General features: G+C 36.4%; 56 protein-coding genes (1 of these 56 running past the window's edge). 32 read left to right on the forward strand and 24 right to left on the reverse strand.

All coding sequences use genetic code 11. The annotated features are described in order from the left end of the window. The first annotated feature begins 213 nt into the window (after positions 1–213). On the forward strand, positions 214–591 hold the full coding sequence (locus ACG916_RS16200) for a hypothetical protein (protein WP_336953881.1): 378 nt from the start codon (positions 214–216) through the stop codon (positions 589–591). Continuing rightward, the gene (locus ACG916_RS16205; RefSeq protein WP_336953880.1) at positions 588–779 is read left to right on the forward strand and encodes a helix-turn-helix transcriptional regulator; all 192 of its coding nucleotides are present in this window, start codon (positions 588–590) and stop codon (positions 777–779) included. The genes ACG916_RS16200 and ACG916_RS16205 overlap by 4 nt, the downstream gene beginning before the upstream one ends. 287 nt (positions 780–1,066) lie before the next feature. On the opposite strand, the gene ACG916_RS16210 is transcribed toward ACG916_RS16205, so the two are convergent. Together ACG916_RS16210 and ACG916_RS16215 are read right to left on the reverse strand one after the other, a co-directional pair. Continuing rightward, positions 1,067–2,113: a linear amide C-N hydrolase gene (locus ACG916_RS16210; RefSeq protein WP_336953879.1), complete on the reverse strand. Its 1,047-nt coding sequence runs from the start codon at positions 2,111–2,113 to the stop codon at positions 1,067–1,069. Between the two features lie 208 nt (positions 2,114–2,321). Continuing rightward, positions 2,322–2,879, reverse strand: a complete 558-nt coding sequence (locus ACG916_RS16215; protein WP_419328629.1) for a hypothetical protein — start codon at positions 2,877–2,879, stop codon at positions 2,322–2,324. 407 nt (positions 2,880–3,286) lie between these two features. On the opposite strand from ACG916_RS16215, the gene ACG916_RS16220 reads away from it, so the two are divergent. The 3 genes from ACG916_RS16220 (at position 3,287) to ACG916_RS16230 (ending at position 4,447) form a co-directional block, all read left to right on the forward strand. Next, on the forward strand, positions 3,287–3,457 hold the full coding sequence (locus ACG916_RS16220) for a hypothetical protein (protein ID WP_336953877.1): 171 nt from the start codon (positions 3,287–3,289) through the stop codon (positions 3,455–3,457). 89 nt (positions 3,458–3,546) lie between these two features. After that, positions 3,547–3,771, forward strand: a complete 225-nt coding sequence (locus tag ACG916_RS16225; protein ID WP_419328630.1) for a hypothetical protein — start codon at positions 3,547–3,549, stop codon at positions 3,769–3,771. A 415-nt stretch (positions 3,772–4,186) separates the two neighbouring features. Beyond that, positions 4,187–4,447: a DUF2164 domain-containing protein gene (locus ACG916_RS16230; protein ID WP_419330612.1), complete on the forward strand. Its 261-nt coding sequence runs from the start codon at positions 4,187–4,189 to the stop codon at positions 4,445–4,447. A 327-nt stretch (positions 4,448–4,774) separates the two neighbouring features. Here the strand turns inward: ACG916_RS16230 and ACG916_RS16235 are convergent, their stop codons facing one another. Both ACG916_RS16235 and ACG916_RS16240 read right to left on the reverse strand, forming a co-directional pair. Next, a complete protein-coding gene (locus tag ACG916_RS16235) occupies positions 4,775–5,263 on the reverse strand; it encodes a GNAT family N-acetyltransferase (protein ID WP_419328632.1) in 489 nt (162 codons plus the stop codon). A gap of 351 nt (positions 5,264–5,614) precedes the next feature. Beyond that, a complete protein-coding gene (locus ACG916_RS16240; protein ID WP_336953873.1) occupies positions 5,615–5,851 on the reverse strand; it encodes a hypothetical protein in 237 nt (78 codons plus the stop codon). A gap of 410 nt (positions 5,852–6,261) precedes the next feature. On the opposite strand from ACG916_RS16240, the gene ACG916_RS16245 reads away from it, so the two are divergent. From ACG916_RS16245 to ACG916_RS16255, 3 genes are all read left to right on the forward strand, one after another. Beyond that, positions 6,262–6,453 (forward strand): hypothetical protein, encoded by a 192-nt coding sequence (locus tag ACG916_RS16245; protein WP_336953872.1) that lies wholly within the window; start codon positions 6,262–6,264, stop codon positions 6,451–6,453. A gap of 741 nt (positions 6,454–7,194) precedes the next feature. Beyond that, on the forward strand, positions 7,195–7,551 hold the full coding sequence (locus ACG916_RS16250) for a roadblock/LC7 domain-containing protein (RefSeq protein ID WP_336953871.1): 357 nt from the start codon (positions 7,195–7,197) through the stop codon (positions 7,549–7,551). 1,217 nt (positions 7,552–8,768) lie between these two features. After that, positions 8,769–8,996, forward strand: a complete 228-nt coding sequence (locus ACG916_RS16255; RefSeq protein ID WP_336953870.1) for a hypothetical protein — start codon at positions 8,769–8,771, stop codon at positions 8,994–8,996. 85 nt (positions 8,997–9,081) lie between these two features. Here ACG916_RS16255 and ACG916_RS16260 read toward each other — a convergent pair whose 3' ends face one another. The 3 genes from ACG916_RS16260 to ACG916_RS16270 form a co-directional block, all read right to left on the reverse strand. Beyond that, positions 9,082–9,372, reverse strand: a complete 291-nt coding sequence (locus tag ACG916_RS16260; protein WP_419328634.1) for a hypothetical protein — start codon at positions 9,370–9,372, stop codon at positions 9,082–9,084. 343 nt (positions 9,373–9,715) lie between these two features. Continuing rightward, positions 9,716–10,402, reverse strand: a complete 687-nt coding sequence (locus ACG916_RS16265) for a hypothetical protein (protein WP_336953868.1) — start codon at positions 10,400–10,402, stop codon at positions 9,716–9,718. A gap of 85 nt (positions 10,403–10,487) precedes the next feature. Next, positions 10,488–11,189 carry a 3'-5' exonuclease gene (locus ACG916_RS16270; RefSeq protein ID WP_336953867.1) on the reverse strand — a complete coding sequence of 234 codons (702 nt, stop codon included), beginning with the start codon at positions 11,187–11,189 and terminating at the stop codon, positions 10,488–10,490. Positions 11,190–11,821: 632 nt separating this feature from the next. Between ACG916_RS16270 and ACG916_RS16275 the strand changes: the two genes are divergently transcribed. From ACG916_RS16275 to rnk, 3 genes are all read left to right on the forward strand, one after another. Next, positions 11,822–13,048, forward strand: a complete 1,227-nt coding sequence (locus tag ACG916_RS16275; RefSeq protein ID WP_419328635.1) for an alpha/beta hydrolase family protein — start codon at positions 11,822–11,824, stop codon at positions 13,046–13,048. Between the two features lie 160 nt (positions 13,049–13,208). Continuing rightward, positions 13,209–14,462, forward strand: a complete 1,254-nt coding sequence (glyA, locus tag ACG916_RS16280; protein WP_419328636.1) for a serine hydroxymethyltransferase — start codon at positions 13,209–13,211, stop codon at positions 14,460–14,462. Positions 14,463–14,719: 257 nt separating this feature from the next. Continuing rightward, positions 14,720–15,127, forward strand: coding sequence for a nucleoside diphosphate kinase regulator (rnk, locus tag ACG916_RS16285; RefSeq protein WP_234622805.1), 408 nt, complete (start codon positions 14,720–14,722; stop codon positions 15,125–15,127). 82 nt (positions 15,128–15,209) lie between these two features. On the opposite strand, the gene ACG916_RS16290 is transcribed toward rnk, so the two are convergent. Further along, positions 15,210–16,748 (reverse strand): DUF4139 domain-containing protein, encoded by a 1,539-nt coding sequence (locus tag ACG916_RS16290; RefSeq protein ID WP_419328638.1) that lies wholly within the window; start codon positions 16,746–16,748, stop codon positions 15,210–15,212. Positions 16,749–17,014: 266 nt separating this feature from the next. Here ACG916_RS16290 and ACG916_RS16295 point away from each other — a divergent pair, with 266 nt between their 5' ends. The 3 genes from ACG916_RS16295 (at position 17,015) to ACG916_RS16305 (ending at position 19,800) form a co-directional block, all read left to right on the forward strand. Then, positions 17,015–17,512, forward strand: a complete 498-nt coding sequence (locus tag ACG916_RS16295; protein ID WP_336953864.1) for a chorismate--pyruvate lyase family protein — start codon at positions 17,015–17,017, stop codon at positions 17,510–17,512. A 17-nt stretch (positions 17,513–17,529) separates the two neighbouring features. Further along, on the forward strand, positions 17,530–18,408 hold the full coding sequence (gene ubiA, locus ACG916_RS16300) for a 4-hydroxybenzoate octaprenyltransferase (RefSeq protein ID WP_419328639.1): 879 nt from the start codon (positions 17,530–17,532) through the stop codon (positions 18,406–18,408). Positions 18,409–18,555: 147 nt separating this feature from the next. Continuing rightward, positions 18,556–19,800, forward strand: coding sequence for an alpha/beta hydrolase family protein (locus ACG916_RS16305; protein WP_419328641.1), 1,245 nt, complete (start codon positions 18,556–18,558; stop codon positions 19,798–19,800). 102 nt (positions 19,801–19,902) lie between these two features. Here the strand turns inward: ACG916_RS16305 and ACG916_RS16310 are convergent, their stop codons facing one another. The 3 genes from ACG916_RS16310 to ACG916_RS16320 all read right to left on the reverse strand — a co-directional run bounded on the left by ACG916_RS16310 (position 19,903) and on the right by ACG916_RS16320 (position 23,855). Continuing rightward, entirely contained in the window at positions 19,903–21,261 is a 1,359-nt protein-coding gene (locus ACG916_RS16310) for a nucleobase:cation symporter-2 family protein (protein WP_336953861.1), read from the reverse strand. Between the two features lie 580 nt (positions 21,262–21,841). After that, a complete protein-coding gene (locus ACG916_RS16315; protein WP_419328643.1) occupies positions 21,842–23,023 on the reverse strand; it encodes a YbfB/YjiJ family MFS transporter in 1,182 nt (393 codons plus the stop codon). Between the two features lie 256 nt (positions 23,024–23,279). Further along, positions 23,280–23,855, reverse strand: coding sequence for a flavin reductase family protein (locus ACG916_RS16320; protein ID WP_419328645.1), 576 nt, complete (start codon positions 23,853–23,855; stop codon positions 23,280–23,282). A 196-nt stretch (positions 23,856–24,051) separates the two neighbouring features. On the opposite strand from ACG916_RS16320, the gene ACG916_RS16325 reads away from it, so the two are divergent. After that, on the forward strand, positions 24,052–25,443 hold the full coding sequence (locus ACG916_RS16325; RefSeq protein WP_419330610.1) for an L-cystine transporter: 1,392 nt from the start codon (positions 24,052–24,054) through the stop codon (positions 25,441–25,443). 203 nt (positions 25,444–25,646) lie between these two features. Here the strand turns inward: ACG916_RS16325 and ACG916_RS16330 are convergent, their stop codons facing one another. Further along, positions 25,647–25,976, reverse strand: a complete 330-nt coding sequence (locus ACG916_RS16330) for a DUF8200 family protein (protein WP_419328647.1) — start codon at positions 25,974–25,976, stop codon at positions 25,647–25,649. A 181-nt stretch (positions 25,977–26,157) separates the two neighbouring features. On the opposite strand from ACG916_RS16330, the gene ACG916_RS16335 reads away from it, so the two are divergent. After that, entirely contained in the window at positions 26,158–26,988 is an 831-nt protein-coding gene (locus tag ACG916_RS16335) for a PhzF family protein (RefSeq protein ID WP_419328649.1), read from the forward strand. 150 nt (positions 26,989–27,138) lie between these two features. Next, positions 27,139–29,913 carry a M16 family metallopeptidase gene (locus ACG916_RS16340; protein ID WP_419368199.1) on the forward strand — a complete coding sequence of 925 codons (2,775 nt, stop codon included), beginning with the start codon at positions 27,139–27,141 and terminating at the stop codon, positions 29,911–29,913. Positions 29,914–30,088: 175 nt separating this feature from the next. Here ACG916_RS16340 and ACG916_RS16345 read toward each other — a convergent pair whose 3' ends face one another. Continuing rightward, positions 30,089–30,868 (reverse strand): ferredoxin--NADP reductase, encoded by a 780-nt coding sequence (locus ACG916_RS16345; RefSeq protein WP_004721908.1) that lies wholly within the window; start codon positions 30,866–30,868, stop codon positions 30,089–30,091. 99 nt (positions 30,869–30,967) lie between these two features. Here ACG916_RS16345 and tsaA point away from each other — a divergent pair, with 99 nt between their 5' ends. Next, positions 30,968–31,696 (forward strand): tRNA (N6-threonylcarbamoyladenosine(37)-N6)-methyltransferase TrmO, encoded by a 729-nt coding sequence (gene tsaA / locus ACG916_RS16350; protein WP_419328653.1) that lies wholly within the window; start codon positions 30,968–30,970, stop codon positions 31,694–31,696. Between the two features lie 91 nt (positions 31,697–31,787). Here the strand turns inward: tsaA and ACG916_RS16355 are convergent, their stop codons facing one another. After that, complete coding sequence (locus ACG916_RS16355) at positions 31,788–33,257, reverse strand: CYTH and CHAD domain-containing protein (protein ID WP_336954491.1); 1,470 nt, start codon at positions 33,255–33,257, stop codon at positions 31,788–31,790. A 464-nt stretch (positions 33,258–33,721) separates the two neighbouring features. Further along, on the reverse strand, positions 33,722–35,182 hold the full coding sequence (locus tag ACG916_RS16360) for a CYTH domain-containing protein (protein WP_419328655.1): 1,461 nt from the start codon (positions 35,180–35,182) through the stop codon (positions 33,722–33,724). Between the two features lie 310 nt (positions 35,183–35,492). Between ACG916_RS16360 and ACG916_RS16365 the strand changes: the two genes are divergently transcribed. The 4 genes from ACG916_RS16365 (at position 35,493) to ACG916_RS16380 (ending at position 38,548) form a co-directional block, all read left to right on the forward strand. Then, positions 35,493–35,876 carry an Mpo1-like protein gene (locus ACG916_RS16365; protein WP_151957026.1) on the forward strand — a complete coding sequence of 128 codons (384 nt, stop codon included), beginning with the start codon at positions 35,493–35,495 and terminating at the stop codon, positions 35,874–35,876. 125 nt (positions 35,877–36,001) lie between these two features. Next, the gene (gene thiE, locus ACG916_RS16370; protein WP_336954493.1) at positions 36,002–36,628 is read left to right on the forward strand and encodes a thiamine phosphate synthase; all 627 of its coding nucleotides are present in this window, start codon (positions 36,002–36,004) and stop codon (positions 36,626–36,628) included. Positions 36,629–36,690: 62 nt separating this feature from the next. Further along, positions 36,691–37,986, forward strand: coding sequence for a glutamate-1-semialdehyde 2,1-aminomutase (hemL, locus tag ACG916_RS16375; protein WP_336954494.1), 1,296 nt, complete (start codon positions 36,691–36,693; stop codon positions 37,984–37,986). A gap of 145 nt (positions 37,987–38,131) precedes the next feature. Continuing rightward, a complete protein-coding gene (locus ACG916_RS16380; RefSeq protein WP_336954495.1) occupies positions 38,132–38,548 on the forward strand; it encodes a GlcG/HbpS family heme-binding protein in 417 nt (138 codons plus the stop codon). 81 nt (positions 38,549–38,629) lie between these two features. On the opposite strand, the gene ACG916_RS16385 is transcribed toward ACG916_RS16380, so the two are convergent. The 3 genes from ACG916_RS16385 to ACG916_RS16395 form a co-directional block, all read right to left on the reverse strand. After that, positions 38,630–39,694: an amidohydrolase family protein gene (locus ACG916_RS16385; protein WP_419328656.1), complete on the reverse strand. Its 1,065-nt coding sequence runs from the start codon at positions 39,692–39,694 to the stop codon at positions 38,630–38,632. Between the two features lie 216 nt (positions 39,695–39,910). Next, on the reverse strand, positions 39,911–40,315 hold the full coding sequence (locus ACG916_RS16390) for a DUF3144 domain-containing protein (protein ID WP_336954497.1): 405 nt from the start codon (positions 40,313–40,315) through the stop codon (positions 39,911–39,913). 53 nt (positions 40,316–40,368) lie between these two features. Then, on the reverse strand, positions 40,369–40,740 hold the full coding sequence (locus ACG916_RS16395; protein ID WP_336954498.1) for a DUF3144 domain-containing protein: 372 nt from the start codon (positions 40,738–40,740) through the stop codon (positions 40,369–40,371). 88 nt (positions 40,741–40,828) lie between these two features. Here ACG916_RS16395 and ACG916_RS16400 point away from each other — a divergent pair, with 88 nt between their 5' ends. Beyond that, a complete protein-coding gene (locus tag ACG916_RS16400; protein WP_419328658.1) occupies positions 40,829–41,461 on the forward strand; it encodes a hypothetical protein in 633 nt (210 codons plus the stop codon). A 149-nt stretch (positions 41,462–41,610) separates the two neighbouring features. Here the strand turns inward: ACG916_RS16400 and ACG916_RS16405 are convergent, their stop codons facing one another. Together ACG916_RS16405 and ACG916_RS16410 are read right to left on the reverse strand one after the other, a co-directional pair. Beyond that, positions 41,611–42,582, reverse strand: a complete 972-nt coding sequence (locus ACG916_RS16405; RefSeq protein WP_419328659.1) for a hypothetical protein — start codon at positions 42,580–42,582, stop codon at positions 41,611–41,613. A gap of 192 nt (positions 42,583–42,774) precedes the next feature. Next, positions 42,775–44,034, reverse strand: coding sequence for an MgtC/SapB family protein (locus ACG916_RS16410; RefSeq protein ID WP_419328661.1), 1,260 nt, complete (start codon positions 44,032–44,034; stop codon positions 42,775–42,777). Between the two features lie 174 nt (positions 44,035–44,208). Here ACG916_RS16410 and tfpB point away from each other — a divergent pair, with 174 nt between their 5' ends. The 4 genes from tfpB (at position 44,209) to ACG916_RS16430 (ending at position 48,633) form a co-directional block, all read left to right on the forward strand. After that, a complete protein-coding gene (gene tfpB, locus ACG916_RS16415) occupies positions 44,209–45,966 on the forward strand; it encodes a type IV pilus assembly ATPase TfpB (protein WP_336954502.1) in 1,758 nt (585 codons plus the stop codon). A 101-nt stretch (positions 45,967–46,067) separates the two neighbouring features. Further along, a complete protein-coding gene (locus ACG916_RS16420) occupies positions 46,068–46,427 on the forward strand; it encodes a NirD/YgiW/YdeI family stress tolerance protein (RefSeq protein WP_336954503.1) in 360 nt (119 codons plus the stop codon). A gap of 165 nt (positions 46,428–46,592) precedes the next feature. Next, positions 46,593–47,258, forward strand: coding sequence for a response regulator transcription factor (locus tag ACG916_RS16425; protein ID WP_004721888.1), 666 nt, complete (start codon positions 46,593–46,595; stop codon positions 47,256–47,258). 40 nt (positions 47,259–47,298) lie between these two features. Continuing rightward, positions 47,299–48,633, forward strand: coding sequence for a sensor histidine kinase (locus tag ACG916_RS16430; protein WP_336954504.1), 1,335 nt, complete (start codon positions 47,299–47,301; stop codon positions 48,631–48,633). A 191-nt stretch (positions 48,634–48,824) separates the two neighbouring features. Here the strand turns inward: ACG916_RS16430 and hemP are convergent, their stop codons facing one another. After that, positions 48,825–48,995, reverse strand: a complete 171-nt coding sequence (hemP, locus tag ACG916_RS16435; RefSeq protein ID WP_004721884.1) for a hemin uptake protein HemP — start codon at positions 48,993–48,995, stop codon at positions 48,825–48,827. A gap of 140 nt (positions 48,996–49,135) precedes the next feature. On the opposite strand from hemP, the gene ACG916_RS16440 reads away from it, so the two are divergent. Beyond that, a complete protein-coding gene (locus ACG916_RS16440; RefSeq protein WP_419328663.1) occupies positions 49,136–50,047 on the forward strand; it encodes an NUDIX domain-containing protein in 912 nt (303 codons plus the stop codon). 26 nt (positions 50,048–50,073) lie between these two features. Here the strand turns inward: ACG916_RS16440 and ACG916_RS16445 are convergent, their stop codons facing one another. After that, a complete protein-coding gene (locus tag ACG916_RS16445; RefSeq protein ID WP_419328664.1) occupies positions 50,074–50,658 on the reverse strand; it encodes a tetratricopeptide repeat protein in 585 nt (194 codons plus the stop codon). 46 nt (positions 50,659–50,704) lie between these two features. Continuing rightward, positions 50,705–53,098, reverse strand: coding sequence for a penicillin-binding protein 1B (mrcB, locus tag ACG916_RS16450; RefSeq protein ID WP_035371136.1), 2,394 nt, complete (start codon positions 53,096–53,098; stop codon positions 50,705–50,707). 195 nt (positions 53,099–53,293) lie between these two features. On the opposite strand from mrcB, the gene ACG916_RS16455 reads away from it, so the two are divergent. The 3 genes from ACG916_RS16455 to ACG916_RS16465 all read left to right on the forward strand — a co-directional run bounded on the left by ACG916_RS16455 (position 53,294) and on the right by ACG916_RS16465 (position 55,123). Beyond that, a complete protein-coding gene (locus ACG916_RS16455) occupies positions 53,294–54,196 on the forward strand; it encodes an NAD(+) kinase (protein ID WP_004721877.1) in 903 nt (300 codons plus the stop codon). 2 nt (positions 54,197–54,198) lie between these two features. Then, complete coding sequence (locus ACG916_RS16460; RefSeq protein WP_004721875.1) at positions 54,199–54,465, forward strand: YeaC family protein; 267 nt, start codon at positions 54,199–54,201, stop codon at positions 54,463–54,465. A gap of 196 nt (positions 54,466–54,661) precedes the next feature. Next, positions 54,662–55,123 (forward strand): hypothetical protein, encoded by a 462-nt coding sequence (locus tag ACG916_RS16465; protein ID WP_419328665.1) that lies wholly within the window; start codon positions 54,662–54,664, stop codon positions 55,121–55,123. Between the two features lie 30 nt (positions 55,124–55,153). On the opposite strand, the gene ACG916_RS16470 is transcribed toward ACG916_RS16465, so the two are convergent. Further along, a complete protein-coding gene (locus ACG916_RS16470) occupies positions 55,154–56,149 on the reverse strand; it encodes a glycosyl transferase family protein (protein ID WP_419328666.1) in 996 nt (331 codons plus the stop codon). Between the two features lie 419 nt (positions 56,150–56,568). Here ACG916_RS16470 and ACG916_RS16475 point away from each other — a divergent pair, with 419 nt between their 5' ends. Next, on the forward strand, positions 56,569–57,671 hold the 5' portion of the coding sequence (locus ACG916_RS16475; RefSeq protein ID WP_004721869.1) for a dicarboxylate/amino acid:cation symporter. Its footprint extends 259 nt past the window's final position; the window shows 1,103 of its 1,362 coding nt (coding positions 1–1,103); its start codon is at positions 56,569–56,571; its stop codon lies off the right edge, out of view.

Below are 57,671 nucleotides of genomic sequence, written 5' to 3' on the forward strand. Positions count from 1 at the left end.
GCCATAAAATACTCCATATATTGATGTTTATAACATCATTTGGGGAGCAAAATATCACTTATAAGTGTTGTTCAAATTTCCTGATCCACCTCTATTGAAGGCGCATTTCGAGGTTGCTGTATAAGTTAAAATAAAAATAATATGTAAAGCACGCTTTACATAGTGCGCTATTTGATCTAAATTTGTGTAAAGTTTACTTTACATGAGTACCGTATGAAAAAATATAGATCTCTGATTGAGTTTAGCGCATCAATACTGCTTTATATTGTTGTGCTTATCTGTACATTAAATTATTTAAAGAATGATAATATCCGTTATTCAACACAAATTTTTGTGACATTATTGCCTATAATTCCCTGTATTTTGGTGGGCTGGAGTGTGCTCAGGCAATTAGCGCGCCTAGATGAAATGCAACAACACATCCAATTACAAGCTTTTGCGCTGGCATTTGTGGGTACCGCACTCATCACATTTAGCTATGGATTTCTTGAAAATATTGGCTTTCCACATCTTTCTATGTTTTTGGTATGGCCTTTAATGGCAACGCTGTGGGGTGTTGGTATTGCAATTGGGAGTTGGCGTTATCGATGAAAAATATCTTATCTGAATTGAGAACGCAGCAAGGTTGGTCTCAGCAACAATTAGCAGAATATTTGGGAGTTTCTCGCCAGACAATTAATGCAATTGAAAAAGAGCGCTATGATCCTAGCTTACCTTTGGCCTTTAAAATATCTAAATTATTTAATTCACCCATAGACGTAATTTTTAAAGATGAATAGAATTTTATAGATGGGTTAAGCTTGGCCTGGGCAGAAATTTTTGACCACTAAAAATAGTATATTTAAAGCATTATATTCTTAGCCGTTAATAAATTTAGCTCAAGTATTCAACACTTTTCATGGAATTTGATCTGTAAAATGGGTAAACGAAGCCTGACGTGAGAGGAAACTTACAAAACTTCGTGCTAGACCGTAAATTGTTAATGAAAGCCCACATTGAGAGGGCTTTTGTTTGAAGTCTTTATGTAAATTAATACTTATAAAAGGCATTTATCTTTTGCTTAAAGTTAATTTATTCCTAAAAACTGGAATGGTTTTGAGCTTTTAAAATAAGAGTTTGATTTTCCAGAATAGGTTATTGCTTGGTCTTTACCTAAAGCCAGTTTTTTGGTTTGCCCATCTTTGAAGTTAATCTCTTTTAAGTCTACCCAAAAAATATTTGGTGATACAGCAGATTCAAAAAAGTAAAGATTTCTCTTATGGTCAGCGACAGTACGCCAACGCGTAGAAGAAATATTTGGTTCTTCTGCGGTATTTAATCCAAATGGAACAGAGACATTTCTGATCACACCAAACACACTTGCGATAGAATGTTCTGATGACGCTTTTTTAGGTATTGCATTGATATAAAATGAAGCTCTTGCAAAGCGATCTGAAGCACGATTGGTTCCGGGTAACATGATTGTTCCGCCAATTTGCTGCCAATAGCTATTGAGCGCTAATTGTTGATCAAAGGTTGGGGAATTGGTCATTACTTGATATTTACGGCTATGATGAATCACTTGTTTACCGCCAATATACTCAATAATTGCACTATCACCCGTTGCATCCGATATAGAAAGATGTAGAGTCGTTAAACGTGTATCACCTGGCACAGTATCTGTAACAACTATAAAAGGTTCCTTTTCTAAAGCATGTACTGCTTCGTCTACAGTTGCATAGTTGTCTAAGACATATTGAGCCCATAGAGAAATACTCAGAGGTGGTTTGCTATTCTTCTTAGTATCTGGATAATCAGATTCTACTAACCAAAGTAAGTTAGCCACTAAACCTTTTTCATTCATGCCATCTGTTGTGGCAACATCATAACCTGTTGCAACGACGCTACCATATTTAGCCGTCCATTGAATAGAATTCGGACCAGCTAAGCCTGTACGTTTGACATTACTTGGTAAAATCCATAAATCTGTCCCTACGTCTTGTTTCCAATCCATAGAACGTGCTGTAATCACTTCATTGTCACCTAAATATACGACACGTGTACAAGCAGTGGTAACTTCTGCTGCGACGAGAATTCCCGCGGCAAGTAATATCTTTTTCAAAGCATTATTCATCATCATTTCCTCTTAAAAAACGGTAAATTAATGTCCAAGACAGGGGCTTGTTGTCGAATATCCCAATGGAAGTTATTGCATTTATAATTTTGTTCAAAATAACTGTAGTCAGTTGTTAAATTTAGATTTCGATTCAAAAAGAGAAATTCGATATCCTGTATATACATAGGCAGAAATCGTTTTTCTCCCCTCAAGGTCATTTTTGAAGCTAAATTCCAAGGTGAATCAAAATTGTATTTAAAGCGAGAACCTCTAAAAAACCATTCCATACGCTACCTATGTCTGTAGATTGATTTAAAGTACTAACTTTTGCTTTGGGTTTGGTGCAATGCATTCCAATTTTAGGTTCTATAATCGGCTTTGGTAGATTTTTGAAGCTAAAGGCAGGTGATATGTGTGCTCGATAGTAAGTTCCAGAACTGACCTGATCTAATTGATTATTTATAGAGATCGGTAAGTATCTTGTTTGTTTTTCTTGAGACGGTTTTATAATTTGTTGGTTAGCATAAATCCCCCATTTTCCCTTAATTAGTTCGGCATGTGCCATAAATGAATGGTCTAGCTCTTTTACTATTTCTTTGAAACGTTGATCAATATTATATTTAATTTCCTCTTTTTTGATTGGCTCATCCACATCTGCGGCAAAGGTGTATAAGTTAAGATTTGACTTTTCATGACTATCAAAGGAGTCTATGAAGCTTTCAGCATAGACTATTTTATTTAAAATAATACCAAATATCATATATAAATAATTATTAAATATCATTTAATTTCAAAATTTTTATATCATAATGTTGATGAAATTATTTTATTTAAGATTTTCTACACTAATTTATTAAAAATATTAATTATTGTATTTATGTTATGGTCATCTATGCATATAATGAAATATAAATTTAGTGGCTAATACTAAAAATATTAAGTTTATCTTAGAATTCAGATTTTTAAATAAGTAATGGATTCTACATCTGTTTCTAAAGTATTTATTTTAGGGGCACATTTTTAATGGACATTGTCTAAACAATATTTATGAATTTTTATTGTAAAAATAAATATAAACCAATGATATTAATTTTTAAATATACCTTGATACATGTCGCTACTATCTATTCAGTTCATAAAGGTGCATGTTAAATGTACCATTAATATGAATGGTAAAAAAGAGATATCACTATGTCAAAATTTAACAAGCAAGTGAGTAGCAATCAGGGTAAACAACCTGATGCTAATGGTCATCAATCTCAAGCGCCACAGCAACAGTCAAATAAGGATCAGAATAAGCAACCTGACGCTAATCATGCTAATTCACTTCAACTACAGCAAAAGAAAGTTGAAGAAAGATGAGTGCAAAAAAAATAGCACTAGGTGTTTCAATGCGTGAAGAATAAATTGTAAGGATGAAACTTCTTTCAATTTATTAAGGAGTTAAAGTAATGATTAAGAAAGTAACGGTACATAAAATGTATGCAGAATTTCAACAGTTTCCAGTTATACAATATATAGGTGAATATGATGAGTCATTTAATTTAGTTAGGCTATTCAATTCTTTCAATCAGGAATTAATCAGAATATTTGGAACCTATCAGTGGATTTTAATTGGCACTGATGAGGTTTTTTTTGTAGAAGAAGATCCAGCCTTTCAACAGAGAACACTCTAATCATATTTCGTGATATATAGTGAATATAAATGTTAGACTTGCTATATTTGTTGAAGGGAAGTATTTTTTATAAAAAGAGAATTTTCAGTTTTATGTTCAATAGGCGGAGTATGATCAGCTGTTTAAAAACTAGCAATTATTAAGTTTTATGATGTCTAGCCCAATTTTATTTTGTCTAGGATCAATGAATATCTTTTCTTGTTTATTATCTAATAAGATAATTAAAAATAGGCTTACTGTGGCGTCACTTATTTAGAGTTGAGTGTATAAATTTTTTAATCTGGTTATATAGGTCTATTGAGGCTCTTTACAAATATGAAAAATCAAGATGTACGTCATTTTAAGACGCGATGATATTGAATAAAAACTGAATTAGTATTGTAATGTGTTCTCATTATTTTCAGAATCAAAGACTATGGCTAAAAAGCAAATAATTACATTTGATGATTTTACGCGTGAACAATTAATCTATTCGTTGAAAAAGTATGTATTAAAGGAACTAGACTTGGATCTAGGAAATTTTCCAGCGCAGTTTTTGTTTGATTTCATCGTAGAAGAATTTGGTCATCACTTTTACAATCAAGCACTCAATGATACCCATGAATGGTTGGCAGAAAGATTTGCTCATCTCAATGAAAACCTATTTTTATTATCTAAAGAAAAGGCAATAAAGTAAAATACGTAAGGTCTTAAAAATCATACTTTGAAAGCTTAGTGTTATAAGACAGGGTAAAGTGAGTGTTTAATGACAATTCATACTGAGAATTTTTTAGAACGCTTAAAGTAGAGAATTGCTGACCAGTGAGCATGGACTAAAACGGCCACACTTTTTAAACAAGTAAGTACGTCATTGCTTACTATTACTTTAGTTCAAGCACGCTTCATTTTTTTCAAATTGAGGAGCTATAGTTGAAACTAAGCAAGATGAGAATTTCGAATATTTATCCAGTTATTTTGCTTAACTCAGTAAGATGACCACGCAGAAGACTTTTTTGAATCATACTTACTCGACTTTTACGACAGGCATTTTATATAGACGATACCTGATAAAATGTTCATTGCTTAGGGTGACTTCACCATCCAATTTAAATCCAAGTGAGTAGATCCCTTTTAAATTTTTCCGTGTTGGCGGTAATAAAATTGTGATTGATTCAAAACCCATTTCGTTAAATGCTTTATTTATTATTTTATCAAAAATTTGTTTGCCAATTCCCCAATAATTAGGATGCAAAACTAAAGCTAAGTCAGCATCTCCATGCTCATATTGTAATCCTCCCCAACCTGCAAATTTGCCATCAACAATAAATGCCCATGGGCCATAGCCGTATTGTGTCCACTGATTTTCTTTATCATTGACCCACGCAATACATTGATCTTCATTAAAAATAGTCCCTTTGGCTAAGGGCATTTGTTTGAGGACGCGATCATTTGTGTTTAATTCAATAATCTCGGTCTTACTGACATTACTTAAATGGTCAAACTTGATCTCCACTATGATCCTCCTTAAATACCAATTGTTTGGATTCCTTCGATTGATTTTATAGTTTAATGCTAGATGGGGCGTATTTTAAATAATACAAAGCATAATGCGATTAAGGGCTAATATTTTACTGATTAAAGTCAATTTTCTAAATGATTTGTGCTATGGTTTCTCTAATTTTACTTTAATTGCATGATTGATTCGTTCAAAATTCGGCTTGGTTTTAGTCTATAAGTTCTTTAAGAAAGGTTTTAACAAAACTCCACTTAAGGCTTCACTATGAATTAACCTTGTTTGATTCGTGCTTATTTGTTGTAATCTAAATTTATGTTCTACATTAAATACTCCTTTAACGACTACATTTCAACACCAGCTGACCTCTGTGTTTTCTTGTTTTTCTAACACAATCATATTGAAAGACATTTTGTTTATTGCATTATTTTGTATGCTTAGCTTGATCTTGCCAGCTTTTTGAAACGCTCCAGACACGTTTAGGATAAATGGATTCCAATTCTTATAATCTTCAAAATTTGTAAGAGTTTTCCAAAAAATATCAATGGGTGCATGGATCAAAACTTCGGTTGTTATTTCAAATTTCATGTTAGCTTTTTCAACTGGTTTGTATTTTAATCACCCTACACTTGTTTCATCTTTTTAATATCGCTAAAATCAACGCTACTCAATTGATAGCTAAAACTAGTCAGTAAAATAATAATTATTGGAATATTTTGAGTTTTTTGTATTGGATATTTAGTTCTTTCCATTCTTTTATACTTGAAAAGTATTCACCTTAAATTATCAACTCAATATTTGAATCAAGAGAAAAAATAATTTAAACAATATCTTAGTTTAAAAAATTATAAATTTAGTTCAGTCATCTGAAGAAAATTGAACAATAAAAACTATAAAATTAATGTGATTTATGTCATGGTATTTAAATTTAATTTGAAATTTTATGCATTTTTGTATAATCTGTATCTGTGTTTTACGGCTTTATACAGGTAATTGTGATGATTTTTTATGATGGGGAGCATATTTTTCCTGAGCGTGCCAATGAATTTAAAAACTTTTTAAAAAAGTATTTGATTGAACATCAAGCTGAATATTTATTAGAACAAAAAACATTTGTATATGACAGTGATTGTGATGAGTTTTTTGAGTCAGATATTCAGGAATTTTATAAAATTTGGTTAATGGCTTAATAAAAAATGAGCTAATATTCAAGGCTTAAAAGCATTCAAAAGCCTGATAGGGTTTTGGGTAAGTAAACTCTGCTGTTCTATTGATTTTCCTTTATAGCCAAAAGCATTGTCAAAAATTAATAGTTGCTTTGACCTTAATAACTTTTTAAATAAATCAACAAGCCCTCTTGTAAATAACATCCTTTCTTGTAAATTATAAAAAACTACGGTTGATAGAAAATTGTAGAGCTTTTTGTTCTTAATTCTTTTTACAATTAAATACTGTGTATAGTCCATATTTTAAGAATTTTATTCTTAATGTTAGGATAATGCTCATCTTAAGGCATGTCTAATATATTGGTGAAAAATAATATAATAAATATATTGATAAGTGGTGTATATATGGAAATATATTGTCTATGGAACATTGATTTTTTATTTTATTTAATTTTCAAATCGTTGTATTTGAAGGGTTTTATTGTTTTTAAATTATGGTGTTTTAAATTGATCTATAAATAAGTATTTTATTTATATTTCTATTCATTGTTTTTATTGAATATAAATTCATATTAATAAATTTTTGTGTTGAGTTAAATATTTCACTTGTGAAGTAATATAGAGATAATTATTTGTTTATATTAAAAAAAGTTACAAATTATTATAATAAAATAATATTTTATTATAATTTTGTGGTATTTTTTAAACATGAGGGTGCTTTAGAAGTGGCTCATATTATCTCTTTTTAATAAAAGGCACATATAAATGGCTAAAATTGACTTAACAGCTTTAACAGAAATTGACGGATTCACAGCAGCAGCGCTTGTAGATAGTACAAGTGGTTTATCTTTAGCAGCACATGGAACAGGAATTGATTTGGAACTTGCCGCTGCTGGAAATACTGAAGTTTTAAGAGCTAAAATGAAAACAGCAGAAGCTTTAAATTTACGCGACACGATTGATGATATTTTAATTACATTAGGAAAGCAGTATCACTTATTGAGACCACTTGATAGAAACAGTAGTCTATTTTTATATTTAGTATTAGATCGCCAAAAATCTAATTTAGCTATGGCGCGACATGAACTTAGAATTTTTGAAAAAGAATTAGATTTCGCTTAAAATATAGACTTGGCTATTGCTTCAATATTGTCGTGATAGCCTTGTGACGATATTTAAATTGAAAAAATTCATAATAATTAATAATAAAAGTATTGTTTAAATATTAAAGTTTTATTAAAAAATGAAAATTAATTAGTCTCAATGTTTTTTTAAGTATTTTGATGAGTTGAGAGGCTATTTTAATTCTCAAGTTTTTATAAAATAAAAATATCATTTACAAATATAAAAAATATCTTTAACCACAAAGTTGCAGCTAGAATGAGCAGCATCATGTTCGATAAATTTTGGTCACGTATGATCAAGAACATCCTCGATTATAAGGCTTTAATCATATTTGTTATGTTTATTGCATTAGGACTTAGCATTTTAATCAGATTACTCAGAAAAGCTGAATTTCCTTTTCAAAGAATGGTCACATTGAAAGGGAAGGTTTTGGTATTCAGATAACTGAAAATTTAAAGTACACACAGTCTAGACAGTATCCCACATGTTGAAAAAGTTAATTGAATTATAGCACCAGCAGGGAAGCTTAGAAAAAGTGTGTAGATCACGTGGAGGGGGAAGTCATTGTAAAAATCCTATAGCTGTTAAGTATAAGAATCCATATACGAAATCTGCTATAAATAGATGCTTTTAATGATTTATGAGAGACAATATTATCGATAAAATATCAACAGAATAGACGATTTAGTAGGTCAAATTTATAAGACCCTTTTTAACGAAATATTGTAATTTAGATTTTTCATGTTTGAACGCGCAATAGATATAATCAATCAAACTTTCCTATTATCTACTCATAAAAAAAATATTCAATTTAATAATTGCTGTCATATCGTTCAATAATGTTGCTACATCTTGCAGATCTAAATGCATCTGACTATATTAAAATTACAGTAGGTCGCTAAGACGCTACGAAGTAGTTGGACAGATCAATGACGGCTTATTGAATTTGTGACTCCAGTTCAAATAAAAAATAAGCACTAGCTTTCCAACATAAAAAGCTCGCAGAAATGCGGGCTTTTCTTTTTGAAATGTCATGAAATAATTGAATTTGGTTGTATTTACACAAAGTATTTAAAGTAATTTATTGATTTATAGATATAAAAAACTATAATGTAGCTATTTTTTAACATTGCCATAAAATCTAACAACTTCAAAATAATTATTGCGTGATGTCATGGTATAAGAAAACAGTACATAAAAAAGAGGACACAAAAATGACTGAAATGATTACAGTAAGGGTCAAGGATCAATATAGCAATGAGCTGAATGCAATGGCTTGGTTAAACAAGCTACAAGAGCATGAAGACACAGAAAATTTATCTTTGTTCCAAAAAATTGATCACATCATTGTGGATGGTGAAAAAATACTACCCAGTATTGAATTGCTTTTTGAAAGCAAGGAAAGTGACAGCATATATCGTATTATTGAACAAGTGAGTTAATTTTGACCATGAATTAAAAAACGTGTTGGCTGGAAGCTTAACACGTTTTTATTTGTCATCGTTTTTAATAGTCGGATAAAATTAATTAAGCAGTTTTAAAATGATTAAGTACCACAGCAACAAGGTGATACAAAGCCAAACGATTTTGGTTGGCATGTTGAATTGCATTTTTTTCAATTTTTAACTTATCTTTAAGCGTCCCAAGATAATAGCTTTCGACCAATATATGTTGAAAAGAAATAGGATCATTTTTGATGCGTAGATCTTTTTGATATTTAATATTGGATACAGCCGTTAAACATTGTTCAAAAGTTGGATAAAAATTTGAAAGTTCTAAAGCTGTTTGATTTGTCGATTTTGTAAGATATTGCGTCATAATTGTCTAATTATTTTAAATAATAGGTTGGCTTTTGATTCTACAGAATGCTTGTAAAACAGACAATTTGATTTTGTAAATAGATATGAATCTTTGGAAGTTGTTTAAAATCATAACAAAAAAATTTCTAGTTGAGCTGATTAGAAATAATATCCCCATGCTTACTAAACTGAGCATACTCTTTAATTTATTAAAATTTGTCATTGTCTCTAGCTTATTTTGGGTATCATTAGCGCAATATAAAAAACCAAATACCAAACTGGATAAAAGACTTAGAATGACGCTAAAAGCACTAAATTTGTCATTCTAAGGGGTAAAATTGAAATCAATATTTATGATTGCTTTAAGATGATTGTAGGTGTTGTAAGGAATAATTGATCTGTTGCATAGTTAGGTTTAATTCATGTGGCGAAATTCGACTTTCTTGAAGCGCGGTAATCCATTGCATTTGGCAAAATTTAATATCTCGAATGGATTTGGCCTGTTGTATTTGTATTACCAACTGTTTTGTCATCAGTCCACAATGAGTTTGTAGAAGGGTAGACATTTTTTGCTTGATGTCATCAAAATTTATATAAATGAGCTCAGATGTAGATTCAACATGTGTTTCTTCTTCAGATATTACTGTGTTGGTAGCATGCGTAGTGGTATGTGAATCTGCTGATTTTGTATTTTCATTCAGATTTTGAGTGATAATACTTTTTAATTTATCAACTTCTTTTGGGAAAGGTAGGGGAGTAAGGTTAGTGCATTGATTTAAATGATGTAAGTGTTCTATCTTGAATGATTCAGGCGTTATTTTTGTCTTCATTTCAGATGAATGATCAGCATGATTCTGAAAAATTAAACCTAACTCTTCAAGTTGCTGAATAAGTTCTGGTGTTGCGAGTCTTTGTTTGAGTGGACTCTTTAAAATTTTAAAATCATCAGTGCCAATCAGAAGTAGTAACTGTCTTTGGCGAGCAGTGAGTTGAAATGAGCGGTTTTTTAATGCCTGAATTCCCAAGTCAGTTTTAAAATAGTGATCCATGAGTCAAATTATTCCCCAATAAATTGACCCTAGAATAAAGAATGAAAATTACACTAATATGACTTTCTTGTTACAAATCACAAGCTTAAAGTGTGACTATGTTTGCATTCTCTAAAGCCTTGCGTAAATATGGATCAAGCTCATCTTGACGAAGTAACCATTGTACATAGTCTTTAGGTAATTCTGAAATAGCGGTACCACGGTGCTTTCCAAAGTTAATACTACGTGGGATACGTGCATCTTCTGAAGCTTCATATAATTCTTCAATTGTTTGAATTTTCAATTGATAAATAATATGCATAAGGATGTTTGCAGTTAAAATAATATCTGCATCAGCACGATGCGCACCTTTTAACATTTCACGTGCTTTTTCGCTGCCTTTACTTATCATATAGATCAGTGCTGATATATTGTGTGCTTCAGCATCAGGCCAAACAAGACGAGCAAGCGCAAGTGTACAAATGGCTTTGATATGAGCTGTATCTACGCCACATTGTTGGATTGCGCGAATATCATAGTCAATATTGTGCCCAATGATGTAAAGGGTTTGTTGAGGAAGTTCAAAACAGGAAAAATTTGGTTGATTCGTAAGATCTGATTCTAATATATGATGAACAGCCATTGAGCCGAAAGAAATCTTTTCATTTCCAATACTGTAAAGCTGATCGAACATTTGTTCACGATCTAGACTCAATTTCCCTTCTTGAATTTGAATCGGCGCATAAGCAATTTCAATGGGTAAGCCATTGAGTGTATGAGTCTCAGTATCTAAAATGATTGCTTGCATGCCTTTGTTCCCCAACCAATATATAAATGGAAAGCTTCCTTAAACTAGCTTTTTTAGGCCCTAAATACAATTTAAAGTCATATAAATTTCGAGATCAACATTGGATTTTGCTTAAATCCTATTCAATTATGGTTTTTAAATACATGCAGTCGGAAAAATATTCAAATTTAATTGTCTTAAATGCATTAGGCTTCTTTGATAAAGCTTTTTTAAAACTATAAATCAATATAAAAATCCCCTCATCCTAGCTTTCTCTTAAAATGAGAAGAAATTTTCAATACCAAAAGTCTTCACCCAACATGATCATTTTTTTATCTATCAAGGGGGGCTATGGGAATAAGGTGAAAAATACAAATAATTAGGGGGAAATCAAAGTTGTATTCTATTTTATGTTTTAGTTTTTGTGTGTCATGTAACACTTCCCAACTGTAGTATTTACATTAATTGATAAGAAAGTTGTTTGGCTTTATTTAAGTGCTGAAGAGCTACAGGTCTTTATGATATTGAATCAATGTTTAAAATCGGGATTAAAAAACTTGCTTAACATATTTTTTTGACGTATTGATAAAATAATTATACGCTTAAGCTCGTATAAATTAATTTTAAAAAATTGTGTTTTAAGGATAACTCACATGAAAAAAAAATTATTAACGGTTTTAATTTTAAGTTCTGGACTGGTTTTAACAGCATGTAAGAATGGTGGTAGTGGGGGAGGTTCATATGAATCGCCGTCAAATACTGATGTAAATAACATTACAAATCCTGTTGTTGGCACACCTACAGCATATAGCAAGACTGATTTTACTGCTGTTGCTGCAGATAGTGTGGTGATGACGTATAAGATGAAGGGAGTGAAGGGCACAGAAGTACAAGCAACGTCATTGGTATTTACTCCTAAAACTGCGCCACCAGCTTCAGGTTGGCCAATTGTGGTTTGGGCGCATGGTACAACCGGTGTCGCTGATATATGTGCGCCAAGCCGTAATGAGACAAATGTTTATATTAAAGGAATGATTTCTAAATTCCTTGCGGAAGGCTATGTGGTTGTTGCACCAGACTATGAAGGTTTAGGCGAGCCGAGTGGAACTGAACTCCATCCATTCTTAAATGTAAAAAGTGAAGCTTATTCAATTACAGATGCTGTGGTTGCAACCCGTAATTGGTTAGGTAACAAAGCATCGAAACAATGGGTGACTGTTGGACACTCGCAAGGTGGTCAAGCTGCTTTGGGGGCTGCACAATACGCAGATCGTGCAAGCTTAGATTATAAAGGTACGGTTGCTGTCGCACCTGCGTCACAACTGAATTTGATCCTAAATGCTGGAGAATCTAGCGTGGCAAATGCAACGCCTGATAAACAGATTCCAGTTTATGCATCTTTAGATACGTTTACCGCTCTGATCGCGGCAGGCTTACGTAATGCAAACCCAACTTTAGACTATAGCCAAGTCTTTAAAGTGCCGACTGATGCGATTGCTAAACAAGCAGAATCTGTTTGTTCTTCTCAACTAGGCGATAAGTTCGGGGGAGCAATGGGACAGTATGTTGCAATCAATGGGTCATTGAAAAATTATCCAAGAAAAACAGATACATTTATGTCCCTACCTGTGGTTCAAACTTTCTTGAATAAAGATTCTCAACCTTTACAAGTTCAAGTCAAAACGCCTGTAATTATCTACCAAGGTGGAGCCGATACCACTGTACCTCAAGCGGCAACAGATACCTTATATGGTACAGCTAAAGCACTGGCAACACCTGTGAATTATATTACCAATCCTGCTTGGGATCATAGTACAGCTTATGCCTTAAATATCGATAATATTGTGGCTGATGTAAAAGGAATGTTTGCAGCACAATAACTATTTTAAATTGTAGGTTTTAGCAAATGGCTTATGTTTTCAACATGAGCCATTTTTATTTAAAACGGAGTAAACTTCATTCTGTTTAATTACAAACTTCATGCTACAATACGCGCAATCTTAGCACGGCTTAAAAGCCCTAATTCATAGGACCTCGCTAATGTTCGCCAATATCTCTATTTCTGAATTTGATCCAGAAATTGCTCAAGCAATCACTCAAGAAGATGCCCGTCAAGAAGCTCATATTGAGTTAATCGCATCTGAAAACTATTGCTCACCAGCTGTTATGGAAGCACAAGGGTCAAAACTCACTAACAAATATGCGGAAGGTTATCCTGGCAAGCGCTATTATGGCGGTTGTGAATATGTTGATGTGATCGAACAATTGGCGATCGATCGTGCTAAAGCATTATTTGGTGCTGACTATGCAAATGTTCAGCCACACGCAGGTTCTCAAGCAAACTCAGCAGTTTATCTTGCTTTACTCAACCCAGGTGATACTGTTTTAGGTATGAGCTTGGCACATGGTGGTCATTTGACCCATGGTGCTAAAGTCAACTTCTCTGGTAAATCATATAATGCTGTTCAATATGGTTTAAATACAGAAACGGGTGAAATTGATTACGAAGAAGTTGAACGTTTAGCAGTAGAGCATAAACCTCGTATGATTGTTGCGGGTTTCTCTGCATATAGCCAAATTGTAGATTGGCAACGTTTCCGCGAAATTGCGGATAAAGTTGGTGCATATTTATTTGTAGATATGGCTCACGTTGCTGGTCTAGTTGCAGCAGGTGTGTATCCAAGCCCAGTGCAAATTGCTGATGTAACAACGACAACTACGCATAAAACTTTGCGCGGCCCTCGTTCTGGTTTAATCCTTGCAAAAGCAAACGAAGAAATTGAGAAAAAACTTCAATCTGCTGTATTCCCTGGTAACCAAGGTGGTCCATTGGTTCATGCTATAGCAGCAAAAGCAATTTGCTTTAAAGAAGCAATGATGCCTGAATACAAAGAATATCAAAAACAAGTGGTTGTAAATGCTAAAGCAATGGCTGAAGTATTGATTTCACGTGGTTATGATGTTGTATCTGGTGGTACAGAAAACCATTTATTCTTGTTGTCTTTAATTAAGCAAGATGTGACAGGTAAAGATGCTGATGCTTGGTTAGGCGCTGCTCATATTACTGTAAACAAAAATGCTGTACCAAATGATCCACGTTCTCCATTTGTTACTTCAGGTATCCGTATCGGTACGCCAGCAGTAACAACACGTGGTTTTGGTGAAGCGGAAGTTCGCGACTTGGCGGTTTGGATTGCGGATATCCTCGATGCAAAAGGTGATGAAGCTGTGATCAATGCGGTTAAAGCAAAAGTTGAAACGGTTTGTGCAAAATTCCCCGTTTATGCTAAATAAGCATTAACTTGAGAAGGCCTCCTCTCAAGGGGGCTTTTTTTATGGTTGTTCAATAAGCTTAAACATCGAAGTAAATATCTGTTATAAAAGAAGTAGATTATGGGAGTTTATTGATACTTCGTTTCATGTTTCCGACATATAGGTTGCATGCTGTAGTTTACGGCTTGTGGCTTAATTTATTTATAAAATGTCAACAGACCCATTATAAACATCGCTGCTATACCCAAATGATGTGAAAGATCGAAGGAATTAGGCACATGGCTAGTAAACCAAATATTATTATTTCAGAACAAGATTTACATCGCTTAGAAACGATGTTGGAACATCAGTCGAAGTTGACTGTGACGATGCAACATTTAGAAGAGGAATTGGCGCGAGCAGATGTGGTTGCGCCTCAAGATATGCCTCCAAATGTAGTAACCATGAATGCAAAAGTCTTAATCACCATTGCACCATCGACGGAAGCAACCGAAATTACTTTGGTTTATCCACATGATTTTCGTGGTGAGACAGGGCAGGTCAATGTTGTTGCACCTGTAGGTACTGCAATTCTTGGATTGGCAGAAGGGCAGGAAATCGAATGGCCACAGCCAGATGGTCATTTGATGAAAGTAAAAATTGAAAAAATATTGTATCAGCCAGAAAGAGAAGGCGATTATCTCTAATAAATGTCAAAATTAATGATATTTACGTGACCAAATTAAAGCCCAGTAATCACTGGGCTAAATTTTGTATAAAAACCGAAAGTTAAAACCCTGAAGTTCTCCCTTTGCTTGGATATTTAAATTGATGTTGAATATCTAATTTATAAATCTGTTTCGGATTTAAATCAATTTGCCATTGGTTGATATTGGGTTGTCCGTTCCATTGTGTTGCAGTCGGTGGAATATTATAGGTCGATTGAGTGCTGAGTTTACCGTTCTGGCTTTGTGGTTCAGGTTCAAAAATCGTAACCTGAATTGGATAGTTATGCAGGTTCTGTACTGAATATTGCTGTTTTCGTATGGTTTCAGATTGAGTACCTTTGACTGGATTTTTTTTGTCGGTTAAATCAGTGACTTTAACTTGAATTTGATCATCTGTACCAAAGCTCATTTGAAGTGCTTCATCTGCGCTATTGCTCCAAGCTCTTTGCCCAATATAGTCGCCATCACGATATAGTTTTACAATTCCAGAAGGCCAATTTTGATCAAGTTTTGAAATTTCAGCATTAATTGTGGCTTGAGTACTCTGTTTTGGAATCGCCCAAACTGAAAGTTTAGCCGGATATTGTTCAGTACTTAAAGGTAAATAGATTTGTTGTTGGCTGCTTGGAATGGATGCTTTGGTTTCTGAACGAAATTCAGTACTAAAATTTAAATCAGCCGTTTGAAACTGTGGAAATTGAGGGGGCGATTTTTTTACTGCGGCAGTGGACTTTCTATCATAACTCATTTCAGCCATTGCAATAGGTGCGGGTGCTGGATAAATTGGTCGTACTGGTTCTGGTTCATAATAGTTTACCCACCATTGTTGGGGTTGAACTTGTTGAATATAGTTTTGTGGGGTTGCTGTGGATAATGCCAATTTAACATTGTTCCAGTCTTCACCAGTTTTTTGAGCAATCATTGCCATACGTGTCAGCTTGATTTGCTTGGTTTGGGTGTTTAACTCAGCTTTATAGATCGGCTGCCAGCGTGCATAAGGAACCATATAGCTAATTTTAATTTCACCCCGTTGTGGGGCATTGACATAAAATTTTAGTGTTCGCTGATTAAACTCACTATCTCCAATGGCATTTAGATCCTGTTCAAGCTCTTGTAAGCGTTGTTGTAATTTTTCTTTCTCGGCCTTGGCTTGGTCAATGGCAATAAAAGCCTCGTAAGCCTGTTTACGGACTTTTGGCGCGGAACCTTTAATGACATTTTCTAAGAACTTATTTTGTAATTCAGCAGCTTGAATAATCGAGTTTTGTTCAGAAATCTGTTTTTTTATGCTTTCAATGTGGTGACGTAATTGAGCAGATTCATTTCCTGCAGGTTTATCAATTGCACTATCTGTATGAGACACAGCATTGACTTCAATATTGCTACTTTGATATTGCAATTGGTCTATATTGAAGTTTGCTGCAAGCCCATTTAGTGTAATGAGTTGTTCTCCTGCTTGTACTGGAAAACTTCGTTCGATTTTTGCCAGTGTGGGATACAGGGTGACTTGTTGAATGGGGGCGTTGGATAAGTTAAGCGCAAAACAATATGTTGAAGGAGCGCATAAAATAGTGAGTTGGAGTGCTGTTTTTATATTCATTATGAGGGGCCCTAAAATACATTCGATTAATTTTAAAGCTAAAATGTAGCAGAAAGTCATACAAATCAAAATAGTGATATAAGCATTTAAGGATGCTTGAACGTAATTGAGTATTGAGGATTGGCTAAATTTTAGACCTAAGAGAAAGCTTATTTATATTTAACTTGATGGATTTTTCAGCTAGTTTTGAATAATTGCAAGATCAAGTCAAACAAATTAAAAAAATTAAGTTACACTGAGTCATCCAAAAATTGAAGGGCTGAACATTGAAACAATCATGCACAATACGGGATAAGAAATTTCCTCCTGAATTAAAAGCATGGTTGTATGCACAAGGTTCGCTGACTCAACAATTGACTGAGGCAGCAGGTGGGCGATTTAAAGTTCAACCGATTCATGAGCATTATCAAAGAATGACCTTGTTAGATAGTCAATGGATGCTAATGTCGCATCAACACACCTCCTGGGTGCGTGAAAGTTATTTATTTGGTTGTGATGAACAACCTTGGGTCAAGGCAAAAAGTATATTTCCCATTTTAAGTATCCATGGCAAAGCACGTTTGTTTAAGCACATCCGAACGCAGCCAATCGGAAAATATTTATTTCAACGTACCAATCCGTTATGTGAACGCCGTGTTTTAAAATTAGAAGAAGGTTGGACGCGGCAAAGTTGTTATACTTGGCATGGTTGTAAATTTATTGTTCAAGAAACTTTTTTGCCTGCTTTTGAGCAATTTTTACATCAACAGAATATTTCAAAATAGAGTATTTAAGGACTGTCATGTCGATAGCGCAACAAACCACTTGGCGACAACGGTTAGAAGCTTATTATTATCTATGTCGCTTTGATAAACCCGTTGGAACAGAATTGGTTTTGTGGCCCACCATGTGGGCATTATGGATTGCTGCAGATGGAATTCCAGATATTGTAACGCTGGTTGCAATGGTCTTGGGAACCATCTTTATGCGTGCTGCGGGTTGTGCAATCAATGATTTTGCTGATCGTAAAGTAGATTCCCATGTAGAGCGGACTAAACATCGTCCACTCGCAACTGGAGTCATCTCTGCTAAAGAAGCAATTTGGGTCTTTATTGGCTTGGTTGCAGCGAGTGCCTGTACATTATTCTTCTTACCGATTGCGACTTTTTATTGCGCACTTGCAGGATTAGTGCTTGCATTTATTTATCCATTTATGAAGCGTTATACCCATTTACCGCAAGTGGTGTTAGGAATGGCATTTTCTTGGGGGATTCCGATGTCATTTACTGCAATGGGAAAACCCTTAGATTGGACCTGTTGGTTGCTTTATTTTGGGAATTTAGCATGGACAGTGGCTTACGATACTCAATATGCAATTACAGACCGTGAATATGATTTAAAAATTGGGGTCAAATCAACAGCTATTCTTTTTGGAAAATATGATATTGAAATCATCTCTTTGTTGCAATTGACCAGTGTATTGTTGATTGGTTCGGCATTATATTTAGAAAATATATTGATTCCGTTTGGCTTGATTACATTATTATTGGTTGTTGCTGATTTCATTTATCAATGGTCAAAAACTAAAGATCGTGATCCACAATTATGCTTTTGGGCATTTAGGCACAATCGTTGGGTTGGTTTAATCATCTTTATGGGAATTTTTATTGCATTAATTTGATTTTTTGAATTTAAATTTAAGATTACAATCTATATTTATCTATTATTTTACTATTTAGTTAAAAGCATTCTAGCAAGATGCTTTTTTTTATGCTTAATTAGTGGTGAACAGGGAGCTGTTCAAACAATAAAAACTGAGGACTTTTTAATGAAAGTAGGATTTAAACGGACACTATTAGCTATTACTTGCGGTTCAGCATTATTATTGACTGCATGTAATGATGATGATAATAACTGGAATAATTGGGGTTCAAATAAGGATTATGTATCTGAAAATACATATAATTCTGATGTAATCAATGAGGCTACATCGGTCAAAGTCATGACTTATAATATGCCAAATGTACTTGGTGAAACCAAGAAAGCCACAGCGATGGTTTTCATCCCCAAAACAACACGACCTGCAGATGGTTGGAAAGTTGTGGTTTGGGAGCATGGCACGGTGGGCGTTGGTGATAGTTGTGCCCCAAGTAGAAATAAATTTAACCCACGATTTAAAAATATGGCGCAAAGCCTGTTAAATGAAGGTTATGTGATTATTGCTCCAGATTATGAAGGCTTGGGTACACCAGGTATGCATCCGTATTTAAATCTAAAGAGTGAGGCTAACTCAGCGATTTATGCAGTGAAAGCATATAAAGAGCGCTATGGTAATCAGATCAATGGTCAATGGATGTCTGTCGGGCAATCGCAGGGTGGGCATGGTTCTTTAGGAACTGCTGAGCTTTCCAATAGTGATGCCAATTATAAAGGTGCTGTCGCAGGCGCACCTGCCTCAAGTTTGGGTTATATTATTTCTGTCGTTGCGCCACAAGCAATTCGAGATATTCTTCAAAAGGAACAAGCTGGAACAGCTCCAGTAGGGACTGCTGTTGAAGTTTATGCAGAATTATTGGCATACGCTGCTTATACCACAGTTGGTGTGACCGCTTATGAGCCTAAGTTTAATTATCGAGAAGTTTTTAAAGATCGTTCAAAAAATATTGCAGAATTTGCGGAAGGTTCCACAGGTGAAAATGGCTTATGTCTAGATGAATTGCATAATAAATTTGCCGATGATATCCGTGATTATATTGTTAAGAATGGCGGAAAAACTGTTTTAGACTATCCTGGATTGGTCGATAATTTCCAAGAAAATCCGACAGTAAAAAAATTCTTAGCTGAGAACCAACCTGCAACCAAAAAAATTAATAGTCCTGTGATGATTATCCAGGGGACTGCTGATATGGCAGTGCCTTATCCTGTGACGGAAGGATTGCAACAACGTTTAAAAGATATGGGTACAGATGTAACGTTCTTACCTGTGAAAGATGCCAGCCATACTCAAGCGATTGTTGAAAAAAATCCTGAATTGGTTGCCTTTATTAAAAAGCATATGCCAACCACAAAATAATGGTTTTAAGAGAAGCATCCAGTCATTTGCTTTTCTTGGCGGTTAAATAGAGCATGGTAAGTAAAAAAGCAGAGCTTTTATTAAAGCTCTGCTTTTTTTATCTCAATGTATGGCCGTTTGTACATTTTTTACCGAAGATCGAACAGGTTTTTTACCAAATGAAAGGTGATTAAAGAAAATATTGAGTAATACTGCTGCTATACACGTCGCGCTTATTCCTGAATGAAATAAAGTTTGAAATACTTTGGGAAAGGCATGAAAGAAATCAGGGCTGATTAAAGGAATTAAGCCGACACAGATCGACACAGCAACGATGATGAGATTGGATTGGGTTTGATAATCCACTTTAGACAATGTACGAATACCGCTTGCTGCAACGCTACCAAATAAAACAATACCTGCTCCACCTAAAACAGGCATCGGAATCGCAGCAATTAAGCGTCCAAAAATCGGTAATAAACCCAGCACAACTAAAATAGCGCCACCCGTTGCTACTACAAAACGACTTTTCACACCTGAAATGGCAACCAGTCCCACGTTTTGAACAAAAGCACATTGCATAAATGAACCAAATAATGGCGCAATCGCAGAAGATAGCATGTCGGCTCTTAAACCATCTGCCAAACGATGACTATCCATTTTTGTATCAACAATTTCACCAATCGCTAATAGGCTGGCTGTTGTTTCAGTAAGGATCACAATGGTCACGATACACATGGTTAAGATAGCGGACATTTCAAAGCTGGGTAGACCAAAAGCAAATAGGTGTGGAAAAGCAAATAAATCACCATCGCTCACTTTTGAAAAGTCGGCAACACCAAGCAGGATGGTAAAAATTGCACCAACAATAATTGAAATGAGTACGCCTAGTCGCGCCATTGTAGCTGAACCAAAGCGGCTCACCACAAGTAGTATACCGAGGGTAAAGGCTGCAATCCCAATATTTTCCAGTGAGCCCCATTCGGGAGCTTTAGGATTACCGCCCATAATCCAGCGGATTGCAACAGGTAAAAGTGAAATCCCAATAATAGTAATAATTGAACCCGTCACAATCGGTGGAAAGAAACGCACTATTTTTGAGAAAAAGGGGGTAATCAATATCCCGAAAATAGAACTGACAATCACAGCACCAAAAATCGTTTGGATATTGCCCCCAGTTGTACCAATCGCGATCATGCTTGCGACAGCAGCAAATGAAGTGCCTTGTACAATTGGGAGTTTTGCACCAAACCACTTTATTCCAAGCGTTTGTAGTAATGTTGCCAAACCACCCACAAGAATAGATGCCGTAATTAATAAGGCAATTTCAGCTGCATTTAAACCGATCGCCGTGCCTACAACCAAAGGTGCTGCAATCAGACCACCATACATGGTGAGTACATGTTGTAAACCAAATGTTAGGTTCTTTCCTGCACTTAAAACTTCATCTTCAGGTTGAATTTTTTTAATTTCAGTATTCATCTTAAAACCTTTATGACTTTGCCATCCATGCATTACAAAGAGCAATTTATATGCCAAATGGTCAATAAGTGTAAGAAAAATGCTTTTAGTGAACGCTAAAACTTATTTGCTTGAGGTTGATATTTAAATTATTTCTGTGTGTAAAACAGGTTGCTTCATAGTGGATAAAGCTTAGCGTGTTTAGATTGGTTTTATAGTCAACCTGTCAAACAAATTAGACAAAAGAATAGAGATTTTCTTAATTAATATTTTTAATTAAATCAATTGTATTGGAAAATAAATTGTTTGATTATAACAAGATTGCAATATCACACATTAGTTTCAAAGTTTAAATATTTTTGCCTAGGCGATGCCTCACTCTTGCGTTGCAAACAAAGCAGTGCTTTGTTCTTGCTCAGATGAAAAGATACAAGATGACAAAAATCTCGCGTTGGGCGAGGTTACGTCCTGTGCTCCCACATTTCTATACAGATGTGGCGGCATCCCTGTCTCCCTACGGTAGGATAACTATATAGGATTCAAAAGTATGAAAAATGAATTGATAACCAATAGTTTCTAAAATTTCATAAAAACTTAAGCTTTATTTATGATTAATGACTTGATGGGTTTGAGAATAGATAAAAAATTGTGCTGTACCTACAGCAAGTACACATGAGGCAAGTATAAATTGCTGGTGATATGAAACTCCCCAATGTTGCAAGCTACTAAAACAGATTCCACCAATCAATTGAGTTACTGCAAAAGCTAATGTTGCCATGCTCCATAGTTTTTTATAGGCCACATGATAAAGATGTAAAATGGTATATGAAGTAAGGAAAACCACAGCAGGATTAAGCAAACCAGTAAAAAAGGATGATGTATAGGTAAGGATTGGATGAGTTGAAAAAATAGCAATCAAGATCGCAAAAACATACAGACTATATAATATTTTTAATGCGGTAGAATTGCCGAATTTTTGAGCTAATAAGTAAGCACTGATTGCACCTAAGGCACTGCCTGCACCATACAAAATCCAATTAAAGTTAATCAAATATAGATTAAGATGTAGGGTATTTTTAAGATAATCAATCCAAAACAGTGAGTGAGGAACATAGGCAAAAGCACTAGAAGCATAGACAACTAGCAAACTAAAATACATACCATTAACTGTCCCTGTTTGATTGTTTGTTACGTTGATATGATCCAGATGATCTTTAAACTGATTGAGTAAATAAACAATGACCAAACAAATGACAGCAGAGAATGCAAATAAAATCATCCATGCAGATTGTGTGTTGATTCTGTCAAGATAAGGCAAAAACAGGGTTGCCAATAATACTCCAATGCCAATACCACTAAAGCCAATAAAATTGATGGTTAGCCGTTCTTCAGCTTTGCTGCAATGTGCAACGATACTGGGAGCTAGGATCATCAATAAGCCACCACTGATGCCTGAAATGACTCGCCAAAAGACATACCAGCTTTCGGGAAGACCTGAAAAAGCACAACTGAGTAAACTCACCGTTCCAGAAAATGCCGCTAAAATGATATATCGAGGCATGGTAAAGTTTTGAGGCAATTTCATTGCCCAAAATGCACCAATTAAATACCCCAACAAATTTGCACTGCTTAATATACTGGCAAAGCTGGAGTCCCAATGATATGCAAGACGGGTAGAGGGCAATAATGCAGTATAGGAAAATCGGAGAATGCCAATGCCTAAACACATACACAGGCATAGGAAGATACTCAGCTGAATTTTATTTGATCTGATCTTGGTCATTATGCAGATTATCCATTTTCCGTTAATTCACCTTAAGGTGAATTTAAAAAAATGACAATAAATAATCAGTATTTAGTTTAGGAATAATCAAGGCTTATTCACACAACTTAACCAGAGGGTAAAATCGGAGCTTATTGCAGGATATGTACGATTAAGATCAAGGGCTAAGTCTCTTTAGATCATTGTACAATTATGAATTGAACATGATTTAAAACAGATTGGCCCATCGACAAGCAAAAATTCGTAAGGATTAAGCTTATAGATTGGCATCTACAGGATCTCCGATCGTATAGTAATGTCCACCTGCAACATGATGTAGGCTTTTCCATTCAGCACCAACTTCATGATAATACCAGTGACCATTTCGGAATACGCGATCATCCGCATATGCAGCGACGACTTTGCCTATAAATAAATCATGGCTTTGTTGATTATGCGGTTCAGGAATCAGTTCACAAATTAACCATGCAGCGCAGCCTTCAACCGCAGGGAGATGAAATCCCTCAAACCGGAAAAGTGGCGTATGGCAGTGTGAGAGTTTTTCAGGATCATTAAACTGACTGATTGAACCTAATTGTTGTACCAGTTTAAGTTGTTTAAGTGTCGGTACTTGCAGGATGAAATGCCCTGACTTTTCAACTAATTCACGAGTTTTCGTACTTTTGTCTAAAACCACACTCACTTTGGCAGGCACAAGTTCTAATGCACAAGCCCAAGCTGCTGCCATGACATTATTTTCGTTTTCATACTGGGCTGAGATAAGCACGGTTGGACCGTGATTTAATAGGCGATAAGCCTTAGAAAGTTCAACAGTTTGGATATGTGAATTCATAAGATGGCCTATATTCTGGGTGTTAGTCTTTATTTGTATAAGCTTATACAAAAAATTCATGAGTAAGCTAAAGTAATGTTTTTATTATTAATAGTACATGTTGAGAAAACAACACTTAAATATCAAAAAATGCTAAAGACTATTGGATATTTCACAATAAGCTTATAATAAAACGATCAAAACTATTGGAACTCGAATGAACTATACGCTCATTTTGAATATTGTCATATTCATTGCCTTGATCATACTGCTGATGCAAACCAGAAAGACAGATTGGAGTCTGGCTAAAAAAGTGTTTGCCGGTTTATGTTTAGGTGTGGTATTTGGGCTAGGATTACATTGGGTTTATGGTACAAATTCTGAAATTTTAACTGAGTCTATTCAATGGTTTAATATCGTTGGAAATGGTTATGTAAAGCTTTTGCAAATGGTAGTCATGCCATTAGTGCTGGTCTCCATCCTGAGTGCTGTGATTAAGTTACATAATGCATCCTCATTAGGCAAGATTAGTATTTTTAGCATTGGTACATTACTAATTACCACATTTATTGCCGCTTTGGTTGGCGTGTTTGTGGTCAATTTATTTGGATTAAGTGCGGCTGGTCTTGTACAAGGGACACAGGAAACAGCACGTCTTGAAGCAATTCAATCTGAATATATTGGTAAAGTCACAGACTTAAATGTACCTGATTTTATTTTATCTTTTTTGCCAACAAATCCATTTGCTGAACTCACTGGGGCACATCCAACCTCAATCATTAGTGTGGTGATCTTTGCTACGATGCTCGGTTTGGCAGGGCTTAACCTGATCAGAGATGATGCCGAAAAAGGCCAACGTATCGTCACTGTAATTGATACTTTGCAAGCGTGGGTGATGAAGTTAGTTCGATTGGTGATGACGCTTACACCTTATGGTGTATTTGCCTTGATTACGAAAGTCGTAGCAAGTTCTAAAGCCGCTGATATTGTTAATCTTGGTGGTTTTTTGGTTGCCTCTTATCTGGGGCTAGCCATCATGTTTGCAGTACATGCAATTGTATTGTTGCTGACAGGCGTTAACCCAATCCGCTTCTTTAAAAAGGTTTTACCTGTATTAACCTTTGCTTTTACCAGCCGTTCGAGTGCTGCAAGTATTCCATTAAATATTGAAGCACAAACTCGCCGTTTGGGTGTGCCTGAGTCTATTGCTAGCTTTTCTGCTTCATTTGGTACAACGATTGGACAAAATGGTTGTGCGGGTCTATATCCTGCGATGCTTGCGGTGATGGTTGCCCCAACAGTAGGGATTAATCCACTTGATCCGATCTGGATTTTAACTTTAGCTTGCGTAGTGACTTTAAGTTCAATTGGCGTTGCAGGTGTCGGTGGTGGTGCAACCTTTGCTGCACTGATTGTTTTACCGATTATGGGTTTACCCGTAACTTTGGTGGCTTTGCTGATTTCCATTGAACCTTTGATTGATATGGGGCGTACTGCGTTAAATGTTGATGGTTCGATGACTGCAGGTGTTGTGACCAGTCAATTGATGGGGCAGACAGATCAAAGCATTTTACTTTCAGATGAGAGAGAAGAGTTAAAACATAGTTAACCTATTTTTCTATATTATTTAAACGCCATAAAAAGCACCTAAATTACATTTAGGTGTTTTTTTTCAACTAAAGTTTATCAAACATACTCTTTTTAATTAAAAGCTGATTCATTAAAACAAGTCAGAGTATTCTCGACTATAAATAGCAGTTTATCACGATCATATTTCTGATAAATATGATGGCCTGCTGGTGCTAAAGCGTTCTATTTTGCAGCTTGATTACACTCAGCCAATTTTTTTGAATTTTTTGTCCAAATTTTTCCAGCAGAATTTTTATAGAAGGTGATTTTCCCAATTCGAGATACCAAACTTTGGCATGAGTCGATTGAAAGTTGATTACCCCAAGGTCCAGACATTCGACATACAGTACCATCGCATTTCCAAACCACATTAGGGCCATTCTCTATAGGTACGGTAACTGTCCCTTTATGTGTGGTTCCAGCAATCCAAATGGTATCGGCTGCAAAAGTCAGTGGAGAACATAGGATTAGGCTGCTTATAACGACGCTTTTGAGTTTTATGCTTATTTTCATCGTGCTTATTCCATCATTATTGATCTAGGAAAGATTATAAACTTCAAATGAATCTATAAAACAGGTGTATTTTGAATGGTCAATACGATCAAGCTTCAACTGTAACCATTTTAAAACTTAGACTGTATCTGTAATCATTTTTAGTATTGCTTAGAATAGATTAAAATGAGGAGTTTTGACAATGAAAATGTACCAAGTTGATGCTTTTACACAAGAATTGTTTAAGGGCAACCCTGCTGCTGTATTGGTCTTAGATGACTGGCTGGATGATGCTCTGATGCAAAATATTGCCTTAGAAAATAATTTGGCAGAAACTGCTTTTGTCAAACGCATGGATGATGAAAATTATCAAATTCGCTGGTTTACACCACAGGTTGAAGTCGATTTTTGTGGGCATGCAACCTTAGCTTCAGCATTTGTTTTATTTAAAGACTATACTCAAGCGAAGACGATTCATTTTCATGTTAAAGATTTGGGTATTTTTATCATCCAGCAAGCTGAGGATGGAAAGATCCTGATGAATTTCCCGATTCGTCAGCCACAAAAAGTGATCGATTATCCAGCGTTATTGAATCATGTCATTGATCAGCCTTTTAAAGAAGTCTACCTCAATGCGCAAGCTTATATTTTAGTTTGTGAATCTGCACAAGATGTGATAAATGCAAAGCCAAACTTAACCAATATCCGAAAAATTGCAGAACAGTATCATGTGAGTACCGCATTAACTGCTGAGTCTGCAGGCTATGATGTGACCATTACCGCAGCTTCAAACGATTATGATTATGTTGCTCGCTATTTTGCTCCACATAAAGGAATAGATGAAGATCCTGTAACAGGTTCAATGCATACTGGTCTAGCGCCCTTATGGGCTGAAAAGCTAGGTAAAATACAACTTATTGGTTATCAGGCATCAGCGCGCGGTGGAAAATTGTTTTGTGCTATTCAGGATAGTCAACGTATAGAAATTTCAGGCTATGCACAGTTATTTATGCAAGCTGAGATTTTTATTTAAATTGATTTTAAGATAGACATGTTCAAATCATTACAAAAGCCGTTGAAATAAACGGCTCTTTTTTCAAAACTTTACTATAAATTTTGTTCAGAATTTCTTAAGATGTTTAGCTTATAAATGTTTAAAATTTAAAAAATTCTGGATTCTCCTATGCTCATGCAGTTGAAAAAACTCACCTTGTCGCTTTGTATTCTTGGTTTTAGTGCGTCTAGTTTTGCTCAAGCCATCCTGGTTAAATCTGAACATAATATCGAAGAATATAAGCTAGAGAATGGCTTTAGAGTTTTACTTGCACCGAATGACAAAGAAAGTAAAGTCTTTATGAATACGGTTTATTTGACCGGTTCATTAAATGATCCACAAGGCAAAGGTGGTCTTGCACATTTACTTGAACATTTAGCCTTTAAAGGCACACAAGATGTAAAAGGTGAAGAATTTCAACGCCGTTTAGATCAATATACGTTAATGACCAATGCCAGTACCGATTATTATTCGACTAAATATACCAATATTGTACGCCCAGACCAAAACACCCTAAATGAAGTGATTTATTTAGAGTCACAACGTATGGACAAATTGGTGCTTCAAGAACAATTCGTTCCTTCAGAAATCAATATTGTGATGCGCGAACGCGAAGTGCGTATGGATCAGCCTTTTGCTGTGCTGATGGATCAAATGTGGAAAGCAGCCTATGGCAACAAGTCATTAGGTCGTTTACCAATTGGTGATCTTGCTGAACTACAGTCAATTAAAATGAATGAATTGAACAAATTCTATAAAGACTGGTATGCACCGAATAATGCGGTAATGGTGATTGCTGGTAAATTTGATAAAGCAGAAGTTTTAAAAGCCATTGATAAAAACTTTAGTGCGATACCTGCACGTAAGATTCCTCAACAAGCAACAGTACCTTTACTTGATTCTTCAACCATAAAAAATCGTAATTTTGTGGTGAAAAAGGGCAGTGACCTTGCCAAATTCAATATTTATATGAATGGTAAGAATGAAAAAATTCAGCCAGTATTAGCACTTGCGCCATATTTATATACCTTACAACCGAGTGGTCATCTATATTCCAGCATGGTAGAAACTGGTGTAGCGACCAATGTTCAGTCGACAACATGGTTAGATGATGATTTTAATTTGGTGTTTATGGGGGCGATTTATGCACCAAACCATGATGCTCAAAAAATTGACAGTGCGTTGATTGCCGGTGTAGAAAAAAATAAAAGCTTTGATGATGTCGAATTAAAACGGGTTAAAAATCTAATCCAGAATGCCAACGAGAGTTTATTGACCAGTGCTGCTGCTGTTGGTGGTATGTTAAGTGATTATGTGGTGTCGTCTCATGGTAATTGGGCACAATATTTTAAAGATCAACAAGCCATTCAAAAGTTAAGCGTAGCTGAAACTAATGCAACTTTAAAAGCATTTTTAACTGAACAGCACCGTTTTAATGGTGATATTCAACCGACACCTGAAGACCAGAAAAAGGCCTTAGAGCAAAAGCAAGCTGCTGAAAAACCAAAAACTTTAGATCAACAAGCTGCTGCAGTAGAACCGTTAAAAGATGTCAGTGTTTATCAAGCGGAAGTTGCCCAATATGTTGAAAAATCGAAACAATATTTAACTGCAACAGAGAAAAAGATTCAACGTGGCACTTTAAAAAATGGGATGAAGTATGCTTTATTCCCAACCTCGACACGTGATGATAAAACCTATGCAACCATTGAGGTTAATTTTGGTACAGCTGAATCTTTAATGAATAAGGCACAAATTCTCGATTTTACGGCTTATTTATTATTACGTGCTTCTGAGCAATATAGCTTACAGAATATTGCAGATAAAACTATTGAAGCAAGTGGTGCAGCAACTGCGACGGCATCGGATAACGGGATTACTATTCAAATTTCAGCGAAAAAAGAAAAATTTGAAGAGTTCTTTAAATATATCGTGTCGGTGATGAAGAGCCCTAAATTTGAACAATCGCAATTTGATTTAATTAAATTACAAAGTTTATCTAGTTTGGATCGACCATATACTGAGCCTGAAACAGTATCCTCTTTAACCATTGCGCGCCTACTTGAAACCTATCAGCCGGGTGATTTACGTTATCATTTTGAACCAGAACTGGCTAAACAACAGATTCAAGCAGCAACCAATAAACAAGTTATTGATTTGTATAAAAAATACTTTGCAATGGACCATGCCTTTATTTCTATCACTGGGCAATATGATGCAAAACCGATCAAGAAGTTACTTGAGCAACAATTTGGAAATTGGTCAGCTAAACAACCTTATCAGCGTTTATCAACAGAATTTACCCCTTATAAAGCGCAGAAAGTGCATGCCCTTTCAGAACAACGTGAGTTTGGTAGTTATCAAGCTTTGCAGACCTTACCTGTAGGTGTAGACAATAAAGATGCCGCAGCACTGATTGTCTTTAGTTATATTTTGGGTGACTCGCAATTGTCTTCACGTTTAGGACAAGAGCTTCGTGAAAAAAATGCGTTGGTTTATGGTTTTGGTAGTCAATTAAACTTGGACTCTTTTAATGAAGCAGGTGCATTGTCGATCGAAGCCAATTACACAGCAGGAAAATCTGCTGAAGTATCGCAAGTGGTGCGTAAAGTGCTGAATGACTTATTAGCGACTGGAGTAACCAGTCAGGAGTTGGAAGCGGCTAAAGCCAATATCATGAAGCAACGTGTAACGTCTTTAGAAGATGAACGTGTGATTCATCGTATGTTAAACAGCCAGCTTGAACGCAATAAGAAAATGGATAGTCGTGCTTTAAGAGATCAAGAGTTTGCTCAACTGACCAAAGCGGATGTAGATGCTGTGATTAAGAAGTATATTAAACCTGATCAATTGGTTGAAGTGATGGCTGACCAATATGGTCAAGCTCAGAAAAATCTAAATTGATGATTTAATTACTCATTGACTTAAGGAAAGCCATACATTTGTATGGCTTTCTTTTTTATAAAGATACAAGATTTATAAAACAGAGCCGTCAAACTGTACTAATTTATATTCATTAAACTCAAAAAACCGAGGTATTGGACCTCGGTTTTCAGTTTAACGATGCTTGAAAAATAAATTATTTTTCAACAAATGCGCGTTCAATCACATAGTCGCCTAAAACACCCATTTTAGGTGATTCTTTGAGTCCGTGTTGGTCAAGGAGCTCGACAACATCGTCAAGGAATGCTGGGCTACCACACAGCATTGCACGGTCAGTTTCTGGATTAAAACGCGGTAAGCCAATTTTTTCAAATAATGCACCAGATTCAATCGCAGTGGTTACACGACCTTGCGTATGAAAATCTTCACGGGTCACAGTTGGGTAGTAAACCAATTTGTCTTTAATACCTAGCTCTTCAAAAAACTCATTGTTTGGAAGTTCGTTGAGGATCAGGTCTTGGTAAGCCAATTCAGAAATAAAGCGTGTACCATGTACCACGATGACTTTCTCAAAACGTTCATAGGTTTCAGGATCGCGAATCGTTGATAAGAACGGTGCTAACCCCGTACCCGATGAAAGAAGGTATAAGTTTTTACCTGGATTCAAATCATCAAGTACCAAAGTACCTGTAGGTTTTTTTGAAATTAGAATTTCATCGCCAACTTTTACTTTTTGCAAAATAGAAGTTAAAGGACCATCAGGCACTTTAATTGAGAAAAACTCTAATTCTTCTTCGTAGTTAGCGCTTGCAATAGAATATGCTCGCATTAAAGGCTTACCATTGACTTCAAGACCAATCATCACAAATTGACCATTTTTAAAACGTAATGCAGTATCACGTGTGGTCTTAAAACTGAATAGAGTGTCATTCCAGTGGTGTACGTGAGTAATCTTTTCGACGTTGAAAGCAGCCATTAAAGGTCTCAATAAATTATCAAATTAGAACAGCCTGCTATTCTAATCTAAAATCATTCTCGATAAACTGAATATATTTAATTGAACTTATCAGAAAAAATGATTATGACTGAGTTAAGTCTCCCGATTATTGGGATTATGCGTTCTCCTTATGTTGAAAAATTTGGTATTCCTCGACAACCAAATCTGGTTCAGGTGGAGTCTTTTATCGAAATGCATGCACCCTACAACGTCTTGGAAGCATTTGAGGGAATCGAAGAGTTTAGTCATTTATGGTTGATCTGGCAGTTTCATGACAATAAAAATCAACAAGATAAAGATAAATTCCGTCCTCAAGTGAGGCCACCACGGTTAGGTGGAAATAAAAAAATCGGTGTATTTGCAACACGCAGTATGTATCGTCCTGCACCGATTGGTTTATCTGTAGTACAACTTAAAGCCGTTAAAAAAGAGGGTAATGCAGTTCGTGTATATGTGACAGGCAGTGACCTTTTAGATGGTACGCCGATTGTCGATATTAAACCTTATATTCATTATTCTGATGCTGTGGATGCGGCGCAAAGTGGTTATGCCCAGCATGAGCCTGTTCGTAAACAGGTTATTTGGTCTGAGCATGCACAGCAATTAAAAAGTAAATTTCTTCAAACAGCTGACATGGACCAAAAATATATCGCTGAACTTGAGTCGGTACTGGCTTTAGATCCTCGACCAGCTTATCAGTATGATGATGCACGTATTTATGGAATGCGTTTTGGGAAATTTAATATTAAATTTAGTTGTGTAGAAGAGAGGATCCTGATACAGGGCATTGAGTCGTTCAGTTATTGAAAACGTGATTCCATATCCAGCTTAAAACTTATGCGCTTTTGTCCGCAGTGATCGGAGCATCTCGGTTTAAAGAGCAGGAGAGTATCTACAATTACTCTAAAGTGGCTGTCTTGGCAAACTGCAGCAAATCTTGTTGTGATTTCAGCAAAAGCCGTTGCCGTTCTGCGGCAACCCAGCCCAAAGCAAACCAGACTTGGGGTTCTGTTTTGACCAATTTTTTTAACACATCTTCAGCAACAATCAGGTCATTGTAGAGACCTAAACTTTCTTGAGCAGGTTTAATGGCTTTTAAATATTTTTTGACTTGGCTTTTATCCGATAATGATGCTACAAACTCAATACTATAACGCAAACGCTTTAAGTTTTTACGAGTACGGTGCCGTGCTTCGATGTCTAAATTTAAATAGTTTTTCGCATCAGTTTGAATTTTGCGATGTAATTGCCTAACTTTTTTAAATGCTGCTTTATGTACAGCTATTTGAGATTTTTCATTTGATTCTTGGGCAATAAATTGAATCAGGGATAGGACTAAATAATTAAAATTAAAAGATCTAAACAGTTTGGTTAATTTTTGCGAATCAACATCTTGAGGTTCTGGAAGTTTAAACTTAGGTGCACCAGCCGCTTCAAGCTGAGGTAATAACTCTTCTCGAATCATATCTAAATCACGAGCCGAACCAAGTTGTCTAAATAGTTCGGTTAACTGAGTTTGCCAAGTGGGATCGATATGCAAAGACCAATTCGAAAAGGTTTTTAAAGCGCTTCTTAAGCGACGTATTGCCACACGTGCCTGATGAATATGTTTGGAATTAAAGTTTCCAGATGCAATTGCTGTACTGTTGGGGAGTAGATGAGATAGACAATTATTCACGATCTTTTTTAATGCATTCTCAGGATGATCCTTTGAATCAAGAATAAGTGGCGTTTGCAACTGTACGGGATTGTCTGGAGTATTTTGTGCAAGCTGAAAACCTTGTTGCGCTTTGCTACGGGTATCAAGCCATAAGTTATAGCGTTTCATCCGAGGTAAGATAAAAGAAATTAGATCTTGAACAGTACCTTGTTTCAGTTCAAATTCTAATTCACGTAATGCGAGATGCTGTTGATGGGCGATGATATGACCATGATCATAACTGACTTCAATTTCACTATTTTGAAATTTAAATAAACTGAGTTTTCTTTCGATGTCTGTTTGAAACTGAACTTCTAATCCGTCTTTATGTTGCTCTAATAAGCGTTTAATATTTTTAGCAATATGCTTATTACTGAGATAATTTTTTAGATCTAATCCTATTTCTGAGCTTCCGATGTTTTCCTCAAATTCTGCACGTTTGAGTCTTTGTTCTGTTGGAAGTTTGAGGGTTTGTACCCATTGCTTATTTTCTTGATCATCTTCAAGGCGTTGACGAAGCGAAATGGAATGCTCAGACAAAATAAATTGTGCCGTATCATAGTATTTGGCTTGTAAGTGCTGAATATTGGTATCTTTTCTTTGAAACGCTTTAATGAGCATTTCTTGCTTTTCTTCAGGTATTTGGAATTTCAATTCAATTTCAAACATGCTTATCGTTCCATTCTATTAGGGTCTGTTGACAATTCGTCTACGTTTGCGAATAAGAGTGTTTTTTAGATGATACAAGGCACGAAATATGAAATTTAGTCATTCTAAATAAATAGTTCGTAACGATGTAGCAGCAAAAAACACGCTAGTCCTGAAGGGTTGTGGCTAAAATTATCTCAGTCTGCGTTATGAAACTCGAAAATAGTCTCGCTATTCTCTTCGTTTCATGCCTTGCCTGCTCAATTTTAGCCGACAACGCAAGCCATTTATGAAATGTCAACAGACCCTACTTATTCTTTCGATTTTAATCCGATAAATTGTTTTTTTTGAGTTTTTAATGAATGATTACAAATTCGCAACGTGAATACTCACGCGACTACTATTCTTCAATTTTATGCAGTATTTAAAGAGATGATTTTATTCAATAACTTTAATCAATAAAACCATCTCTTCTTGCCGCTGATTTATTTTAAAAACTTACGGCTAACCAAGAACTGTTCTGTCGCTTCAAGCAGTTTTTCCGCATAAGCTTCTTGTTTTGCGGTAAGCCAGCCTAAGGCAAACCAATCACTGGCTTCTAGGTCGGTTTGTTGTAGGTAAGATGATGATGAAGCAAGCACTTGATATTGCTCACAAGCTTGTTGAGCATCATTTAAAGATTTCGCATATTTCTGTAAGTTCTTAACATCATAGATATTGGTTAGGATCGGAAAGCTAAATTTTAATTCATTTAAATGCTGAGCCAGCGCTTCTAAACTTTCAAGGTCAGATAGATCGGCTTCATTTAAACTTTCTTGTAACTGTCGATACTGATTTTGCAATGTATTTTGCGCAAACCATTTTAAGTCATGGGTTGGCGCTTTCGCAGACTGTCCTAAACTGAACATGAGTAATTCTAAATAGTGCTGCACATTTTGAGTTGATTTGACCAAATTGATAAGTTTTTCATTAGCATACAAAATATCCCGATCTAAACTTTGCGCCGTTTTCGGATTTTGCAGTAAAGCACCTAATGTGCGTTGCATATGTTCAAAATGCTGTAAGTTTTTAAAATGACTCTCAAACGCTGAAAGTTGATGTGACCATTTATCCGTTTTGGTATCTGTCCAATCTTTAAACAGAGAAAGACTTAAATGTAAATGGTGTAGGGCCGTCTGTGCTTGAATAATATGTTCAGGCTGGGCAACCTGTGCAGAAATCGCGGCAATATTTGGCAATAAATGTTGTAATTGACTGGCAATAAGCACACGTAAATTTTTATCTGCAGTGTCTTTTTTATTTAAAATGGTTTCTTTGCTGAGCTGTGCTGGACTGACTTTTTGATTCACAGTCAATAAGTGTCCAAACTCAGCTTTGCTACGTACATCAAGCCACAAATGATACTTTTTAACCCACTCAAAACTAAAAGCTAAAAGCGATTGAATTGAGCCACTTTTTAACTCAAATTCAACCTCATGAATTTCTTGTTTTGAGGTTTCGGTTCTGACTTCACCAATATCGAGGCTGATTTCAATTTCAGCATCTTCAAACTGAATCACACGGATGGTACGTTGGATGTCGGTTTCAAATTGTAATTGGAGTTCATCAAATTTATCCCCCAATGCATTTTTTAAAACAGCAAGTGTTTCGGGTTTATTCTGGTAAATATCAATATCTAAATGTGGGGCTTCAGCAAGCTCACCTAAATCAATATTGTCTTCAAAGCGTTGTAAATGGCTTTTGGTGGCGGCTTTTAATGTTTGTACCCAACGTGTTCCTTCTAAGCGTTGACGTAGTGCAGCGCCGTGTTGGGACATCTGACGATCAGGTGTGTCGTAGTATTTTGCTTGTAATTGAATAATTTGGGATTTTTTAGGATCTAATGCTTTGAGGAGTGCATTGCGGCGGGCTTCCGGAATTTGAAACTTTAATTCAACTTCAAGCATGTGAGGGTCCTAAGTGTTAATCATGGTTATTAGATAATTAAACATTATTGAATGTTTAATCGGGCATTGTAACTTAAAATGTGTCATCAGAAGACTTGTATAGCATGACATTTGAGTATTTTTTACCGCAATATCGTTACTCATTAAATATTTAGAATGACAAAATTTCCTATTTCGTGACTTGTATGGTCTGGGCAATACTTGAAGTCGTAAATATAGATGAATTGTCAACAGACTTGATATTGAATTTGGCTGTTATTGCAGCATAAAATAAACTAAGCTGATTAAAAATAAAACAGGATGATTGATCATGAACGCGTATGTTGAGCCTAAATCGGAATTAGAGCAAAACCCGAAGTTTGAATTACCAATTAAAAACTATTCAGAATTTTATCGTTTTTATTTAACTGAACACCGTAGCATGATGAGTCGCCGTTTGCATGCAGCTGGAAGTAGTGTCGGTATTTATTTTTTTAGCAAGGCAATTCGTCAACGTAAAGCAAAATACGTGGTCTATGGACTGCTTTCAGGCTATGCATGTGCTTGGGTGGGGCATTTTGTATTTGAGAAAAATAAGCCAGCAAGTTTTAAGCAACCATTTTATAGTTTTATTTCAGACTGGCGTATGCTTTCCGATATTGTACGTGGCAATTTAAGTTTAAAAGACCGTAGTCTAGATAAAATTGAGAGCTAATCTTGTCAGTATAGTAATAAATTAAACAAAAAAGCTTAGAGATTTCTAAGCTTTTTTGTTTTTGTCACGTCTTCGCTGAGAAAACTTGCTTATAATCCATTTATTTGATTGTTTGAGAATATTGAATGCGCGGTCTTTACCTGATTACCAACGACGATCCAATCCAATTATTATTAGAAAAACTCGAAGCTGCTTTAAGCACTAAGCAAGTCGCTATTCTTCAGTATCGCCGTAAAAAAGTAGCTCAATCTGACCAAGCAAATGAAGTGAAGCAGATCAAGCAACTGTGTGAAAACTATCAGACACCATTTTTGATTAATGATGATTTAGATTTAGCTGAACAATTTAGTTTAGGTGTTCATCTTGGGCAGTCTGATGGTGAAATTTCAGATGCAGTGCAACGTTTACCACACGGTGTCATCATTGGGCGGACTTGCTTAAACTCAATTGAGTTGGCTGAAAAAGCAATCGCTGAAGGGGCAAGCTATGTGGCCTTTGGCGCAATTTATGCAACATCGACCAAACCTGAAGCAGGTAATATTGGCCTAGCGACATTACAGCAGGCATCTGAAAAGTTTGATTTACCTATTTGTGCTATTGGCGGTTTAACAGTTGAAAATTCTCAAGCTGTGATTGAGGCTGGTGCTGACCTTTGCGCTGTGATTAGTGATATATTAGCTTTATCAGTTGAAAATATTCCTGCCCGTGTCGCAGCTTGGGCACAGTTATTTGCAGAAACTGCAAAATCTTAATTTGTATCGTGATTTTTTATATCATTTTGAAATTTTAGTATTCTACAGGATTGAGTCGATTTATGAGCCTATCTCCAAAACAAGAGCAATTGTTTAAACAAGCCAGTAAACATATTCCAGGTGGAGTGAATTCTCCAGTACGAGCGTTTAATGGGGTGGGTGGTACGCCAGTATTTATCGAAAAAGCCAAAGGTGCTTATTTATACGATGTCGACGGCAAGCGCTATGTGGACTATGTGGGTTCTTGGGGGCCGATGATTTTAGGTCATGCACATCCTGATATTATCCAAGCAGTTCAAGAAGCAGCGGTTGATGGTTTAAGCTTTGGTGCACCGACGGTACATGAAACCACACTGGCTGATTTGATCTGTGAAATCATGCCATCAATTGAATTGGTCCGTATGACCAACTCAGGTACTGAAGCAACCATGACGGCTATTCGTTTGGCACGTGGTTATACAGGTCGTGACATGATTGTGAAATTTGAAGGTTGCTATCATGGACATTCAGATTCTTTATTGGTTAAAGCGGGTTCAGGCATGTTGACCATGGGTGAGCCAACATCAAAGGGTGTACCTGCTGATTTTGCCAAGCATACGGTGACCTTGCCATATAATGATATTGAAGCTGTTAAAGCTTGTTTTGCGAAATATGGTCAAGAGATTGCAGGGGTAATTGTTGAACCTGTTGCTGGAAATATGAATCTGGTTAAACCAATCACAGGTTTCTTAGAAACGATTCGTGAGCAATGTGATCAATACAAATCAGTATTTATTATTGATGAAGTGATGACAGGTTTCCGTGTAGCACTCGGTGGTGCGCAAGCATATTATAATGTAAAACCTGATTTAACGACTTTGGGTAAAATCATTGGTGCTGGATTACCAGTTGGTGCATTTGGTGGAAAACGTGAAATCATGGAATGTATCGCGCCTTTAGGCGGGGTTTACCAAGCAGGAACCTTGTCGGGTAATCCTTTGGCTATGCGAGCAGGGATCAAAATGTTTGAAACCCTTCGCCAACCTAACTTCTACAGCGATTTGTCTGCAAAATTAGATCAATTATTACAAGGTCTACAAGCGGCTGCTGATGAAGCTGGAATCCCATTCTTTACTCAACAAGCGGGTGGTTTGTTTGGTCTTTACTTTACTGATCAAACCGAAATTAGCAGTTTTGACCATATTTTAAAATGCGATATTGAAGCATTCCGTAAATTCTTCCATGGGATGTTAAATCGTGGTGTAAACCTTGCTCCATCTGCATTTGAGGCAGGCTTTATTTCAGCTGCACACAGTGATGAAGATATTCAGTTTACCATTGATATGGCTAAACAAGTCTTTGCTGAAATGCAAGCTTAAGGGGATTTAAGACCACTTCGATTGCTTGAATAAATGAGCAGAATGGACAGTCTTTTTGAATCAAGTTTGATTTAGAATAAAAGCCTGTAGTCCTTAGACTACAGGCTTTTTTGTGATTTTAGACATTATAATTCAGGAAGAAAATATGCAAACCAAACACTATTTAACCTTATCTGATGCAGAGTTTTTATTGAATAAAGCACATCAATATGCAATTGATCATGCTTTTAATGTCAGTATTGCCATCGTTGATGAAACAGGCAATTTATTGGCAATGAAGCGTATGGACGGTACTTCTGCATTGACGTCGAATTTCTGTTTGGACAAAGCCAGATGCTCTGCATTAAGTCGTAGACCGTCAGGATCATATGAGACCCTTATCAAAAATGGTCAAATGGGATTTTTAACCATGCAGAGCGGCTCAGGGATGTTGGAAGGTGGTGAGCCTATTTTGTATCAAGGTCAGTTGGTTGGTGCAGTGGGTATTTCAGGAGTGAAATCATTTGAAGATGCTGAAATTGCACGACATGCAATTCAAGCCTTTCTTGCTCAATTTAATTAAACTTCTATACTTAAAAATTATGTGTATCAGTAAATAAGTTTGAAGAGGTGTTTAAGTAAACACCTCTTTTATCTTGTAAAATTACAAACGATAGAATTGTTTGGCATTATGGTGGAAGATATTTTCCAGTGCATTTTCATCATATTGCATCACGATATCACTAAACGCATCAATGATATTCACCAGACTGGTATTGACCCGATCCATTGGGAAATTGGAAGCGAACATCACCCGATAGGTGCCAAAACTTTCCAAAGCATGCAGAATTAGTGGTGCAACAAGATCAATGATTTGTTGCTTAGAGGCCAGTTGTTTTTTCTTATAAAATTGATGACCAAGCACTGGCATAAATAGACCAGACATTTTGGTATATACATTTGGATAAGCAGATAATTCAGCAATAGCATCTTGCCATTGATAAAAAATATTTTCACGTGCTGTTTTTGATAAGCCTGTATTTTGTCCAATTTTACCAAACAGGCCTGCTGGTGTACCAAGGTGGTCTAAAACAATTGAGGTTTCGGGGAACTTTTTTGCCAGCTCAATTACATCGGGAATTTGATGAGAATACACCCAAGCATCAAAACTCAGGTTATGTTGCGCGAGTTGTTCAAAGCCTTTTAAGAACTTTTTCTCAGTATATAGGTGTGGGAGATCCGTCCAATTATGCACGCCTTTATCTTCATGAAAGGAAGCCATGCGGCGTATACCGCGCAAATGTTTAGATGCTTTTTGGTGTAACTTTAAAATCTTTTTGAAATTAGGATCGCACGGGTCCGCGGTAGCCACGATGCCACCAAGTTTTACGGTATTTTCATTAAAGGGTAAGGATTCAATAAATTCTGTTTCACCTACGACACCTTTGCCTTTCTGTTTGGCCCAACTGGCTTCAATATGCACCACTTGTTCGACCGTATATGAGCCAAGATCATGTTTATAGTCTTGTGGTAAATAGGGTCGGGTAATGTGTTCCGTTAGTCCAACCGTTTCAATCAAATCTTTAGCTTTGACTAAACGAACCATTTTATCAAGTAGGAATGGATGCTTGCCCAAAAGCTTTACCGCAAATGCTGCTGCATGAGGGGTGTTGTAGGGATCCCATTGGTGAATATGTGGGTCAATGATTGGAAAATTCAAATCTTGCATACAACGTCCAAATTGTTATTTATTATCAAAATACAATACATGAATTTTATAAAAGATGAATATTGTCGCTTGGTAAAATTTATGAAGTAAAGCCATTGGAAGGAGTCAGTTGATTTATTGTTTTGGGATGACTGCCAAAACTGTTATAAAAAAATAGCCTCATTAATGAGGCTATTTTATCAATGCTTAGATCAATCTAAGATGATTTAACTTACATCAGTGTTGATGATCATGGTCATCATGATCATGTTTGTGGGTATGAAAATCTTCGTTTTTACGGAAGCGGAGATAATTTTCAAACTGTTCACAATACTCATCATAATTGTCTTCAAGCATCATTTGGAATTGTTGCAATATATAAGACATGACTTGTTCTTTGGCATCACGCATTTCATCACCATCTTTAAAGGTGTTTGCAGCAACCCAAGTATTAAAACGTGCAGTAGCGAAGAGCATTGCTGAGCTGACTTGTCCACGAAGTTCTTCTGGCTTAGGTTGCTGTCCTTTCGCTGGGCGGCAAAACTCATTGGCTTGTTTGATGAACTCATCCGCACGCTCAAAAAAAACAGCATTTAAGGCTTCTTCTTCGGTGACATCAGTAGCATCGATTTTTTGAGACATGACTTTTCCACATAGCGTATTTCATTGGTGCGCTATTATAGGCAATCCACAGGTTAAACGAAACGCTTTACTTCCTCTGTATCTGAATTTGAAAAATAGCTGTCAAAATTTTCTTGATATTCATCAAGATGATCTTCAAGCATGAGTTTAAATTGTTCCACGTAATAGTCTAAAATGACTTGGCGATCTGTTTTAAAATCTGGCGCTTGCTGGTAGGCGCATGCTGCATGCCAAATGCTATAACGGGCATTGGCATACATAAATGACGCACTGATCTTTCCCGGGTGTGCTGTCAAGTGAGACACTTGATGATTTTGATCTGCAAATTGATTGGCAAGTGCGATAAATTCATCCGCGCGCTCATAAAAGTATTCGTCAGCTTCAACTTCTTCAGATTCTTCAAAAAAATCATTATTTTCGGACATTATCATTCCTTTTCATAGACTTGTTTCATTGATATAACTATAGCATACTCAAATAGCCTAAGCTTAAAAAATACTCAAGGAGTAGATAATGCAAGATGCGATTGCCATACAAAGCTTGAAAAGTGATATTGCATTATTACGTCAAAATATTTGGCCACCTGTAAACTTAAGCAATGTTGAAGGTTTGCCTATTTATTATGGGACACAATCGGAAGTAGATACCTACTATAAACAGTGGCTTGGTTTGGTTGAAAGGGCACAAATGTTGTATCAACCTTTTATGGATGATGAGGTTTTAGATGTTGCTCAATTACCTAGCCATTTAAATTTACCTTTGTTTTTCTTTCATGTAGATCGGATTCGGATTAATAAAACCCGTGCCAAAGAATCAAAGACTTTTCGTGGAATTGCTGCATTGGTAGAGAAATGTGGGCAATTTGAACCCAGCCAAATTAAAAAAATGTCACAGTGGTTAAACAGTGATGATACCGCAGCCTTGGTTGCACATCGTGAGTTCATTGATTTAAGAACCTATATTTTTCAGTTTGGACAAAGTGAATATACGAGAACACGATTTTATGTGAATGGTTTAGTGCTGAGCACTGAAAAAGATTTTGAATTGGTGGATGCCCGCGATAAGCCGCGCAAGTCAAGAAATGATAGCTATGCTGATCCTTTAGCGGATAACAATCTCTGGAAAGTATTTGGCAAATATCGTTAGACTGTTGTGAAATAGAAGGTTGTAGATTTTGTTAAACCTGCTGTGATTTTTAACTTTGTTATTTTTCTAGCTACAAATTGAAACGATTAAATTATCTTAAACACTGACTAAAAATAAGATTTAGTCAGTGTTATATAAAAGAATATCTTTTATTTTACAGCATCAATTGCAGCACTTGCTGTTTTGTTAAATAGCGTACATTCTGACTTTAAGCCATTTAGATAAGCTTCTTGTAACTGAGCATTTATACTGTTTTTACCAAACTCAGCAACAGCGTCTTGATAATCTCGTTCATATTGCTTAATTTTGTTTGAAAGTATGTCATATTCACCTGCAGTATAATAGTTTGCTGGGTAATAGTCAGAGCCGATTTTAGCTACAGCATCAACCGATGTATTCAGTTGCATGTCTCGGGATAAATCTAAGTTGAACTTTCCTAGCACCGTTGAAATATAACCGTCTTTAAAATATTTTGATGGGTCGTAATTATTCAGACGATAGCCTGAATAAAGATCAGCGAAGCTTGTATTTGTTGAAGAGGAAATAGATCGTAAACATGTTGATCCAGACGGGAATGTTTTGCCTTTAAGTTTTTGCACATAATATGAAGAATAAGTGCCAACTATTGAGCTAAGTGCAATATTTGAGCCAGCATAATGCTCAAATCCATCGATATATGGACTAATTGCTTTGCCTGTTAAGTTGACTGTTTCAAATTTTTCAGTTAATTCTAATTGGTTATAGTTACGTGATGAATAAGGTGTAAATGTCCAAACTGTCGCTGTTTGCGATTTCAGCGTTGCATATTGATAGCCAAAATCAGTTTTACTTTTAGGCGCATCATAGAGTCCATCTGTTGCTAGATAATCACTTAAAAGATCAGATGAAAGGAACTGTGTTGAACCATCAACGTTATATTCACCATTGATGTACATTTGCTTATTGTTAAAACTAAACTTTACTTTAGTAAAGAGGTTAATGTCTTGGGTTGAAGAGCCAGTTTCATATCCAAACCATTCAGACTCATTGTTCGTTGTATAATCCCCAGCATCTGAATCACCTCCACATGCGGTTAAAAATAATGAAGAAATGATGGTAAAAGACAGTAATTTAATTTTCATGAATTATTCCAAATTATAAAATATTAAAATTTATGAGTATAAAAATTCTCGCTGTCATCATATTTCAACATTTTATTTTTTCAACGTTTTTTTGATGAAATTTTAAAATTCTCTTAATTTTTATAATTATATATTGATCGAAATCTTAAAATAATTTTGCTGCTTTTCAATTTCATCCTTGCAAAAAGTGCTTTAATATTGAAGAACCCAAACAAAAACTGTAATAAACATCGTCATATGCAAAATTTGAATTGGAGCAAAGATCAAGGCATAGCGGCTGCCACCACTTAAAAATGCATTTATCGATTTCGCAATGGCATGTGCTGCTAAACCTAAAACAAAGGCGAGAGATAAGATGTGATTACTCGGTTCTCCCTGAATGACAATTGTGGCCAAAGCGCCATGAATTTCAAATAATGAGGCCAAAAGCGTACCTGCAATTAAACCCGCATCACCCAATAAAAGATTTAGCCCATATACACCCGCCTGAATCAAGGTTAACGACACTGCAATAATGGCTGCTTCATTTAGACTAAACATACGACTATCTACAAGCTGGTTATTCTCAATCGGTTGTGTGTGACGCATAAACCATAAGGCAAAAATGGTTAGTATCGCGATAGCGATTAGGCAGGGCAGTACAATGAGTTTGAACCAAGTAATACTGATACCAATCACAATAATCATGAGTTGTAGTAGGGTTGCCACGCAAGACATTAATGCTGCCCCAGCATTGGCTTTGGCTTCTGCACGTCCATTTCGGACTTCTAATCCTAAGCTGGCAATGGTAGCGGTACTGGAAACAAAACCTGAAGCAAGCGAAGACAACAGCATAGCATTTTTTGATGACAATAATCGTTTGGCAATATGTGCAAGTGCTTGCACCGCCAAGATTAAGGTGAGTAATTTTAAAATAACATAGGGATTAAGCACAGCACCCCATAAAGCTTTGTTTGGTGTCAGTGGCAATGCAATTAATAACAATGCCAGTAAGAAAATTCCATCTTTAAATTCAGATTCTGTAATCCATTTCCCGGCAATGCCATGCATAGAATGTTTGGTCATCAACAAGACGGTGAGGATGACCGATAAACCTGCGGCAAAAGAAATATTCCAAACGCACATTCCACCGATAAAATAAGTGAGTATAAATGCAATTTCAGTAGTTATACCGGGATCATCAGTTTGATTCTTTAAAGAATAAATGACGATACCACCTGTAATGAATGCACCCGCAATGCCAAAATAGGGACCAAACAAAAAACAAACAGCACCAAGTAAAGCACAAATAGCAAAAGACCTTAAACCCGCAAAACTATTTTGATTTTCACGTTGCTGACTTCGTTCACGTTCAAGACCGATAAGTAGACCACAACCCAATGCAGCCGCAATGATGGTGAGGAAATCAGTATAAGAGCCAAATGAAAATGGATATAGCGATATAAAATTCATAGTGCTCTCCAAATAAGACCATGAATTAATAGAATGATTTCAATGTATCGCAAAGTTTTAGAAAAACAAAAGTTTATTTTTTAGCCTTACGTTAAATACATTATTGAATTTAGAAAATCCAAGAAATACAACAATTAATTTTGTTATAGTAGATTGAGTTTCGGGGATATAACAATGCAATTTAATTTTGAAATTGATACAGCTTGGTGTTTAGAACAATTATTAAAAGATGGTCGTATTACAGAGCGTGAAAAACTATTGGTACAAACCACCCATCGACAACGCGATCAGTTGAAGTGGCATCCTTTGCAATGGATTGCCAGCTTTAAGCTCGTCGATGCTAAAAATCCAATAAAAAGACTGACATTGACTACGCTAACAGAATGGTTAGCTGAAAAAGCCGAACTCAATTCATTTACGATTGATCCATTAAAGGCCGATGTGACTTCACTAACCAATGTCATGTCACAAGAGTTTGCAATAAGAAATAAAATTTTAGCAGTTGAAGTCAGTGCCGATAAAATTCTGATTGGTACAGCACAGCCTTTTATAACGGATTGGGTACATAATTTAGAACGTAGTTTAAGTCCAAAAAAAATCGAAAAAGTAGTATTGAATCCTGAGTTATTACAACGTTATTTAACTGAGTACTATCAAGTCAGTAAAGCGGTCAGCAACTCACAAAAATCCAGTGCCTATGATAAAGAAAATAAGGGTGTAGAAGCACTTTTACAATTGGGTGATACCCAGAATCCAGATGCCAATGATCAGCATATTGTGAAACTTGTCGATTGGGTTTTACAGTTTGCTTTTGAGCAAGGGGCGAGTGATATTCACTTAGAACCGCGTAAGGAAAAAGGTAAAATTCGTTTTCGTATCGATGGGGTACTGCATACAATTTATAATATGCCAGCCAATACCTTAACCGCAGTTATTTCACGGATTAAAATTTTAGGCCGTATGAATGTTGCAGAAAAACGTAAACCTCAGGATGGGCGTTTAAAAACACGGACACCGAAAGGGCAAGAAACCGAGCTACGTCTTTCAACTTTGCCAACTGCTTTTGGTGAAAAGTTGGTGATGCGTATCTTCGACCCAGAAGTTTTGGTACGAAGTTTCCAACAATTAGGTTTTGATGAACATTTATTGGCACAATGGCATGCTTTAACTCAACATAGTCATGGCATTATTTTGGTGACTGGCCCCACAGGTTCAGGTAAAACTACCACGCTTTATTCTTCGTTAAAACAATTGGCAACCGAGCAAGTGAACGTCTGTACCATTGAAGATCCAATTGAGATGTTGGAGCCAAGTTTTAACCAGATGCAGGTCAATCAAGGGATTGAGCTAGGTTTCGCTGATGGTATCCGTGCTTTGATGCGTCAAGATCCAGATATTATTATGGTTGGAGAAATTCGTGACCAAGATACTGCCAACATGGCCATTCAGGCTGCATTAACAGGTCATTTAGTGCTTTCAACTCTGCATACCAATGATGCGCCATCAAGTCTGACACGTTTGCATGATTTAGGTGTGCAACCTTTTTTAACCGCTGCAACGATTTTGGGAGTATTGGCTCAGCGTTTAGTGCGTAAGCTTTGTCCGCATTGCAAACAAGAAACCTTTATCAATGAACAAGAGTGGAAACATTTGACATTTGGCTATCAGACCAAAATGCCTAATTTTGTATATAAAGCAGTTGGGTGTGAGGAATGCCGTCAAACAGGTTATAAAGGTCGTGTTGGGATTTACGAGTTTATGCCAATTAGCCTTGAGGCAAAGCAGAGAATTAGTGCAGGCGTGACTTTAGATGATTTAAAAATGCAGGCAAAAAAAGAAGGCATTGAACCATTAAGAATTGCTGGTGCACGTAAAGTATTAGAAGGCATAACCACGCTGGAAGAAGTCCTTAGAGTTGTGCCTTTAAATTAATTTTGACTTAAAATAGCAAATGAAGAAATCCTAAGATTCACCTCATGTTGGTTTGTTTTAATGCTTCTATCGAAACGATGAACCGATATGAGGACACAACAATGAACATCCTTGCGAAAACAATTTTAACCACAAGCTTGATTGGTTTAACAAGTTTTGCCACTGCAAACACAGCAGTAAATCAATCAGCGCTTACACCAAGTTTAACCACAGTAAAACAAGCTTTAACATTGAAAGATGATACCAAAGTGCAGCTTCGTGGTAACGTGGTCAAAGCAATCGGTGACGAAAAATATCAATTCCGTGATAGCACAGGTAGCATTACTGTCGATATTGATGATGAATTATGGCAAGGTAAACCGATCGCGGCAAATGCTACAGTGACATTGTTTGGTGAGGTCGATATCGATTATAAACCGACAAAACGTGTAGAAATTGATGTGGATGCCGTGAATTTTTAATTATTTTATCCATTAAAACAAATCACAGCAGATTCTAGTTATATTCTCTAAGACTACATGTGTATGCATGTGGTCTTTACCTATGTTCAATAAGTATGAACAGCAACAAACAGCAGATTTTATTTTGATCAAGGCTTTGTCTGCCTAAAAGGAGAGAGAGGTTCTATGCGAATTTTGCTCGCTGAAGATGATAGTTCACAAGCTGAAAGTATTAAATCTTGGTTGGAAATGGATGGCTACAATATAGATTGGGTTGAACGTGGTGATCATGCAATTTTAGCCATAGAACAGCATCAATATGACTGTATCTTATTAGATCGTGGTTTGCCCAAAGCCACTGGTGATGAAATTCTCAAACTGTTAAAACGTCAATTTCCAGAAATTCCTGTGATTTTTCTTACGGCGAGAGACAGTATTCAAGATCGTGTGCAAGGTTTGGATCTCGGTGCAAATGACTATCTGGTAAAGCCTTTTAGTTTAGAAGAATTATCTGCCCGAGTACGGGCACAGCTCAGACAAACTCAAGTCACAAATTTACATGAAATAAAATATGAAAATTTAGTGTTAGATACTCAAGCGAAAACGGTATTTCAGGATCAGCAAGTTGTTCATCTCACCGCAAAAGAATTTCAAATTTTATATAAATTGATGCAAAAGCCTGAACATATTGTGACACGTGAGCAATTGGAAGAATCACTTTATGCTTGGGGAGATGAAATTGAAAGTAATGCGATTGAAGTTTATATCTATCAATTGCGTAAGAAGATTGGTGGACATTTGATCAAAACAATCCGTGGCTTGGGCTATCGTATGAATAAAGAGCAAGATTGAATATTTCATCATTACTTTTAATGATTTCAATAGGATGAATATGACACAGGCAGTATCACTACAAACCAAGCTGATTAAGACCTCCATGCTAAGTTCAATTGTGGCAGGTATTTTTGCGCTGATACTTCTGGTGAGCCTTTCGATTTATCACAATATGAAGGTACAAGATGAAATCATGGATGAAGTTGCAGATATGCTTCTGATCTCAGATTTAAGTGCGACTTCTGGTTTTCAATTGGATGAGTTAAGTGATGAATTTGATATTCAGTACCGATTGATGAATGGTGAGGTGATGTTGACCCACTCACCCGAATTTGATTTGCAACAAGGTCAAGCCAATCTCCTATCTGAACATGAAGGAAATGGATATGGATTTATTTGGTCAAAGGATAAGTTGTTACGTAGCTACAGAGCGATTGATCAAGATTCTCAGTTAAGCGTCTATGTTGTACAGCCCTTAAGTGTCCGTTTTAAAGACTTATTACAAAGTTTTATCAGCTATTTATTGGTTTTATTAAGTCTCTGGTTGCTGCAATGGCTGATTTTACATTTCTCAGTTAAAAAACAATTTAAATCCATTCAACTGCTTTCGACGGAAATTGCTGAGAAAAATGCCAATGATCTCAGCTTAATTCAGCGACAACCTGCATTTAAAGAACTTGAGCCGATGGTTAATCAGCTTAATCAAATGCTTGTTCGACTAGATCAAGCTTTAATTGCTGAACAACGTTTTACCGCAGATGCATCACATGAATTACGTTCGCCACTTTCTGCGATACAAATGCGTTTGCAGTTATTACAACGCAAATATGCAGAGGTTCCTGAGATTTATCAGCAACTCAATAGTATTCAAAATGATGTGAATCGAGGAACGCTGGTCCTTGAAAATCTTTTGCTTTTGGCACGATTAGATCCAGCGGATGCCAGTGAATTACCGAAGACTTGGATAAGTCTGGGGCAAATGACTCAGCATGTGTTAAATAGCTTGGCCCCATTTATAGATGACAAGCAGATTCAGATTCATATTCAAAGCGAAGATGTTCAGGTCTATGTAAATGAAGAATTACTGTTTATTTGTATTCGCAATCTTGTCGATAATGCAATTCGTTATACGCCATTACAGGGCAATATTTATATTCAGATTGGACCATTAAATAATTGTAATTTCTTTGAAATCCAAAATGATGGTGAGGGTATTCCTCAAGACATCTTAGATCGTTTAGGTGAACGTTTTTACCGAGCTTTGGGGAGCAAAACACAAGGTTCAGGCTTGGGTTTGTCAATTTGTAAAAAGGTGATCGATCTGCATCATGGAGAGATTCAGTTTACTGCTTCCGAATATGGTGGTTTGAGCGTTTGTGTTTATTTACGTTAAAGCTGTGCGATTAAATGGGCATTTTTATTGAATGTTTAACATTTCATTGGTGAATTGTTTTATAGAGATAGGGTGTTGTATAAAAATCAATAGACAAGCATTAAAATTCAACTGACAAAATTAAAAAGCAGTATGCGCTGATTCATACTGCTTGTTCCCACGTTTTTTGTTTTAACTTAATGTTTTTATAGTTATTTGGTCAAAATTAGACGATTGTTACGTGTTAAACGTAAGCGATATTCTTCTCCAGCATGCATGATGCGAATTTCGCGCCCTAATGCAAATAAGTTATTTGAATGTAACATCGGAAGAGATTGGTGAGCTTCTGTGTTACGTGTGAATAGGCTAAAAGGTGCGTTCATTATTGTTACTCCGTGTGGGGTGCTGTCTAAGTGATTTAAATGATAATCATTATCGAATAGATCTGTCAACGATAATTTTTATCATTTATAAAATTTCTATAATTGCTTACAATTCATTAAAAATTCAGGTGTCGATTTTTATGTCTAAACCCAATATTCATGTGGCTATTGCTTTATTACTTCATCGTGGGAAGGTGTTGGTCGGTTGGCGCAATGCAGATCAGCATCAGGGTAATAAATATGAATTTCCTGGTGGCAAAATTGAAGTAGGGGAAACACCTGTCGAAGCATGTCGTCGAGAGATCTTTGAGGAAGTTGGAATAGGTATCGAGCAATGGCGTGCTTTTGACCTGATTCATCATGTTTATGATGATGTTGAAGTGTTTCTCCATTTTTTTCATGCTACGGTTCCTGAACAATATTTGCATGATATTCAGAAACCTTGGACATGGTATGGACGTGATCAACTATTTGCGCTTAATTTTCCTAAAGCCAATCAAGCGATCATTCAACGCTTGTACTGGTCGCATCAAATTAAAATCTCCGACAATCTTTCAGCATTGAGAATAGAAAAAAGTCCAAATGACAACGCGCAATTTTTTTATTTTAGAACGATTGCAGATCAGGTTGCTGTAACACAAATTTCACAGTTAGCTCCAAATGCCTTATCTCGCTTGATTGTCAATATAGAGCTGTGGCAACAGTTGTCTGAGCATCTTCAAAAAAGTATAGCTGCTGTACATTATAAACAGCATCAATTGATGGATTTACACATTGGGCAGTTACCAATCGGTCTACGTTGTATAGCAGCATGTCATGATCTGGTGTCTATACAGCGAGCACAGACATTGGGTTTTGATGCTGTGATTTTAAGTCCCGTATTTGCAACCCAGACCCATCCTGAAGCCCATGCGCTTGGATGGGAAAAATTTGCTGAATATGCCAAGACCTGTGATTTACCCATCTTTGCATTGGGCGGATTAAGCCAAGCTGATTTAGCGATTGCACAACAGCATTATGCATACGGGATTGCTGGGATTCGAAATTTTTAATCGAGCAGAGATATTGGCTTAAACAGTTATAAGCGTTGTAACTGTTTTTGCGCTTCTGCGATGCTCTGTTGACTTTTTAATTGCTGAGCAGCCTGCAAAATAACATTCCAAAAGGTTTTCTTTTGGGATGGACTTTGCGCATAACTTAAACCACGTCGCGCTAGAGATTCAGCATTCGCATACTGTTTCTTCTGATTGGCAATTTGAGCCAAATAAGAGAACACTTGTGCCGATTGTGGTGCTATACGTTGTGCATGGATTGCATAACGTTCAGCTTCATCCCATTGGCCCTTTTGATATGCGGTTTGAGTTTGTTGGATGAGCTGTTTAAATGCTGGGATATTTTCCCCATCCTCAAATTTTTGCGTTTGAGGCTTGGATTGCGGAGCAATCACGACAGGAACTTTTTCACGTTTAATTTCAGGGCGTTCATAAGGGGTAATTTTTACCCCATCTGGTGTAGCAATCCCATGGTCAGGTTGTTTAGATTCTGGCTTTTCAACAGATTTGCTCGGTTTAGAATTTTGTTGGGGTGTTGTTTGACACCCAGCCAAAGTTAATAGTCCGCTTAAACTTAGAATATAAGCGATTGTGCTTACATTTCGTTTCATCACAAATTCCTATTTAAAGCCAATTTACCCGTATATTTAACAGACCCTAGTTGTTATAACTACCACTCGAGATCACATGACCTCTTGAGTCCTGATCTAAACTGTCTTCACTTTCGCGAATATAGTTTTCTATACTATCACTTGAATGTGGTTGTGAAGTGTTTTGTTGCGTATCAGGTGTGGATTGAGGATCAACTTGATAATATGGCATGCCGCACTCTGTCGCACGATTAGGGACAGTGTGGCGTAATAATGGAATATATAGCGCGCCTTCACAGCCTTGTGCTGAAAGCTCCCCAGTTCGAGAGTCAATCCATTGCCATGAAATATCATCTGTTTGACGTAAATTCACTGGTTTTTGGCGTAATTGCTTCATGACATTGATCCAGACAGGTAATGCACCTGATGAACCTGTAAGCCCAGTAATTTTATTGTTGTCTAAGCCTAACCACACCACTGCTAAATTATTGCCTGAGTATCCAGCAAACCAAGAATCACGGGTATCGTTGGTTGTACCTGATTTACCCGCAAGTTTGAGGTCAGCTGGTAATGTGTTGTAGGCCGCTTTACCTGTACCTGCGGACATGACTTGTTGTAAGCCAAAGTTCAATAAGAAGGCAGCAGAAGGGTCTATGGTCTGTTGTACATTTAAACCAAAACGTTCTAATAAACGACCATTAGAATCTACAACAGTACGGATGGCTTTGGTTGGATATTTAAATCCACCTGTTGCAAAGTTACCATAAATACTCATCACCTCCATTGGTGACATATCAACAGCCCCAAGGAAAATAGATGGGTAGTTTGGAATCTTTGAGGTCACGCCAAATTTAGACAAGTTATTGCTAAAAGTAGAGATCCCAAATTCATTACCTAAACGCACAGCAGACAAGTTATATGAGTTTGCTAAAGCTTGAGACATCGGAACATAGCCATGACCTGTTCCGCTATAGTTCTTTGGTGTCCAAGTTTGATTACCACTGACAGGTAAACTAATTGGCGCATCTTCAATTTGTGATGCCCAGTTATAACGACCTGATTCCAACGCGCTTAAATAAATCACAGGTTTAAGCAAAGAACCCACTTGACGTTTAGCATCTACAGTACGGTTAAAGCCAGTAAAGTCTTGGGTTGAACCAACAGCGGCAATTAATTCGCCATTTTCAGGGCGAGTAACTAAAACAGCGCCTTGTAGGTCTTTTAATCTTGCTGGGTTCGCATTGGCTAAACGGCTCACCGTTTCTCTAAAGCTCTTTTGCACTCTAGTTTGTGCAATTGGATCAAGTGTCGTAAAAATTCTTAAACCTTGGTTGGTTAAATCTGATTCTTGGTATTCAGTTTTAAGTTGACGACGTACAATATCTAAGAAGTCTGGGAAGCTTGCTGTACCTAATGTTGGTTTACGAACCACATTAAGCGGACGTGCAATTTCTTTTTCATATTGCGCTTGGTCTAAGTATCCCATCACCAGCATATTATTTAGCACAATATCGCGACGTTTTTTTGCGCCTTCAGGATTTTTCCAAGGGTTAAATAGGGTAGGACCTTGAACTAAACCGACCAAAAATGCTTGTTGTGAAATATTTAATTCGCTGAGTGGTAAGCCGAAATAGAATTGTGAAGCTAAGCCATAACCATTGACAGAATAGTTACCACTTTGACCTAAATTCACTTCATTTAAATAGGCTTCTAGAATTTCGTCTTTGCTGTAATGAAGCTCTAATAACAGCGACATCAGGGCTTCATTCACTTTACGTTTTAAGGTCTTTTCAGGGGTTAAGAAAAAGTTCTTAACCAACTGTTGGGTGAGTGTTGAACCACCCTGACGTTTACCACCGGTCACGTTACTGAGTAATGCTCGCGCTGTACCACGGAATGAAATACCATGATGGCGATAAAAGTTTCTATCCTCTGTTGCGATTAAAGCTTCAATTAAAGGCTTAGGAACTTTATTTAATTTAATGAGGACACGGTCTTCATTGTGTTGCGGGTAGATACCACCAATTAACATTGGCTCTAAACGTGCGATCCCAGTATTGGTCGGTTTGGTGGCTTTTACATCTGTAACAGTATCACCAGCAAAGGTCACTTGTAGGACTTGTTCTGGATCTACACTGTCACCAAAGTCAAAGCCACGTGTATGAACGTAAATTGTATTCGGTTGGGTAATATAGGTTCCCGATTTGGTATAGCTATCACTGTTTTTATAACCGAGTAATTTGAGTTCTTGTTCAAACTCTATTTGGGCAATTGGCGCAGTTGCATAGATTTCTAATGGACGAGCGAATACTTTCGCAGGAATATCCCAGCGATTGCCTTCAAACTTATCTCGAATAACATTGTCGAGGCGAATTAAGTAGACGCTAAATGCGAGAAATACTGCAATAATTAATACACAAAAAATCAGTGCAATTAAGCCTATACCACGTTCGGTCTTCATATACAGATAATAATACCCAAATTTATTTTCGCTAATCATGCGAAGCTTTTCTTAATTTTGCAATAATAAATCTGTGAAATACACAAATTTAAAGGCTTTTTAAACATTCTCGTTATTTTTCGTATATGAATGATTTTATAAACATATACTGAGAGTGTTATTATATCTCAGAATTTCAGTGGAGCTACCGCGTCTGTGCAAATTTCACCAAAGACCTTTCGTAATATCGGTTTAATTGGAAGACCAGATAAATCATCTGTGGTTGATACGCTTTGTCTTATACACGATCATTTATTAAGTTTGGGTCTGCATCCAGTTTTTGATACAGCTACAGCACAACTTGTACCTTATACCAATACACAAACTGTCAGTAAGAATCTGCTCGGTGAAGTGGTTGATTTGGTTATTGTTGTGGGTGGTGATGGTTCTTTATTACATGCTGCACGTGCATTGGTAAAATACAATATTCCTGTACTTGGGGTGAACCGCGGTCGCTTAGGTTTTTTAACAGATATAAAACCCACTGAAGTGCTGTTTAAGTTAGATCAAGTTTTAAAAGGTGAGTTTCAGCTTGATCGTCGCTTCTTATTGGAAATTGAAATTCGCAGTAAAAATGAAATAATTTATGATGCAATCGCTTTGAATGATGTGGTACTTCATTCTGGTAAATCTGTTCATATGATTGATTTTGAGCTGAACATTGATGGGCAATATGTTTATCGCCAACACAGCGATGGTTTAATTGTATCGACTCCGACAGGTTCAACGGCATATGCCTTATCTGGTGGCGGACCAATTTTACATCCAAGTATGGATGCGATTGCTTTGGTTCCAATGCACCCACATACGTTGTCATCAAGACCGATTGTGGTGGGTGGGCAAAGCGAAATTAAGATATTGATTCGTGAAAACCGTGTGTTGCCGATGGTCAGTGCCGATGGACAGCATAGCGTTTCATTAAATGTCGGTGATAGTTTGCATATTCGTAAACATCCCTTCAAACTAATACTTTTACATCCACCAGGTTATGACTTCTATATGGCTTGTCGTACTAAACTTGGCTGGAATCAAGATTTTGATTCTTTTCAGCGGGATTGACCATGAATATTGAACAGATGCTTTCTATTTTAGATGCTGACATTGTTGAGCGTTTAAAAACTGCGGTAGAAATTGGTAAATGGCCAAATGGTGTGGCGTTGACTGCTGAGCAACGTCAAACCTGTATGCAAGCAGTGATTGCTTGGGAACATCAGAATATACCTGAAAAAGAACGTACAGGTTATATCGATAAAGGGCATAAAGAAGAAGGTGAGGAATGTGATTCGCATGTGCCTGAGCCAGAATTTAAACCGATTCGTTTTATCTAACTGAGCAAAAGAACCCTTGAATCACAAAGTAGTTTCACTTTGTGATTCAAACACTCAATTTAAAAAACAATAATATTTAAACTGTTTCAATCATGATGCTATTAAAAAGATAAATACGTTTAAACGAGAAGTGCGTAATAAGGTGATAAAGATATTCAGAATGATAAAAATCTTAAAAAAAGATAAAGAGATTAAAATGCTCAAGCTGCTCAAAACAATAACGCGACTAAAAACAATAAAGCTTGCTCGACTCAGTTTATTTTGTATCACTGCAATTTCGACCAGTGTATTCGCTGAGCGAACAAGTGATGCAAGAAGTATTCAATGTTTATTAGATGTTACCGTAACCGCAAGTCAAAATTTCCAAACGCCTGTTACACAATATACATCAATTAAAAATGATGGTTATCCCATGCTGTTAATTGGTATAAAGATCCGTAATGCTTATACAGCCGACGCATCAAAAAAGATAAAAACGCATCATCTATATTGTTCAAGTCTGATTGGAAAGCAAAAAGATGCTTATTTATCTGGTCCTTATCAATCCAATAATATCGATGTCAAAATAGGTGATCAGTTGCAACTCATCAATATTCATTCTTCTGGAAAAAGTTATCCCTATTGGGCTGATTTTTATTTTATCCAAAAGCGTAATTAATAACGTTCACGCTTGTGTTTAAAGATGAAATTAGAAACGCGTGTTCCAAAGATGTTTTGCTTTACTCATGGCTTCTGGATAGTTATTTACAATACCCATGGTATATAAAGCAATGCCCATTGTTTCAGTGATGGCAATTTCTCCATACTCATGTGCTTGTTGGCCTTCCCAAACCGCTTTAAAAACAGCGAGATCAAGCTGTTCTTCTGTTGGGCTGCGGTTATCGGTTAATTTAGGCAATTCATGTTCATAAAGTTCACCATCTTGAATACCACAGATGAGGGTTTTGGCATCTGGATTGCGCTCAAACTCGCCACCTTCACCTTTAATCACAGCACTATTTTTATAACCTAATTGAAAGGCAGCTTGTTGATGTGAACTACGATAAGCAGGGTGGAAAATTGCCTGTAAGGTTGCTTTGGCATTGAATGGATTAATCAAACGAGCCAGTGTGTGAATCGGTGAGCGTAAACCCATCACATTCCTAAGATTGATCAAATCTGCCAAGATTGGAGAGATTACATTTAAAGGCAAATAAGCAAAATTTTGGGTGTCTAGTTGCTGTTTGACCTGTACTTCATTTTGGCAAATTGGAAAGCCTAAGTATTCTAAGACTTGTTCAGTATACACACGGTTCATGGTATGCCCTGATGCACCATGCATCACGATCTTATAGCCATGCTTTGAGAGTGTTAAGGCTGCCAATAAAAACCACGGGTAATGTTTGCGTTTACCTGCATAAGATGACCAATCTAAATCCACAGCAAGTGGTTGAAAATTCAATTGGTCTTTGGTCGCTTGGACAAAGCCTGTCAGTTCATCTACAGACTCTTCTTTGACCCGAAGCAACATTAAAAATGCGCCAAGTTGTACGTCTAAGACTTCATTTTTCAAAATCATTGAAAAAGCTTGATAAGCTTCATCATAAGTTAATGATCGTGCACCATTTTTCCCTTTACCAACAATTCGCACAAACTGCGCAAAAGGATGTTCAAAGTCTTTATAAAGATTGCGTTTTGTATTCATGTCAAATGGATCAAGGGAGAGGAGACAGTGGAATACACTATGCCATAAATGGATCTAAATCGTATAGATATAGACGATATTAGACTAAGGTCTAAGCATAAATTGCACAGATGTTAGGCGAAATTAACATTTGCATAGAGATTGATCATCAAAAATTAATTAAAATAGCCTTGAAGAGCGTTTTATTTTTTATCTCCTGTTCTGTATTTATTCTTTTGGCCAAGGTGCCAGCGAGAATAAATCTTAAATATCGTCATTCGTTGTCATTGTTTTGGAAAACTGTCGTTTTCTGAAGGAATTTTTATTTGCTAAAAACCGACTTCCCAGAAGTTTTTATCGGGATTTTGGGCTGTGTCAGCAAATGGTAGCATTAACATTGGATATTTCTTCAAACAGAAATATAGAAAGAAGTAATTATCATGGCTAAGAAACCGCTGTATAAGTCACTCTATTTTCAAGTGATTGTTGCCATTATTTTGGGTGTGATAGTAGGGCACTACTTTCCAAGTGGTACTCAATTGATCAATGGTGTAGAGAAAAGTGTTCCTGGTTTAGGCGAACAACTCAAACCTTTAGGTGATGCTTTTATTAAGCTCATTAAAATGATTATCGCCCCTGTGATTTTCTGTACCGTGGTCAGTGGGATTGCGGGCATGGAAAGCATGAAATCAGTGGGTAAGACCGGTGGTATTGCACTTTTATACTTTGAAGTCGTATCTACCATTGCCCTGATTATTGGTTTAGTTGTTATCAATATCGCCAAACCGGGCGTTGGTATGAATGTTGATCCTGCGACTTTAGATACCACTGGTATCAGTAAGTATGTGGAATCAGGTGCATCACAATCTACCGTTGATTTCTTTTTGCATATCATTCCAAATACCGTTGTGGGTGCATTTGCAGAAGGTGAAATTCTACAAGTTCTTTTATTTGCCTTATTGTTTGGTTTTGCATTACATAAACTTGGCGATGCTGGAAAACCAGTATTAAGATTGATTGATCAAATTTCGCATGTGTTCTTTAACATTGTGAATATGATTATGAAACTTGCGCCAATCGGTGCTTTTGGTGCGATGGCATTTACCATTGGAAAGTATGGGATTGGTAGCTTAGCGCAACTTGCACAGTTAATTCTTTGTTTCTATATCACGTGTTTGTTGTTTATCTTTATTATTCTAGGTTCAATCAGTCGTTTCTGCGGATTTAGCATTTTAAAAATGATTCGTATGATTCGTGAAGAATTGTTGATTGTATTGGGGACATCTTCTTCAGAATCTGTATTACCACGTATGCTGAAAAAGCTTGAAATTGCTGGCTGTGAAAAGTCTGTGGTTGGCTTGGTAATTCCAACAGGTTATTCATTTAACCTTGATGGTACCTCTATTTATTTGACTATGGCGGCGATCTTTATTGCACAAGCAACCAATACTCAACTGGATATTTGGCATGAAATTACCTTGCTTGCAGTCTTGTTGATTTCATCAAAAGGCGCAGCAGGTGTAACTGGTTCAGGCTTTATTGT

Origin of the sequence: Acinetobacter legionensis (genome assembly GCF_048552295.1) — a bacterium.
In the GTDB taxonomy this organism is placed as follows: domain Bacteria; phylum Pseudomonadota; class Gammaproteobacteria; order Pseudomonadales; family Moraxellaceae; genus Acinetobacter.

What these genes read in the sequence shown, in the direction of transcription:
- glyA (WP_419328636.1), top strand. Translation starts at nt 13,209, where the DNA reads ATGTTCGCCAATATCTCTATTTCTGAATTTGATCCAGAAATTGCTCAA.
- ACG916_RS16225 (WP_419328630.1), top strand. Translation starts at nt 3,547, where the DNA reads ATGATTAAGAAAGTAACGGTACATAAAATGTATGCAGAATTTCAACAG.
- ACG916_RS16400 (WP_419328658.1), top strand. Translation starts at nt 40,829, where the DNA reads ATGCAAGATGCGATTGCCATACAAAGCTTGAAAAGTGATATTGCATTA.
- ACG916_RS16315 (WP_419328643.1), bottom strand. Translation starts at nt 23,023, where the DNA reads ATGACCAAGATCAGATCAAATAAAATTCAGCTGAGTATCTTCCTATGC.
- hemL (WP_336954494.1), top strand. Translation starts at nt 36,691, where the DNA reads ATGAGCCTATCTCCAAAACAAGAGCAATTGTTTAAACAAGCCAGTAAA.
- rnk (WP_234622805.1), top strand. Translation starts at nt 14,720, where the DNA reads ATGGCTAGTAAACCAAATATTATTATTTCAGAACAAGATTTACATCGC.
- ACG916_RS16210 (WP_336953879.1), bottom strand. Translation starts at nt 2,113, where the DNA reads ATGAATAATGCTTTGAAAAAGATATTACTTGCCGCGGGAATTCTCGTC.
- ACG916_RS16390 (WP_336954497.1), bottom strand. Translation starts at nt 40,315, where the DNA reads ATGTCTCAAAAAATCGATGCTACTGATGTCACCGAAGAAGAAGCCTTA.
- ACG916_RS16425 (WP_004721888.1), top strand. Translation starts at nt 46,593, where the DNA reads ATGCGAATTTTGCTCGCTGAAGATGATAGTTCACAAGCTGAAAGTATT.
- ACG916_RS16360 (WP_419328655.1), bottom strand. Translation starts at nt 35,182, where the DNA reads ATGCTTGAAGTTGAATTAAAGTTTCAAATTCCGGAAGCCCGCCGCAAT.
- ACG916_RS16340 (WP_419368199.1), top strand. Translation starts at nt 27,139, where the DNA reads ATGCTCATGCAGTTGAAAAAACTCACCTTGTCGCTTTGTATTCTTGGT.
- ACG916_RS16440 (WP_419328663.1), top strand. Translation starts at nt 49,136, where the DNA reads ATGTCTAAACCCAATATTCATGTGGCTATTGCTTTATTACTTCATCGT.
- ACG916_RS16320 (WP_419328645.1), bottom strand. Translation starts at nt 23,855, where the DNA reads ATGAATTCACATATCCAAACTGTTGAACTTTCTAAGGCTTATCGCCTA.
- ubiA (WP_419328639.1), top strand. Translation starts at nt 17,530, where the DNA reads ATGTCGATAGCGCAACAAACCACTTGGCGACAACGGTTAGAAGCTTAT.
- ACG916_RS16270 (WP_336953867.1), bottom strand. Translation starts at nt 11,189, where the DNA reads ATGCAAGCAATCATTTTAGATACTGAGACTCATACACTCAATGGCTTA.
- tsaA (WP_419328653.1), top strand. Translation starts at nt 30,968, where the DNA reads ATGATTATGACTGAGTTAAGTCTCCCGATTATTGGGATTATGCGTTCT.
- ACG916_RS16240 (WP_336953873.1), bottom strand. Translation starts at nt 5,851, where the DNA reads ATGAAATTTGAAATAACAACCGAAGTTTTGATCCATGCACCCATTGAT.
- ACG916_RS16200 (WP_336953881.1), top strand. Translation starts at nt 214, where the DNA reads ATGAAAAAATATAGATCTCTGATTGAGTTTAGCGCATCAATACTGCTT.
- ACG916_RS16220 (WP_336953877.1), top strand. Translation starts at nt 3,287, where the DNA reads ATGTCAAAATTTAACAAGCAAGTGAGTAGCAATCAGGGTAAACAACCT.
- ACG916_RS16410 (WP_419328661.1), bottom strand. Translation starts at nt 44,034, where the DNA reads ATGAATTTTATATCGCTATATCCATTTTCATTTGGCTCTTATACTGAT.
- ACG916_RS16395 (WP_336954498.1), bottom strand. Translation starts at nt 40,740, where the DNA reads ATGTCCGAAAATAATGATTTTTTTGAAGAATCTGAAGAAGTTGAAGCT.
- ACG916_RS16310 (WP_336953861.1), bottom strand. Translation starts at nt 21,261, where the DNA reads ATGAATACTGAAATTAAAAAAATTCAACCTGAAGATGAAGTTTTAAGT.
- ACG916_RS16260 (WP_419328634.1), bottom strand. Translation starts at nt 9,372, where the DNA reads ATGACGCAATATCTTACAAAATCGACAAATCAAACAGCTTTAGAACTT.
- ACG916_RS16230 (WP_419330612.1), top strand. Translation starts at nt 4,187, where the DNA reads ATGGCTAAAAAGCAAATAATTACATTTGATGATTTTACGCGTGAACAA.
- ACG916_RS16290 (WP_419328638.1), bottom strand. Translation starts at nt 16,748, where the DNA reads ATGAATATAAAAACAGCACTCCAACTCACTATTTTATGCGCTCCTTCA.
- ACG916_RS16335 (WP_419328649.1), top strand. Translation starts at nt 26,158, where the DNA reads ATGAAAATGTACCAAGTTGATGCTTTTACACAAGAATTGTTTAAGGGC.
- ACG916_RS16325 (WP_419330610.1), top strand. Translation starts at nt 24,052, where the DNA reads ATGAACTATACGCTCATTTTGAATATTGTCATATTCATTGCCTTGATC.
- ACG916_RS16205 (WP_336953880.1), top strand. Translation starts at nt 588, where the DNA reads ATGAAAAATATCTTATCTGAATTGAGAACGCAGCAAGGTTGGTCTCAG.
- hemP (WP_004721884.1), bottom strand. Translation starts at nt 48,995, where the DNA reads ATGAACGCACCTTTTAGCCTATTCACACGTAACACAGAAGCTCACCAA.
- ACG916_RS16405 (WP_419328659.1), bottom strand. Translation starts at nt 42,582, where the DNA reads ATGAAAATTAAATTACTGTCTTTTACCATCATTTCTTCATTATTTTTA.
- mrcB (WP_035371136.1), bottom strand. Translation starts at nt 53,098, where the DNA reads ATGAAGACCGAACGTGGTATAGGCTTAATTGCACTGATTTTTTGTGTA.
- ACG916_RS16385 (WP_419328656.1), bottom strand. Translation starts at nt 39,694, where the DNA reads ATGCAAGATTTGAATTTTCCAATCATTGACCCACATATTCACCAATGG.
- ACG916_RS16215 (WP_419328629.1), bottom strand. Translation starts at nt 2,879, where the DNA reads ATGATATTTAATAATTATTTATATATGATATTTGGTATTATTTTAAAT.
- ACG916_RS16365 (WP_151957026.1), top strand. Translation starts at nt 35,493, where the DNA reads ATGAACGCGTATGTTGAGCCTAAATCGGAATTAGAGCAAAACCCGAAG.
- ACG916_RS16355 (WP_336954491.1), bottom strand. Translation starts at nt 33,257, where the DNA reads ATGTTTGAAATTGAATTGAAATTCCAAATACCTGAAGAAAAGCAAGAA.
- ACG916_RS16420 (WP_336954503.1), top strand. Translation starts at nt 46,068, where the DNA reads ATGAACATCCTTGCGAAAACAATTTTAACCACAAGCTTGATTGGTTTA.
- ACG916_RS16275 (WP_419328635.1), top strand. Translation starts at nt 11,822, where the DNA reads ATGAAAAAAAAATTATTAACGGTTTTAATTTTAAGTTCTGGACTGGTT.
- thiE (WP_336954493.1), top strand. Translation starts at nt 36,002, where the DNA reads ATGCGCGGTCTTTACCTGATTACCAACGACGATCCAATCCAATTATTA.
- ACG916_RS16305 (WP_419328641.1), top strand. Translation starts at nt 18,556, where the DNA reads ATGAAAGTAGGATTTAAACGGACACTATTAGCTATTACTTGCGGTTCA.
- ACG916_RS16265 (WP_336953868.1), bottom strand. Translation starts at nt 10,402, where the DNA reads ATGGATCACTATTTTAAAACTGACTTGGGAATTCAGGCATTAAAAAAC.
- ACG916_RS16380 (WP_336954495.1), top strand. Translation starts at nt 38,132, where the DNA reads ATGCAAACCAAACACTATTTAACCTTATCTGATGCAGAGTTTTTATTG.
- ACG916_RS16465 (WP_419328665.1), top strand. Translation starts at nt 54,662, where the DNA reads ATGCTCAAGCTGCTCAAAACAATAACGCGACTAAAAACAATAAAGCTT.
- ACG916_RS16245 (WP_336953872.1), top strand. Translation starts at nt 6,262, where the DNA reads ATGATTTTTTATGATGGGGAGCATATTTTTCCTGAGCGTGCCAATGAA.
- ACG916_RS16430 (WP_336954504.1), top strand. Translation starts at nt 47,299, where the DNA reads ATGACACAGGCAGTATCACTACAAACCAAGCTGATTAAGACCTCCATG.
- ACG916_RS16460 (WP_004721875.1), top strand. Translation starts at nt 54,199, where the DNA reads ATGAATATTGAACAGATGCTTTCTATTTTAGATGCTGACATTGTTGAG.
- ACG916_RS16345 (WP_004721908.1), bottom strand. Translation starts at nt 30,868, where the DNA reads ATGGCTGCTTTCAACGTCGAAAAGATTACTCACGTACACCACTGGAAT.
- tfpB (WP_336954502.1), top strand. Translation starts at nt 44,209, where the DNA reads ATGCAATTTAATTTTGAAATTGATACAGCTTGGTGTTTAGAACAATTA.
- ACG916_RS16330 (WP_419328647.1), bottom strand. Translation starts at nt 25,976, where the DNA reads ATGAAAATAAGCATAAAACTCAAAAGCGTCGTTATAAGCAGCCTAATC.
- ACG916_RS16445 (WP_419328664.1), bottom strand. Translation starts at nt 50,658, where the DNA reads ATGAAACGAAATGTAAGCACAATCGCTTATATTCTAAGTTTAAGCGGA.
- ACG916_RS16255 (WP_336953870.1), top strand. Translation starts at nt 8,769, where the DNA reads ATGACTGAAATGATTACAGTAAGGGTCAAGGATCAATATAGCAATGAG.
- ACG916_RS16250 (WP_336953871.1), top strand. Translation starts at nt 7,195, where the DNA reads ATGGCTAAAATTGACTTAACAGCTTTAACAGAAATTGACGGATTCACA.
- ACG916_RS16470 (WP_419328666.1), bottom strand. Translation starts at nt 56,149, where the DNA reads ATGAATACAAAACGCAATCTTTATAAAGACTTTGAACATCCTTTTGCG.